The 56791-nt window shown below is 70.6% G+C and carries 51 protein-coding genes, 1 tRNA gene, 1 pseudogene and 1 riboswitch (2 of these 54 running past the window's edge); of the genes and pseudogenes, 21 read left to right on the forward strand and 32 right to left on the reverse strand.

Annotated elements, in window-relative coordinates; translation table 11 throughout:
• The 6 genes from AB0M70_RS19410 to AB0M70_RS19435 form a co-directional block, all read right to left on the reverse strand.
• On the reverse strand, positions 1-1273 hold the 5' portion of the coding sequence (locus AB0M70_RS19410; protein ID WP_365821543.1) for a hypothetical protein. 71 nt of this gene lie to the left of the window's left edge; 1273 of the gene's 1344 nt are visible here — the first part of the coding sequence; it begins with the start codon at positions 1271-1273; its stop codon lies beyond the left edge, outside the window.
• Entirely contained in the window at positions 1273-2424 is a 1152-nt protein-coding gene (locus AB0M70_RS19415) for a hypothetical protein (RefSeq protein ID WP_365821544.1), read from the reverse strand. Before AB0M70_RS19415 ends, AB0M70_RS19410 begins: the two co-directional genes overlap by 1 nt.
• A gap of 38 nt (positions 2425-2462) precedes the next feature.
• On the reverse strand, positions 2463-3443 hold the full coding sequence (locus AB0M70_RS19420; protein WP_365821195.1) for a DUF916 domain-containing protein: 981 nt from the start codon (positions 3441-3443) through the stop codon (positions 2463-2465).
• A 49-nt stretch (positions 3444-3492) separates the two neighbouring features.
• Entirely contained in the window at positions 3493-4230 is a 738-nt protein-coding gene (locus AB0M70_RS19425; RefSeq protein ID WP_363211621.1) for an LPXTG cell wall anchor domain-containing protein, read from the reverse strand.
• 179 nt (positions 4231-4409) lie between these two features.
• Positions 4410-4928 (reverse strand): ATP-binding protein, encoded by a 519-nt coding sequence (locus AB0M70_RS19430; protein WP_365821196.1) that lies wholly within the window; start codon positions 4926-4928, stop codon positions 4410-4412.
• A gap of 326 nt (positions 4929-5254) precedes the next feature.
• Entirely contained in the window at positions 5255-5623 is a 369-nt protein-coding gene (locus AB0M70_RS19435; protein ID WP_365821197.1) for an STAS domain-containing protein, read from the reverse strand.
• 238 nt (positions 5624-5861) lie between these two features.
• Here AB0M70_RS19435 and AB0M70_RS19440 point away from each other — a divergent pair, with 238 nt between their 5' ends.
• Positions 5862-6833, forward strand: a complete 972-nt coding sequence (locus AB0M70_RS19440; protein ID WP_365821198.1) for an RNA polymerase sigma factor SigF — start codon at positions 5862-5864, stop codon at positions 6831-6833.
• A 126-nt stretch (positions 6834-6959) separates the two neighbouring features.
• Here the strand turns inward: AB0M70_RS19440 and AB0M70_RS19445 are convergent, their stop codons facing one another.
• Both AB0M70_RS19445 and AB0M70_RS19450 read right to left on the reverse strand, forming a co-directional pair.
• Positions 6960-7661 (reverse strand): aspartate/glutamate racemase family protein, encoded by a 702-nt coding sequence (locus AB0M70_RS19445; protein WP_365821545.1) that lies wholly within the window; start codon positions 7659-7661, stop codon positions 6960-6962.
• 477 nt (positions 7662-8138) lie between these two features.
• Positions 8139-8378: pseudogene (locus AB0M70_RS19450) on the reverse strand (helix-turn-helix domain-containing protein); the annotation flags it as partial.
• Positions 8379-8457: 79 nt separating this feature from the next.
• On the opposite strand from AB0M70_RS19450, the gene AB0M70_RS19455 reads away from it, so the two are divergent.
• Positions 8458-9393: a zinc-binding dehydrogenase gene (locus tag AB0M70_RS19455; protein ID WP_365821199.1), complete on the forward strand. Its 936-nt coding sequence runs from the start codon at positions 8458-8460 to the stop codon at positions 9391-9393.
• A 108-nt stretch (positions 9394-9501) separates the two neighbouring features.
• Here AB0M70_RS19455 and hutI read toward each other — a convergent pair whose 3' ends face one another.
• The 4 genes from hutI to hutU form a co-directional block, all read right to left on the reverse strand.
• Positions 9502-10683, reverse strand: a complete 1182-nt coding sequence (gene hutI, locus AB0M70_RS19460; protein ID WP_365821200.1) for an imidazolonepropionase — start codon at positions 10681-10683, stop codon at positions 9502-9504.
• A gap of 330 nt (positions 10684-11013) precedes the next feature.
• Positions 11014-12363: a formimidoylglutamate deiminase gene (locus AB0M70_RS19465; RefSeq protein ID WP_365821201.1), complete on the reverse strand. Its 1350-nt coding sequence runs from the start codon at positions 12361-12363 to the stop codon at positions 11014-11016.
• The gene (locus AB0M70_RS19470) at positions 12360-13562 is read right to left on the reverse strand and encodes an allantoate amidohydrolase (RefSeq protein WP_365821546.1); all 1203 of its coding nucleotides are present in this window, start codon (positions 13560-13562) and stop codon (positions 12360-12362) included. The genes AB0M70_RS19465 and AB0M70_RS19470 overlap by 4 nt, the downstream gene beginning before the upstream one ends.
• Before the next feature lie 17 nt (positions 13563-13579).
• Entirely contained in the window at positions 13580-15262 is a 1683-nt protein-coding gene (gene hutU, locus AB0M70_RS19475; RefSeq protein WP_365821202.1) for a urocanate hydratase, read from the reverse strand.
• A 129-nt stretch (positions 15263-15391) separates the two neighbouring features.
• Here hutU and AB0M70_RS19480 point away from each other — a divergent pair, with 129 nt between their 5' ends.
• The 6 genes from AB0M70_RS19480 to AB0M70_RS19505 all read left to right on the forward strand — a co-directional run bounded on the left by AB0M70_RS19480 (position 15392) and on the right by AB0M70_RS19505 (position 20559).
• Positions 15392-16777 carry a diaminopimelate decarboxylase gene (locus tag AB0M70_RS19480; RefSeq protein WP_365821203.1) on the forward strand — a complete coding sequence of 462 codons (1386 nt, stop codon included), beginning with the start codon at positions 15392-15394 and terminating at the stop codon, positions 16775-16777.
• Between the two features lie 79 nt (positions 16778-16856).
• Positions 16857-18224, forward strand: a complete 1368-nt coding sequence (locus AB0M70_RS19485; protein WP_365821204.1) for an APC family permease — start codon at positions 16857-16859, stop codon at positions 18222-18224.
• Positions 18225-18444: 220 nt separating this feature from the next.
• On the forward strand, positions 18445-18858 hold the full coding sequence (locus tag AB0M70_RS19490; RefSeq protein ID WP_365821205.1) for a hypothetical protein: 414 nt from the start codon (positions 18445-18447) through the stop codon (positions 18856-18858).
• Between the two features lie 5 nt (positions 18859-18863).
• Positions 18864-19634 carry a transcriptional regulator gene (locus AB0M70_RS19495; protein WP_365821206.1) on the forward strand — a complete coding sequence of 257 codons (771 nt, stop codon included), beginning with the start codon at positions 18864-18866 and terminating at the stop codon, positions 19632-19634.
• A gap of 82 nt (positions 19635-19716) precedes the next feature.
• Positions 19717-20109, forward strand: coding sequence for a roadblock/LC7 domain-containing protein (locus AB0M70_RS19500; protein WP_363211634.1), 393 nt, complete (start codon positions 19717-19719; stop codon positions 20107-20109).
• 75 nt (positions 20110-20184) lie between these two features.
• A complete protein-coding gene (locus tag AB0M70_RS19505; RefSeq protein WP_365821207.1) occupies positions 20185-20559 on the forward strand; it encodes a hypothetical protein in 375 nt (124 codons plus the stop codon).
• Positions 20560-20634: 75 nt separating this feature from the next.
• Here AB0M70_RS19505 and AB0M70_RS19510 read toward each other — a convergent pair whose 3' ends face one another.
• The 3 genes from AB0M70_RS19510 to AB0M70_RS19520 all read right to left on the reverse strand — a co-directional run bounded on the left by AB0M70_RS19510 (position 20635) and on the right by AB0M70_RS19520 (position 23489).
• Positions 20635-21018 (reverse strand): peptidase inhibitor family I36 protein, encoded by a 384-nt coding sequence (locus AB0M70_RS19510; RefSeq protein ID WP_365821208.1) that lies wholly within the window; start codon positions 21016-21018, stop codon positions 20635-20637.
• 102 nt (positions 21019-21120) lie between these two features.
• Positions 21121-21954: a MurR/RpiR family transcriptional regulator gene (locus AB0M70_RS19515; protein ID WP_365821209.1), complete on the reverse strand. Its 834-nt coding sequence runs from the start codon at positions 21952-21954 to the stop codon at positions 21121-21123.
• Entirely contained in the window at positions 21951-23489 is a 1539-nt protein-coding gene (locus tag AB0M70_RS19520; RefSeq protein ID WP_365821210.1) for an aromatic amino acid ammonia-lyase, read from the reverse strand. The genes AB0M70_RS19515 and AB0M70_RS19520 overlap by 4 nt, the downstream gene beginning before the upstream one ends.
• A gap of 151 nt (positions 23490-23640) precedes the next feature.
• Here AB0M70_RS19520 and AB0M70_RS19525 point away from each other — a divergent pair, with 151 nt between their 5' ends.
• Genes AB0M70_RS19525 through AB0M70_RS19550 form a run of 6 tightly spaced genes read left to right on the forward strand, consistent with a single transcriptional unit; the run spans position 23641 to position 28956 of the window.
• A complete protein-coding gene (locus tag AB0M70_RS19525; protein WP_365821211.1) occupies positions 23641-24777 on the forward strand; it encodes an ABC transporter ATP-binding protein in 1137 nt (378 codons plus the stop codon).
• Positions 24774-25421, forward strand: coding sequence for an ABC transporter permease (locus AB0M70_RS19530; RefSeq protein WP_365821212.1), 648 nt, complete (start codon positions 24774-24776; stop codon positions 25419-25421). The genes AB0M70_RS19525 and AB0M70_RS19530 overlap by 4 nt, the downstream gene beginning before the upstream one ends.
• 1 nt (position 25422) lies before the next feature.
• The gene (locus AB0M70_RS19535) at positions 25423-26094 is read left to right on the forward strand and encodes an ABC transporter permease (protein ID WP_365821213.1); all 672 of its coding nucleotides are present in this window, start codon (positions 25423-25425) and stop codon (positions 26092-26094) included.
• 20 nt (positions 26095-26114) lie between these two features.
• The gene (locus tag AB0M70_RS19540) at positions 26115-27050 is read left to right on the forward strand and encodes an ABC transporter substrate-binding protein (protein ID WP_365821547.1); all 936 of its coding nucleotides are present in this window, start codon (positions 26115-26117) and stop codon (positions 27048-27050) included.
• 59 nt (positions 27051-27109) lie between these two features.
• On the forward strand, positions 27110-28522 hold the full coding sequence (locus tag AB0M70_RS19545; RefSeq protein ID WP_365821214.1) for a cytosine permease: 1413 nt from the start codon (positions 27110-27112) through the stop codon (positions 28520-28522).
• An 11-nt stretch (positions 28523-28533) separates the two neighbouring features.
• Positions 28534-28956: a hypothetical protein gene (locus AB0M70_RS19550; protein WP_365821215.1), complete on the forward strand. Its 423-nt coding sequence runs from the start codon at positions 28534-28536 to the stop codon at positions 28954-28956.
• A 301-nt stretch (positions 28957-29257) separates the two neighbouring features.
• Here AB0M70_RS19550 and AB0M70_RS19555 read toward each other — a convergent pair whose 3' ends face one another.
• The gene (locus tag AB0M70_RS19555; protein WP_365821216.1) at positions 29258-30649 is read right to left on the reverse strand and encodes a cystathionine beta-synthase; all 1392 of its coding nucleotides are present in this window, start codon (positions 30647-30649) and stop codon (positions 29258-29260) included.
• Between the two features lie 164 nt (positions 30650-30813).
• On the opposite strand from AB0M70_RS19555, the gene AB0M70_RS19560 reads away from it, so the two are divergent.
• The 3 genes from AB0M70_RS19560 to AB0M70_RS19570 all read left to right on the forward strand — a co-directional run bounded on the left by AB0M70_RS19560 (position 30814) and on the right by AB0M70_RS19570 (position 34496).
• On the forward strand, positions 30814-31821 hold the full coding sequence (locus tag AB0M70_RS19560) for an SGNH/GDSL hydrolase family protein (RefSeq protein WP_365821548.1): 1008 nt from the start codon (positions 30814-30816) through the stop codon (positions 31819-31821).
• Positions 31822-32214: 393 nt separating this feature from the next.
• The gene (locus tag AB0M70_RS19565) at positions 32215-33435 is read left to right on the forward strand and encodes an acetyl-CoA C-acetyltransferase (protein WP_365821217.1); all 1221 of its coding nucleotides are present in this window, start codon (positions 32215-32217) and stop codon (positions 33433-33435) included.
• 233 nt (positions 33436-33668) lie between these two features.
• On the forward strand, positions 33669-34496 hold the full coding sequence (locus AB0M70_RS19570; RefSeq protein WP_365821218.1) for a hypothetical protein: 828 nt from the start codon (positions 33669-33671) through the stop codon (positions 34494-34496).
• Between the two features lie 40 nt (positions 34497-34536).
• On the opposite strand, the gene AB0M70_RS19575 is transcribed toward AB0M70_RS19570, so the two are convergent.
• Positions 34537-34848 (reverse strand): hypothetical protein, encoded by a 312-nt coding sequence (locus AB0M70_RS19575; RefSeq protein WP_365821219.1) that lies wholly within the window; start codon positions 34846-34848, stop codon positions 34537-34539.
• 102 nt (positions 34849-34950) lie between these two features.
• Between AB0M70_RS19575 and AB0M70_RS19580 the strand changes: the two genes are divergently transcribed.
• Positions 34951-35181: a DUF4287 domain-containing protein gene (locus tag AB0M70_RS19580; RefSeq protein WP_361832622.1), complete on the forward strand. Its 231-nt coding sequence runs from the start codon at positions 34951-34953 to the stop codon at positions 35179-35181.
• A gap of 82 nt (positions 35182-35263) precedes the next feature.
• On the opposite strand, the gene AB0M70_RS19585 is transcribed toward AB0M70_RS19580, so the two are convergent.
• The 3 genes from AB0M70_RS19585 to AB0M70_RS19595 form a co-directional block, all read right to left on the reverse strand.
• A complete protein-coding gene (locus AB0M70_RS19585; RefSeq protein ID WP_365821220.1) occupies positions 35264-36178 on the reverse strand; it encodes a Bax inhibitor-1/YccA family protein in 915 nt (304 codons plus the stop codon).
• 66 nt (positions 36179-36244) lie between these two features.
• A complete protein-coding gene (locus tag AB0M70_RS19590) occupies positions 36245-37642 on the reverse strand; it encodes an aromatic acid/H+ symport family MFS transporter (RefSeq protein WP_365821221.1) in 1398 nt (465 codons plus the stop codon).
• A gap of 46 nt (positions 37643-37688) precedes the next feature.
• A complete protein-coding gene (locus tag AB0M70_RS19595) occupies positions 37689-38867 on the reverse strand; it encodes a 4-hydroxybenzoate 3-monooxygenase (protein WP_365821222.1) in 1179 nt (392 codons plus the stop codon).
• Positions 38868-39015: 148 nt separating this feature from the next.
• Between AB0M70_RS19595 and AB0M70_RS19600 the strand changes: the two genes are divergently transcribed.
• Entirely contained in the window at positions 39016-40692 is a 1677-nt protein-coding gene (locus AB0M70_RS19600; RefSeq protein ID WP_365821223.1) for an IclR family transcriptional regulator C-terminal domain-containing protein, read from the forward strand.
• Here AB0M70_RS19600 and AB0M70_RS19605 read toward each other — a convergent pair.
• Positions 40674-40756 (reverse strand) — tRNA-Leu (locus AB0M70_RS19605). The genes AB0M70_RS19600 and AB0M70_RS19605 overlap by 19 nt on opposite strands.
• 387 nt (positions 40757-41143) lie before the next feature.
• Between AB0M70_RS19605 and AB0M70_RS19610 the strand changes: the two genes are divergently transcribed.
• Positions 41144-41914, forward strand: a complete 771-nt coding sequence (locus AB0M70_RS19610) for an ABC transporter ATP-binding protein (protein ID WP_365821224.1) — start codon at positions 41144-41146, stop codon at positions 41912-41914.
• A gap of 57 nt (positions 41915-41971) precedes the next feature.
• Entirely contained in the window at positions 41972-44479 is a 2508-nt protein-coding gene (locus AB0M70_RS19615) for an FtsX-like permease family protein (protein WP_365821225.1), read from the forward strand.
• 68 nt (positions 44480-44547) lie between these two features.
• Here AB0M70_RS19615 and AB0M70_RS19620 read toward each other — a convergent pair whose 3' ends face one another.
• The 11 genes from AB0M70_RS19620 to AB0M70_RS19670 form a co-directional block, all read right to left on the reverse strand.
• Positions 44548-45843 (reverse strand): cyclopropane-fatty-acyl-phospholipid synthase family protein, encoded by a 1296-nt coding sequence (locus tag AB0M70_RS19620; RefSeq protein ID WP_365821226.1) that lies wholly within the window; start codon positions 45841-45843, stop codon positions 44548-44550.
• A 199-nt stretch (positions 45844-46042) separates the two neighbouring features.
• The gene (locus tag AB0M70_RS19625; RefSeq protein ID WP_365821227.1) at positions 46043-47446 is read right to left on the reverse strand and encodes an NAD(P)/FAD-dependent oxidoreductase; all 1404 of its coding nucleotides are present in this window, start codon (positions 47444-47446) and stop codon (positions 46043-46045) included.
• Positions 47447-47844: 398 nt separating this feature from the next.
• Positions 47845-48771, reverse strand: a complete 927-nt coding sequence (locus AB0M70_RS19630; protein ID WP_365821228.1) for a Ppx/GppA phosphatase family protein — start codon at positions 48769-48771, stop codon at positions 47845-47847.
• Positions 48768-49304 (reverse strand): DUF501 domain-containing protein, encoded by a 537-nt coding sequence (locus AB0M70_RS19635; protein ID WP_365821229.1) that lies wholly within the window; start codon positions 49302-49304, stop codon positions 48768-48770. The genes AB0M70_RS19630 and AB0M70_RS19635 overlap by 4 nt, the downstream gene beginning before the upstream one ends.
• 63 nt (positions 49305-49367) lie before the next feature.
• On the reverse strand, positions 49368-49850 hold the full coding sequence (locus AB0M70_RS19640) for a septum formation initiator family protein (protein WP_365821230.1): 483 nt from the start codon (positions 49848-49850) through the stop codon (positions 49368-49370).
• Positions 49851-49957: 107 nt separating this feature from the next.
• Positions 49958-51238, reverse strand: a complete 1281-nt coding sequence (eno, locus tag AB0M70_RS19645) for a phosphopyruvate hydratase (protein WP_190083504.1) — start codon at positions 51236-51238, stop codon at positions 49958-49960.
• A gap of 210 nt (positions 51239-51448) precedes the next feature.
• Entirely contained in the window at positions 51449-52156 is a 708-nt protein-coding gene (locus AB0M70_RS19650) for a transglycosylase family protein (RefSeq protein WP_365821231.1), read from the reverse strand.
• Positions 52157-52159: 3 nt separating this feature from the next.
• A riboswitch (cyclic di-AMP (ydaO/yuaA leader) is annotated at positions 52160-52353 on the reverse strand.
• 181 nt (positions 52354-52534) lie between these two features.
• Positions 52535-53533 (reverse strand): transglycosylase family protein, encoded by a 999-nt coding sequence (locus AB0M70_RS19655; protein ID WP_365821232.1) that lies wholly within the window; start codon positions 53531-53533, stop codon positions 52535-52537.
• Positions 53534-53707: 174 nt separating this feature from the next.
• On the reverse strand, positions 53708-55036 hold the full coding sequence (locus AB0M70_RS19660) for a cytochrome P450 (RefSeq protein WP_365821233.1): 1329 nt from the start codon (positions 55034-55036) through the stop codon (positions 53708-53710).
• Positions 55037-55141: 105 nt separating this feature from the next.
• Positions 55142-56146, reverse strand: a complete 1005-nt coding sequence (locus AB0M70_RS19665; protein ID WP_365821234.1) for a nucleoside triphosphate pyrophosphohydrolase — start codon at positions 56144-56146, stop codon at positions 55142-55144.
• A gap of 45 nt (positions 56147-56191) precedes the next feature.
• Positions 56192-56791, reverse strand: partial view of a SurA N-terminal domain-containing protein gene (locus tag AB0M70_RS19670; RefSeq protein ID WP_365821235.1) — the 3' portion only. 66 nt of this gene lie beyond the right edge of the window; only the last 600 of its 666 coding nucleotides appear in the window; its start codon lies beyond the right edge, outside the window; its stop codon occupies positions 56192-56194.

Raw genomic sequence — 56791 nt, forward strand, 5'->3', positions numbered from 1 at the left:
CGACCAGGCCAAGGGCTCGCAACGCCCCGTTGTCGTCCGCGCCCGTCTCGGCGAGGCCGCCACCGCCGGTGGTCGTGGAGCCGCCCGCCGAGCCGGAGCCACCGGCCGACCCCGAACCGCCGGCCGCCCCGCCAGGCTGCGCCGCCGTGTCGATCTCCAGGGACACCTCCGCCTTGGTCGGGGTGCACGTCGTAGTCGTACCGAGGGCCTTGACCGTCAGGACGCCCGGCGAGAGCGTCGACTTGCCGTCGGCGCCCGGCTTGTACATGCCGGTCAGGTCAGGGATGGTCATCGGGTCGCCGGACTTGATGGGCTCCTTGTTGGTGGGGCCCTCGACGTGCACCGTGCCCTTGTCCGCGCCGCCCAGCTTGACCTCCATCGACGGCTTCACCGAGTCCGCGGGGATGTCGGCGGGGCTGTCCATGACGGACTTCTTGAACTCGACGGTGAGGCCGTAATTCCCGCCGTCCTTCTTGGCGTTGATCTGGACGGGGGACGTGGCGTCCTTGTCGCCGATGGGCGTCTTGCACTTGTAGGGGGTCTGGACTTCCTTGCCCGGGAAGTCGGTCTTGCCGCCGTCGTCGTCGCCGCCGCCCGTGGAGCCGCCGCCGGTGTCGCCGCCCGTGTCGCCGCCGGACGCGGAACCGCCCGACGTACCGCCACCGGACGTGCCGCCGCCCGAGGCCGTGCCACCGCCTGAGGCCGTGCCGCCGCCCGAACTGCCGCCGCCCTCCGTGACCTTGATGGTCGCGCCCGCCTTGACCTCTTCCTTGGGCGTGCACTTGGTGTCGGTCGACATGGGCTTGCTGACGTTGATGTTGTACGCGCCCGGGGTGAGCGTGACGTCGCCCGCCTTGGTGAGCTTCAGCTTGCCCTTCATGTCGGACAGGAGCATCGGGCTGTTCTTCTTGATCGGCGGGTTCACCCGCTCGCCCGCCACCGCCAGGTCACCGGTCTGGCCGCCGCCCAGCTTGATCGTGCCGGTCGGCTTCACGGTGTCCTTGTCCAGGTCGAGGATGTCCGGGTTCTTGGACGCGGCCTCCGTGGTCTTCCATACGACCTCGACCTCGTCGCCCACCTTCGCGGTGGCCGGTGCGGTGATCTCCACCTTGGTGGTGCCCTGCACCGGCGGCAGCCCCGATATGGACGGCGGGATGCACTCCGTCTTGTACGCCACCTCGGCCGCCTGCGCGGGACCGGCGCCCAGCAGGATGCCCGCCCCGCCGAGCAGCAGCGAGACCGAGGCCGCGCCCGCTCTCCGTCGTGTGCTGATCACGTGTTTCCTTTCGTCGTCGGGCTGTTCTCTGACGGTGCGGAGAGCTGTCCGGCGGCGGGTGCGGTCCCGGAGCCGGGGTCTGTGTCAGGGGTGAACCACGGGAGGGTGCCCGGGTGCGTGGCGGTGTCCTTGACGGAGGGATCGCCGGTCTCGCGGGGCGGCTTCGTACGGGGCGTACGGGCCGCCTCGTCTGCCGCGACCGCCCCCTGGGACAGCCGCAACTTCGGCATGCGGTCGGTGAGTTCGGCGATCCTGCCGGTGCGGTGGCGCCCCGCGGGGCGGGAGCCGCGGTTACGGCGGCGGTGGGGTCGCAGCCTGTCGACCACCGCCATGCCGATGCGGAAGACGGCGGCCGGCACGACGACGCAGAGCAGGATCCAGAAGACGGTGACGCCCCACGGGCGTCCGACGCCCCAGGGCTGTTCGGCGAGCACCTTGCCACCGAACTTCAGGGAGACGAGGTAGTCCCCGTGCGCCCCGGCCGACAGCTCGACCGGCAGCTTGATCTGTGCCTTCTTGCCCGGCGCGATGGTGCCGCGCCACTGCTGCTCCTCCCACTGCGGGGCGAACACCCCGTGGGAGGTGCCCACTTGGAAGACCGGGTCCTTGACCGGGGCCGAGCCGACGTTGCCCACGGTGAAGACGAACGTGCGGGACGGCGGGGCACCGAACCAGGTGAGGACGCCGCTCGACCCCTCGAGGCGCGTATCGGTGAGGACGGAGAGCTTTCCGCCGCCCTGCTGCTTCGGCAGGGACTTCACGGGATGCCCGGCGACCGCGAAGACGGCGTCCGCCTGCGCCTTGTCCCCCGTGACCGTGGCCACGTGGACCACGCAGGGGCAGGGCTTGGGCGGCTCGGCCACCGGGAGCTTCTTGCTGAAGGCGCCCTTGGCGTCCGTGGTGACGGCGCGGCCGCTGTCGTTGGCGCAGGAGTTCGTGCCGCCGGGCACGCCGTCGGCCGGGGTGGACTGGCCGCAGACGAGCATCATCAGGAGGGCGTTCGGCCGCCACCCCTCTCCCTTGACGGTGATGTCACCGCCCTTGCCCGCCTCGGACTTGGAGAGGGTGAGGGAGGGTTTCTCGGCGGCGCCGGCCGCCCCCGCCGCCGGGAGCAGCACCAAGGCCAGGGCCGCGAGCACGAGGGTCACGGCGACGCACCGCCGAGCCGCCCACAACGGGTTGCCATTCACAGCTGCTCTCCCTCTGCCGTCCCCACTCCCGCCAACTCCGGTTCCCTGACGCCCTGTTCGGGTTCCTCGTCCGGTGGCAGCTCCGCGGCCGCCGCCCTGCGTCTGCGGACGAACCAGACGCCCGCCGCCACCAGGCCGAGCACCCCGGCCCCCGCCCCTGCCACCACTCCCCACGGCACGAAGCGGGCCGATGCCGTCGCCTTGCCGTGGGCTCCGCCCGATGCCGTCACCGTGAGCGTGACCTTCACGGAGTCGAGCGCGGGGGCGTCCTTCCACGGTTCCGTCAGGGTGACCCTGCGGCCGGGGAGGAGTTCCACGGGGAGCGTGCGGGGCTTGCGGTCGAGCAGCGGGCCGAACACGCCCTCCGCGTGGACCGTGAGCCTGGGGGTCAGGACCGTGTTGCCGCGGTTGACGACGTCGTACGTGATGCGCCCGCCCTCGGCTCGTACGCGCTCGACGGTGAGCGCGGACAGCATGGGACCGCTCACCCGCAGATGCACGCGGACCCCGGCGTCGCGGCCGCCCTCCCGCGCGACGACCGCCCCGGGGTGGTCGCCGGGCACCGCGCTCTCGGGGATGCTCACGCTGAACGGCACCTCGGCGCGGGTGCGCGGCGGCACCTTCACCGTGCGTTCGGCGAAGGTGATCCAGGAGCCGGTGTCCTTGGGCTTGCCCCGCTCCAGGGAGTACGCGCCGCCCTTGGTGTTGTCCGCGTCCGCGCCGCTCAGCTCCACCGTGCGCGGCTTCGACCCCGGGTTGGTGACCGTCACCGTGTCCTCCAGGACGGAGCCGGGCGTGCCCTCCACGTAGAAGTACGGCCGCCCGTCCTTGGCCGGCCGCGTCCCTCCTCCCGCGGAGGGCGCGACGGACCACGTCCCGGAGTCGTCGGCGGACACCGCAGGCGCCTGCGCCAGACCCGTCGCCAGTAAGGCCAGGGCCACGGTGAGAGCACGGGCAACGGACAGCAGCGACGGCATCGGCGGCTCCTGGATCTTCGTGCGCTTCGTACCTTCGTACGCGTCCCGCCTAGCGCGACCGGGCCGCCTGGTTCCTGCGGGTCAGCCAGAGCGCGCCGGCCGCGCCCGCGAGCAGCACGGTGCCGCCGAGGGTGCCGAGCGCGATGGCGGAGTCCGCGGGGCCGGTCTGCGGGAGCTCTTCGCCGCCGGAGGGAGCGCTGGCCGAGCCGCCGGAGCCGCCGTCGTCCGTCGATCCGCCGCCGCCGGAGCCGCCGTCCGTCGCTCCGCCGCCGCCCGAGCCCTTCACGTCGAGGGAGAGCGAGGGCTTGGGGCTGTTGGACGGGGTGCACGTCGTCGTCGTACCGAGTGCCTTGATGGTCAGGACACCCGCGGTGAAGGTGACCTTGCCGCTCTTCTTGGGCGTGTACGTCCCCGACAGGTCGCTGATCTTGATCGGGGTGTTGGCGGGGATCGCCTTGTCGTTGGGCGCTCCGGACACCGGCACCGTGCCGCTCTCCGCGCCGCCCAGCTTGATGAGCGCGCTCGGCTTCATCGCGCCCTTGCCCAGTTCCACGGGGCTGGAGGAGACGCCCTTCTGGAAGGACATGGTGAGTTTGTAGCCGCTGCCGCTCTTCACGCTCTTGATGTCGATCGGCGACACCGCGCCCTTGTTGCCGATGGGCGTCTTGCACTGGTAGTTGACGTCCTGGACCTCGGCCTGCGCGGCGGGGGCGGCCATCAGCACCGCCGAGCCGCCGGCCAGGGCCGTGGCAAGCGCGAGCACAGCCGTTCGTTTCTGGTACGACACCTCGGGTTCCCCTCATGCCGGTCGTGGCGTGCCGCGGTGCGGATTTACTGACGGCACATCAGATTGGGCGCTCAAGGTACGCCCGGGGCCTTGCCGAGGGAAGACAAAGAACGCGCCGGATCTCAATGATCCGGCGCGCGTACGAACCGTGGGTAACCCAAGGGGGAACTGAGCGGGCCCTAGGCGGGCGCGCTCAGCTCGGCCCACACCGTCTTGCCCGCCACCCCTGGGGTGCGGACGACACCCCAGTCCAGGCAGAGCCGCTGGACTATGAACATCCCGTGCCCGCCGGGCCGGCCGGCGCGGTGCGGGGTACGGGGCTCGGGCTGACCGGCGCCGCGGTCGGACACCTCTATCCGCAGCACCTTGCTGTCGGAGGAGAGCCAGAGCTCGTCGGGACCCTCGGCGTGCAGGCACGCGTTGGTCACCAGCTCGGACACGACAAGGAGGACGTCCTCCGCGGCAGCGCGCTGGTCGGCGCCCGCCGCGGGCAGCCAGCCCCACGCCTGCAGCGACTGGCGCGCGAAGTCCCGCGCGAGCGGCACGATGCCACTGGCGCCGTTCAGGCTCAGCCTGCGGACCTGGCGACCCTGACGGACCGTGGCCGCCGGGACGGCCTGGTCCGCGGGGGCGGCCGCGACGACGGCCTCGGGCTCCGGGCCGCGGTCGCCCGGCGAGCAAGGCCGGGTGGTGCTCATCAGCGCTTCACCTCACCGACAAGAGGACTCTGGACAAGGAACTGGACAAGAAGCAGGGCTCCAAGAGGGATCATCGGCTGCTCGGCCGTTCCGGCTGTTGATTTGGCAACGATTGTGCGCGGACCGCTGTCGACGTATCCAGGGTGTCTCCTGCCCGGCCGAACCGTGAGAACACCCACTTATTCGACGCTACCCGTGTGACACTCGTAACGCAGTGATCACATAGAGACAACTGGCGCGTAACTCCTGAGCACGCTCCGTCAGCGGGCCGCCCTGTGGGCCGGCCGGGCCGGTCGGCCCGGACTCTCGCCCCGTGGGCCGACCCGTCAGTCGGCCAGCGCGTCCGCGAGCGTCTCGTGGACACTGAAGACCGCCTCGGCCCCGGTGATCTCGAAGACCCTGGCCACCACCGGCAGCATCCCTGCCAGGTGCACCCCACCTCCTGCTGCCTCGGCCTTGAGCCGGGCCCCCAGTAGGACATTGAGTCCGGTGGAGTCCATGAACTCCAGGCGCGAGCAGTCGACGACCAGGCGTGAGTAGCCGTCGTCGAGGCATGCCTCGAGTGGCTCACGCAACAAATCGGCGGTGTGGTGATCCAACTCACCCGCCGGAGTAACGACGACGCTCGAGCCTTCTGCCCGGACTTCGACCAGAAGCCGGCCCCGATGCGCGCTACCGACTGTCCCGCGGTCCATTCCGTCACTCACTTCCGACCGTCGTGGCTGTTGATGACGCCCCTGAACATTACGCCTTCCTCACGCCCTCGGGTACCCGAACATCCCCCCGAAATCGGACATTTAGCCGCACAACGCACTTGCGACCGGGCTGTGGAAACGGGTAGGGGTAGAAGAGACAGTAATCAACACTGACGGCTTTGGAGGCGCCGCACACCGCAGTGCACGTATTGGCATCGGCAGCCATATGCCGAGAACGATGGAGGACACCATGTCACCCCGGCTCGACGAATCGCGCACTGACCGAGCGACGTCGACACTCCCACCGCACCGTATCGAGACCGAGATCCCGGGTCCCCGCACGGAAGCCACGCCCGGCGAACTCCCGGACCTGACGGCCGTTCCGGAGGCGGAAGCCCTCGAAGGGCTCGCCGACCTGCCCGAGATCCCGCCGTTCGACGAGGTGGGGCCGCTGGATGCGAGGGCTCTGTCCAAGACCCTCTTCGAACGCCTCGAGTCGCTCGAGGAAGGCACGCACGAATTCGCGTACGTGCGCAACACTCTGGTCGAACTCAACCTCGCCCTGGTCAAGTTCGCCGCCTCCCGGTTCCGCTCCCGCAGCGAGCCCATGGAGGACATCATCCAGGTCGGCACCATCGGCCTGATCAAGGCGATCGACCGCTTCGAGCTCAGCCGAGGCGTCGAGTTCCCCACCTTCGCGATGCCGACCATCGTCGGCGAGATCAAGCGCTTCTTCCGCGACACGAGCTGGTCGGTGCGCGTCCCGCGCCGCCTGCAGGAACTCCGACTGGACCTCGCCAAGGCGGGCGACGAACTCGCCCAGCAGTTCGATCGCGCCCCCACGGTGGGCGAGCTCGCCGAGCGCCTGGGCATCTCCAACGACGAGGTCGTCGAGGGCATGGCCGCGTCCAACGCCTACACGGCGAGCTCGCTGGACGCCCAGCCCGAGGAGGACGACTCCGAGGGCGCGCTCGCGGACCGGATCGGCTACGAGGACCACGGCCTGGAGGGCATCGAGTACGTCGAGTCGCTCAAGCCCTTGATCGCCGAACTCCCGCCGCGCGACCGGAAGATCCTCTCGCTCCGCTTCGTCGCCAACATGACGCAGTCGGAGATAGGCGATGAGCTCGGCATCTCGCAGATGCATGTCTCGCGACTGCTGTCGCGCACGCTCGTCAAGCTCCGCAAGGGATTGACCGTCGACGAGTGAGGGATCTCGCCGCTCGGCGTACCTCCGGGTCCTCGAACCGCCGCTCCGCGGCGGAACGCGCCCACCCACCCACCCGTTTGCCCCGCGTCCAGGGGTGGACGGGTGGGTTGCTGTCGTCTGCCTACTTCACTCGGCCTCCATCGCCATCGCCGCCGCCACGGCCGCCTCCGCGTGCAGCCGCGTCGTCGGGAAGAGCGGCACCGGGCTGTGCTCCTGCCCGATCAGCAGCTCGATCTCGGTGCATCCCAGGATGACGCCCTCAGCTCCTTCCCGTACAAGATCCTCGATGACGTTCTGGTACCCGACCCTGGACGCCTCATGCACCACCCCGAGACACAGCTCCTCGTAGATCACGCGGTGGACGAGCGCGCGCCCCTCCGCGTCCGGCACGAGTACGTCGAGCCCGTGCGAGGCCAGCCGCTCCCGGTAGAAGTCCTGCTCCATGGTGAACGCGGTCCCGAGCAGCCCCACGCGCCGCAGACCGCCCCGCAGCACCGCGTCGGCGGTGGCGTCCGCGAGATGCAGCAGAGGCACGGAGAGCGCCGCCTGGACCTGTTCCGCGACCTTGTGCATGGTGTTGGTGCAGATCAACACGAGCTCGGCCCCCGCCGCCTCGACCCCCTTGGCGGCCCCGGCAAGCACCTCCCCCGCCCGCTCCCACTCCCCCGCGACCTGCAACTTCTCGATCTCGGCAAAGTCGACGGAGTGCAACACACACCGAGCAGAATGCAGCCCCCCGAGCCGCTCCCGCACCAGCTCATTGAGCAGCCGGTAATACTCGGCGCTGGACTCCCAACTCATGCCCCCGATGAGGCCGATGGTCTTCATGGGGCCAGGATGCCGTAGCGGGGTCTCGGCCGATGGCACCGCGGCGGCCAGCTCAAGGACCTCGGGAATTACGGCGAACGCGCCGTCCATGTGCGCGACCAGCGCACCGCGGCCGTGGTCTCCACCAGGCGTGGACCACTCCTTCAGCGCGCCGCGCCAAGCCGAGAGCATCAGCTCCAGGAGGAGCCGCACCCGTAGAGGCGCCGGGTCCGTGGGGAGGGCGGCGACCGTCAGGGCGATGACCTCGTCGGTGATCTCCGCGCAGTGCCGCAGGCTGTGCGCGTTCAGCGCGGGCGTCGCGTCGGCCAGGGCGCGGCTCGTCAGGAAGCGCCGCTCCCAACCCTCTTCCATGCCGGCCACGGCGGTGTACAGCGACTGCTCGAAGACAGTGAGCAGGGGGCGGTCTCCCCCGAGCGGCCGCTCGCCGATGTCGTCGGCGTAGGCCCGCCACAGCTCCCGTTCCGGGGCGAGCGCGACGTCCTCCTTCGACGCGAACGTCCGGAAGAACGTGCGCTTGGAGACCTCGACGGCCTCGACCAGTTCGTCGAGCGTGGTGGCCGCGAATCCCTTGGCGGAGAACAGTTCGAGGGCCGTCTCGACGAGGGCCCGCCGCGTCCGCAGCTTCTTCCGCTCCCGCAGCGGCAAGTCACCCAGGTCGCCCCTGCCCGCGCCCTTGCCCCCGCCTTGCCCTCCGCCTTTGTCCATCTCGCTTGCCATGGCGTCATCTTAGCCAGGACGCCTCCCGTACGCCTTTGCCCCTTGTAGGCTTTTGCCACTCAGTGGCACTATGCGGAGCATGCGAGCACTCACGATCGACCACTCCGCTCCGGGCCACCTCTCTCTGCGCGAGACCCCCGACCCGGCCCCCACCCCACATCAGGCGCTTGTCCGCATTCACTCCTTCTCCGTGAATCATGGGGAGGCCGCGTTCGTCGTCCCGAACGGCGAGGAGGGCACCATCCCCGGCTGGGACGCCGCGGGTGTCGTCGTACGCGCTGCCACCGACGGCACCGGGCCCGCTGCCGGCACCCCGGTCGTCACACTCGGGCCCGCCGGAGCATGGGCCGAACTCCGGGCAGTGGAGACGGAGTTGATGGGGACCGCGCCCGAGGGCGCGGACCTGGGCGCGGCCGGCGCACTGCCGGTCGCCGCTGGGTCGGCGCTGCGCGCGCTGCGCCGACTGGGGCCGATCCTGGGACGCCGAGTTCTGGTGACGGGAGCGAGCGGCGGCGTGGGCAGGTTCGCGGTGCAGCTCGCGGCCCGTGGCGGCGCGCACGTCGTGGCGGCGACCAGCGACACCGCCAAGGGTGAGGCACTGACGCGCCTCGGCGCCCACGAGGTTGTGGCGGGCGATGCCCTGACGGTCATCGAGCCGGTGCACGGCGTGATCGACGTGGTCGGAGGACCGCAACTGGTCGACGCCTATCGGGCGTTGGCGCCCCACGGCACCCTGGTGGCCGTCGGCCACAGCTCAGGGGTCGGGGAGGAGTTTCCGTTCGGCGCCCTTTTCGGGGACGGCGGGCGGCACGACCGCTCGCTCACCACGTTCTTCTTGCTGGACGACGCCGACGGCCTCGGCGCCGACCTCGAGTGGCTCGCGTCTCTCGTCGGCCGCGGTGAACTGGACCCCCAGATCACTTTCCGCGACGACTGGACCCGCACCCCGGACGCGCTGGCCGCGCTACTCGCCCGTGAGATCACCGGCAAGGCCGTCCTGGACATCCCGCGTTGACGGGTGGCGGTGGTGGGTGATGGTGAGGGGCGGCGGGCGCACTGCAAAGAAATCCCGCTGGCGACGGGCGGATTGCTCGCCGAGCGGGATTTTCTTGCGAGCGTGCCGTCAGGCCACCCGAGCGCCCCGGCGCCAGACCTCGCTGACCAGCGGGACCCCCGGGCGGTAGGCCAGGTGGACGTGGCTGGGGGCGTCCAGGAGGGCCAGGTCTGCTTGGGCTCCCTTGCGGATGTGGCCGATGTCCGTGCGGCGCAGGGCCGCCGCGCCGCCCGCTGTGGCCGACCAGATCGCCTCGTCGGGGGTCATGCCCATGTCGCGTACCGCGAGGGCGATGCAGAACGGGACCGAGGACGTGAAGGAGCTGCCCGGGTTGCAGTCCGTGGAGAGCGCCACCGTCGCGCCCGCGTCCAGGATGCGGCGGGCGTCCGGCCACTGGGCCCGGGTGGAGAACTCGGCTCCGGGCAGGAGCGTCGCCACCGTGTTGCTGTTCGCCAGTGCGTCCACGTCGGCGTCCGTGAGGTGTGTGCAGTGGTCCGCCGATGCCGCGTCCAGCTCTACGGCGAGCTGGACTCCGGGGCCGTACGAGAGCTGGTTCGCGTGGATGCGGGGGTGCAGGCCCTTCGCCTTGCCCGCCGTGAGGATCGCGCGGGCCTGGTCGCCGTCGAAGGCGCCCTTCTCGCAGAAGACGTCGATCCAGCGCGCGTGGGGGGCGCAGGCCTCCAGCATCTCGCCGGTGACGAGGTCCACGTACGCGGCCGGGTCGTCGGCGTAGTCCGGGGAGACGATGTGGGCGCCGAGGTACGTCACTTCGTCCGTGTGGCGGGAGGCGATGCGGAGGGCCCTGGCCTCGTCCTCCGTGTTGAGGCCGTAGCCCGACTTCGTCTCGAAGGTGGTCGTGCCCTGGCGCAGGGCCTCGCGGAGGTAGTGCGTGAGGTTCGCTTCGAGCGTCGCATCGGAGGCGGCTCGGGTGGCGGCGACCGTGGTGCGGATGCCTCCCGCCGAGTACGCGCGGCCCGACATGCGGGCGTTGAACTCCTGGGTGCGGTCGCCTGCGAAGACGAGGTGGCTGTGGGAGTCGACGAAGCCGGGGATGGCTGCGCGGCCCTTTGCGTCGTACGTCTCGTCCGCCGCGGGGGCCTTGGCGGCCGGGCCCACCCAGGCGATGCGGTCGTCGTCGATGACGACCGCGGCGTTCTCGACGAGGCCCAGGGGGCTTCCGTCCCCCTGCGAGGGGTCGTTCGTGACGAGGCTGGCGATGTTGGTGATGAGGGTGGTGAGGGTGGTGGGCATGGGGTCCTCTGCGGGTGAGTGGGGGCGGGCGTCTTGCCTCCGGCGGTTCTTTCCCCGATCCCACCCCTTCCCGAAAACCCGGCTCCGCCGGGACCGATGCGCACCGTCATCACCGGCTCCGCCGAGTTCGTCCTCAAACGCCGGACGGGCTGGAAGGACCGCGGGGCAATCGGGCGGGTGGGCGGGGGAGGCTCGTTCGGTGCGAGGGAAGCTGCGGGGTGATCGGGCGGGTGGGCGGGAGAGGCTCGTTCGGTGCGGGCGAAGCTGCCGGGTGATCGGGTGGGTGGGTGGGGAAAATCCGCCGCGGAGCGGTGGTGCAGGGCCGCTGGGTCAGTCCCGCAGCGCTTCCACCGCCTCCGCCAGCGCCCCCGGTACGTCCGGTACCAGCGCATGCGCCCCGTCTCGTACAACGTGGCGGCCGCCCACCACCGTGTCGCGGACATCCGCCGACGTGGCCGCGAAGACCGCTGTCTCCGCCGCCAGGCGAGGCAGGGGGCCCGCCGTGCGGACCGAGTCCAGGGCGATCGTCGCGAAGTCGGCCAGCGCGCCGGGCTCCAGAACGCCCGCGTCCGCCCAGCCCAGCGCCGCGTGCCCGTCCGCCGTCGCCGCGCGCAGCAGCGCCGCCGCCGTCCAGTGGCCGCGCGTGTGCGAGCGGAGGCGTTCGTTCAGCTCCATGGCCCGCGCCTCCTCCAGGATGTCGATCACCGCGTGGCTGTCGCTGCCCAGGGAGAGCGGGCTGCCCGCCTGCTGGAGGCGGACCGCCGGGCCGATGCCGTCCGCCAGGTCCCGTTCCGTCGTGGGGCACATGCACGTACCGGAGGAGGAGCGGCCCAGGAGCGCGATGTCCTCGTCCGTGAGGTGGGTGTTGTGTACGCCCGTCGTGCGGGGGCCAAGCACCCCGTGGTCCGCCAGAAGGCGAGTTGGAGTGCGGCCGTGGACCGACAGGCACGCCTCGTTCTCCGCCTTCTGCTCGGAGAGGTGCACGTGCAGCGGCGCCTTGCGGGCCGACGCCCAGTCCGCCACCGCGCCCAACTGCCGGGCGGGGACTGCCCGTACAGAGTGGATCGCCGCTCCGATCCGCGCGTGCTCGCGGTCCTTGAGAGCCGAGGCCCGCTCCGCCCACGCCTCCGTCGTGCCGTCGGAGAAGCGCAGCTGGTGGCGGTTCGGGGCCTCGCCCCGCGTGTCGCTGAGCAGCCCCGACGCCACGTACGCCGTGTCAAGAAGCGTGATACGGATGCCCGCGTCGGAAGCCGCCTCGATCAGCGCCTCGCCCATCGCGTTGGGGTCGGCGTAGGGCGTGCCGCCCGGCGCGTGGTGCACGTAGTGGAACTCGCCCACCGTGGTGATGCCCGCGAGGGCCATCTCCGCGTACACCGCGCGGGCCAGCGCGCGGTACGTGTCCGGAGTGAGGCGGTCCGCCACCGAGTACATGACCTCGCGCCACGTCCAGAACGTGCCGGAGCCCACCTGGACCGTGCCCCTCAGGGCCCGGTGGAAGGCGTGCGAATGGGCGTTCGCCAGGCCCGGCAGCGTCAGGCCGCGCAGCACCGTCGCGCCTGGCGGCGGGGCCTCCACGCCCTTGCGGACGGCCGTGATCCGGTCGCCCGTCACCTCCACCGCCACGCCCGGCTCGACCGTCGGGTCGAGCCAGGCCTGCTCCAGCCAGTAAGTCTCCGTCACCTGCACGCCAGCCCTTCCAGTACGTCGGCCAGTGCGGTCACCCCGGCCACGCAGTCGTCCTCGGCGGCGAACTCGGCCGGGGAGTGCGAGATGCCCGTGGGGTTCCGTACGAACAGCATGGCGGTCGGGATCGAGCCGGACAAAATACCCGCGTCGTGGCCGGCGCCCGTGCCCAGGACGGGGAGCGCCCGGCCCGTGCTGCCGCCGAGAATCCGGCCCAGTTCGTCCCGCAGCGCGTCCTCGAACTCCACCACCGGCGTGAAGGACTCCCGTACGACGTCGAGGTCGATGCCGTGCCGGTCCGCGTACTCGCGGGCCGCCTTCTCGATGCCCGTGACCACCGTGTCGAGCGTGGACTGGTCGGCCGCCCGCGAGTCCAGCCAGCCGCGCACCAGTGACGGGATCGCGTTCACGCCGTTCGGCTCGACCGCGATCTTGCCGAAGGTGGCCACCGCGCCCGCGAGTTCCGCCTCCCTGCGGGCCGCGAGGACCGTCTCCGCGTACGACAGCATCGGGTCGCGGCGGTCCACCAGGCGGGTGGTGCCCGCGTGGTTGGCCTCGCCCCGGAAGTCGAAGCGCCAGCGGCCGTGCGGCCAGATGGCGGAGGCGATGCCGACGGGATCGCCGGTGAGGTCGAGGGCTCGGCCCTGTTCGACGTGCAGTTCCACGAACGCGCCGATGCGGGCGAGGCGTTCGGGGTCCGGGCCGATGGTGGACGGGTCGTGGCCCGCCGCCTCCATTGCCTGGGGGAGCGTGATGCCGGACGCGTCCGTCAGCTCGTACGCCTTCTCGCGCGTGAGCTGTCCGGCGGTCAGGCGCGAGCCCACGCAGGCCAGGCCGAAGCGGGCGCCCTCCTCGTCGCCGAAGTTGGTGAGGGCGAGGGGGCGGCTGAACGACACCTTCCGTGCGCGGAGTTCGTCCAGTGCGGCGAAGGAGGAGACGACCCCGAGCGGGCCGTCGAAGGCGCCGCCGTCCGGTACGGAGTCCAGGTGCGAGCCCGTGACGACCGCGTCGCCCCGGGCCGGGTCGCCGAGCCAGGCCCACTGGTTGCCGTTGCGATCGACCTCGTAGTCGAGGCCGCGCGCCTCCGCCTGCGCCTGGAACCAGAGGCGGCACTCGGCGTCCGCACCGGTCCAGGCGTAGCGGCGGTAGCCGCCCGAGGCGTCGCTGCGGCCGATGGGCCGCAGCGAGCGCCACATGGCGTGGAACGTGTCGCTCACGCCTGGCCACCCTCGCCGGCCTGGTCGCCCTCGCGCATCGGGATGCGTACGCCCTTCTCGTCCGCCACCGACTCCGCGATGTCGTAGCCCGCGTCGACGTGCCGGATGACGCCCATGCCGGGGTCGTTGGTCAGGACGCGGCGGATCTTCTCGCCCGCGAGCTTCGTGCCGTCGGCGACCGAGACCTGGCCCGCGTGGAGGGAGCGGCCCATGCCGACGCCGCCGCCGTGGTGGATGGAGACCCAGGAGGCACCCGACGCGACGTTCACCATGGCGTTGAGGAGCGGCCAGTCGGCGATCGCGTCGGAGCCGTCGAGCATGGCCTCCGTCTCGCGGTACGGGGATGCGACGGAACCGCAGTCCAGGTGGTCGCGGCCGATGGCGAGGGGGGCGGCGAGGGTGCCGTTGCCGACCATGTCGTTGAACATGTCGCCCGCCTTGTCGCGCTCGCCCTGGCCGAGCCAGCAGATGCGCGCCGGGAGGCCCTGGAAGTGGACGCGCTCGCCCGCCATCTTGATCCAGCGGTGCAGGGATTCGTTCTCGGGGAAGAGGTCCAGGAGCGCCTTGTCCGTCTTGTGGATGTCCGACGCCTCGCCGGAGAGCGCGGCCCAGCGGAACGGGCCCTTGCCCTCGCAGAAGAGCGGGCGGATGTAGGCGGGGACGAAGCCGGGGAAGGCGAACGCACGGTCGTAGCCTGCGAGTTGGGCCTCTCCGCGGATCGAGTTGCCGTAGTCGAAGACCTCGGCGCCCGCGTCCATGAAGCCGACCATCGCCTCGACGTGCTTGGCCATGGACTCACGGGCGCGGGTGGTGAAGCCCGCCGGGTCCTTGGCCGCGTACGTCGCCATGTCGTCGAAGTCGACGCCAGTGGGGAGGTAGGCGAGGGGGTCGTGGGCCGAGGTCTGGTCCGTGACGATGTCGATGGGCGCGGACTCGGCGAGCATGCGGGGAAGGAGGTCGGCCGCGTTGCCGAGCAGGCCGATGGAGAGGGGGCGACGGGCGTCGCGCGCCTCGACCGCCAGCTGGAGAGCGTGCTCCAGGTTGTCGGCCTTCACGTCGAGGTACTTGTGCTCGATGCGGCGCTCGATCGCGCGCGGGTCGACGTCGATACAGATCGCTACGCCGTCGTTCATCGTGACGGCGAGGGGCTGGGCGCCGCCCATGCCGCCGAGACCGGCGGTGAGGGTGATGGTCCCGGCGAGCGTGCCGTTGAACTTCTTCGCTGCGACGGCGGCGAAGGTCTCGTACGTGCCCTGGAGGATGCCCTGCGTGCCGATGTAGATCCAGGAGCCGGCGGTCATCTGGCCGTACATGGTGAGGCCGAGGGCCTCAAGGCGCCGGAACTCCTCCCAGTTCGCCCAGTCGCCCACCAGGTTCGAGTTGGCGATCAGGACGCGCGGGGCCCACTCGTGGGTCTGCATGACGCCGACCGGGCGGCCGGACTGGACGAGCATCGTCTCGTCCTGCTTGAGGGTCTTGAGGGTGCGCACCATCGCGTCGAACGAGCGCCAGTCGCGGGCGGCCTTGCCGGTGCCGCCGTAGACGACGAGCTTGTCGGGGTGCTCGGCGACCTCGGGGTCGAGGTTGTTCTGCAGCATGCGCAGGGCGGCTTCCTGCTGCCATCCCAGGGCGCTCAGTTCCGTACCGCGCGGTGCCCGTACGGGGCGGGGTCCTGACATGGCGATGCCTCCTCGTGGTGCTCTGCTGTCTGCTGTGACCTTGTTATTCACATCCTGCGATGTTGAATAGAGCTAGTCAATACGTTGACGGGGCAGCGATACCACGTGACGGATGATTGGCTGGAACACATGAGCGATCAGGGCACGGAGACCGCACACGCGACCGAGACGGACAGAGAGGATCCGGCGGACCGCGCCGTCCGGCGTGACCAGGCCGTCCGCGCCGCCGTCGAGCTGGGCCTCGTGGACCCCGCGTCCCCGATCATCGGGCTCCTGGACGTCGACGGCATCCGCTCGGCCGCCGCCGCGCTGCACGCCGCCTTCGAGGCGGTCACACCGCCCGGCACCCCCGTCCTGCACGCCTTCGCGGTGAAGGCGTCGCCCCTGGTCCCGGTCCTGCGCCTCCTTCGCGACGCCGGCATCGGCGCCGAGGTGGCGAGCCCCGGCGAGCTCGCCCTCGCGCGGGCCGCCGGTGTGCCGCCCACGCACACCGTCCTCGACTCACCCGCGAAGACCGCCGCCGAACTGCGCGAGGCCCTCGCCCTCGGCATCGCCGTGAACGCCGACAACCCGCAGGAACTCGCCCGCCTGGACGCGATGACCCGCTCGGCGCCCACCGGCTCCCCCATCGGCCTGCGCGTGAACCCGCAGGTCGGCGGCGGCTCCATCGGCGCCCTGTCCACCGCGACCGCGACGTCCAAGTTCGGCGTCGCGCTGCTGGACGAGGGCGCCCGCGCGTGGATCGTCCAGGCCTACCTCGACCGCCCGTGGCTGACGCGCCTGCACGCCCACTCCGGTTCGCAGGGCATGCCCCTGGAGCTGATGGTGCGAGGGGTCGCGGCGACGTACGAACTCGCCGAGGAGATCAACGGACGGGTCGGCCGGCAGCAGATCGACACCATCGACATCGGCGGCGGCCTGCCCGTCAACTTCGGCTCGGACGAGGAGACCCCGACGCACGCGCAGTACGCCCGCCGCCTGAAGTCCCGCGTGCCGGGGCTGCTCGACGGGCGGTACGGCATCGTCACCGAGTTCGGCCGCTCGCTGCTCGCCAAGCACGGCACGATCCTGGCCCGCGTCGAGTACGCCAAGTCGGCGGGCACCCGGCCCATCGCCGTGACGCACGCGGGCGTCCAGGTGGCCGCCCGTACGGTGTACGCGCCCGCGTCCTGGCCGCTGCGGATCGCCGCGTACGACGAGAAGGGCCGCCCCAAGAGCGGACCGGCCGTCGGGCAGGACATCGCGGGCCCCGCCTGCTTCGCGGGCGACCTGCTCGCCGAGAACCGCCCGCTCCCACTGCTCGAACAGGGCGACTACGCCGCGGTGCTCGACACGGGGGCGTACTACTTCGCGCACCACTACTCGTACAACAGCCTGGCCCGACCCGGGATTTACGGCTTCGCCGCGGGCGAGGGCGGCGAAGTCGGCTTCGCCACCGTGCGGGAGCCGCAGTCCCTTCAGGAGATCGTCGCCGAGTCGGGGGGTGCGCTGCGGGACGCGTTGCGCGACCTCTGAGGTTGCTCAACTCCCGCATCCCATCGGCACTTCCGGGGCAGATGCTCCCTCCAGGCACACCCTCGGGGGAGATGATCCTGTGACGACATCCGCAAAGGACACCGGTACGCCGCCGCCGTCCGGAGAACCCGCGCTGAACCGCGCGATCGGCCCCAAGCTCCTGATCCTCTTCGTGATCGGCGACATCCTCGGCACCGGCATCTACGCCACCACCGGCAAGGTGGCGGGGAAGGTCGGCGGCGCGCTGTGGCTGCCGTTCGCGATCGGCTTCGTCGTGGCGATCCTGACGGCGGCGTCGTACGTCGAACTGGTCGGCAAGTACCCGAAGGCGGCGGGCGCCGCCCTCTACACGCAGAAGGCGTTCAAGGTCCCGTTCCTCACCTTCATCATCGCCTTCATGGTGATGTGCTCGGGGCTCTCGTCGGCGAGCGCCGCGGCCCGCGCCTTCAGCGGCGACTACCTCGGGGAGCTGACGAGCAACGCGCTCCCGCCGACGCTGGTCGCGATCCTGTTCATCCTCGCGCTCGCGGCGCTGAACCTGCGGGGCGTCTCGGAGTCCGTGAAGACGAACGTCGTCCTCACCCTCGTCGAGCTGACGGGCCTGGCCATCATCCTCGCGATCGGCGCGTACGCGGTCCTGAGCGGGGACGGAGAGCCCTCGCGCCTGACGGACTTCGAGGCGGGCGACGGCACGGCCTACGCCCTGATGACGGGTGTGCTGGGCGCGACGGCGCTCGGGTTCTTCGCGTTCGTCGGCTTCGAGGACTCGGTGAACATGGCCGAGGAGACGAAGGACCCGACGCGCACGTTCCCGCGGGCGATCTTCCTCGGGGTGGCGGTGACGGGCACGATCTACGTCCTGGTGGCGCTGGTGTCGTCGCTCCTCGTCGACTACAAGGTGCTCGAAGGGTCGAGCGGCCCGCTCCTGGAAGTCGTGAAGGCGGGCGGCATCGACTTCCCGCACAAACTCTTCGCCCTGATCGCCCTGTTCGCGGTCACCAACTCGGCGCTGATCAACATCATGATGGCCTCGCGGCTCTGTTACGGCATGGCCAACGAGCGCATCCTGCCGCGCGCGATGGGCCGGGTCCTGTCCCGCCGCCGTACACCGGTGGTCGGCATCGTCTTCGTCTCGCTGCTGGCGATCGGCCTGGTGTCGACGGGCGAGATCGAAGGGCTCGGCGACACGACGGCCTTCCTGCTGCTCTGCGTGTTCGCGGTGGTCAACGTGGCGGTCCTCGTCCTGCGCCGCGACCCCGTCGAGCACAAGCACTACCGCGCCCCGACGGTCCTTCCGGTGCTCGGCGCCCTCACGGCCCTGATCCTCGCGAGCCCCCTCGCGGACCGCCCGGCGGAGGTCTACATCCGGGCCGGGGTGCTGCTCGCCATCGGCATCGGGCTGTGGGCCGTCAACAAGGTGGTGCTCAAGGCGCGCGGCGAGGAGTGAGGGGGGCGGTCCGGTCGTCGGCCGCCACAATCGGTCAGGCTCGGGCCCGAACTCTCCTCTCCTCGCACTGATCCCGTCGAGGTCGGGCATGTTCCCCTGGAAAGTGCCCATTTCCCAGGACTCTCCACCACTTCTGCGTACCTTCCTCACACCGGGCGGCGCTGAGCCCCCGGTCGGGTGGTAGGGGCCACCCGGTTCAACCCTGGGGAAGGGGAGCCGCGTGCCCGGAATCGACGAGTGTCTGCTCGAAGCGATGACACTGCCTGGTGCGCGCGGCGCGGCGATCGTCGACTGGACCAGCGGGCTCGCCCTCGGTTCGGTCGGCGATCCTCCCGGCGGCGACCACGAGGCGACCGCGGCCGAGACCGCGGAGGTGGCCCGGTCCGCGGCGGAGTACCAGGCGTTCGCGCCCAGGGACGACGCGCCGGACACGGGGCGGGGCGACGACCGCAAGGGGCTCCCCGTCGAGGACCTCATGCTCACCACGCGGACCGGGTTCCATCTGATCCGCTTCGTCGAGACGACCTTCGACAGCAGCGTCTTCCTCTATCTCTGGCTCGACCGGCACACCGGGAATCTCGCGCTCGCCCGCATGCGGCTGCGCGATCTCTCCGAGCGCCTGGTGCTGGTGTGAACGCCATGCGCATCACGGCCGCCGCCACCTCACCCATGCTGATGCGCCTCGCCGACGAGCGGGCGACCGGTGCGCTGCTGCGCGACCAGGGCACCCTCTATCTCGTCGAGGGCCGCGTCGTGCACGCGGAGTCTCCCGCGGCGCCGGGCATAGACGTCCTGCTGACGGCCGGCGGCGCGCTGCCCCCGCAAGGCTGGCAGGAGGCCCTCTCGCTGGCGGGCACGCGCAACGAGGTGGGGCGGCAGCTGATCGACAGCGGCCGGGTCACCGCGGGCGAGCTCGAGGTCTGCCACATCGGCGCGCTGTTCGACGCCGCGTTCTTCGTCCTCGGCCCGGCGAGCGGTCCCACCCGGTTCCGTTACGGCGTCGCGCACTGGCTCGGCCGGGTGCGCCCGGTGGAGGCCGAGGCCGTGGAGCGCGAGACCCGGCGGCGCCGCGCCCTCCTGGACAGCGTCTGGCCCTGCCCCGAACTGGACACCTCTCCTGTCGTGGCGCGCCCGCCCGCGCCCGGCCAGACGGTCACCGGACGCCAGGACGCGCTGCTGCGGCTCGCCGACGGCGTCCGTACGCCGACGGCCATCGCCTGGGCGCTGGGCCGGCCGTCCTTCCACACCCTGATCGAGGTCAGGCGGCTCGCCGCGGCCGGGCTCGTGGAACCTCCGCGCACGCCCGGCCAGGCCCTGCCGATGCTTCCCGCCCCGGCCCGCGAGGACCACGACGAACCGGACGTGGCCCTGCTGCGCCGGGTCCGTGACGCGCTGGAGGCGACCCTGTGAACGTCCGTGCCGCTCAAGGGACTTGGCCCCCGTGCCCATGAAGTTTTTCGCGCTCTGGAAGCGCGCCGGGAGGAGAGAGCTGATGGCTGCCGAAGCCGACGTACTCGTCGAACTGAAACGGCTGCGGACCAGGATTCCTCAGCTCAAGGGCGCCCTGACGGCCAGCGTCGACGGCTTCGTCCTCGCGCAGGACGCGCCGGACGTCGAACCGGAGGGCCTCTGCGCGCTCACCGCGGCGGCGCTCGGAGTGGCCCTGCGGCTCTCCGACGCGACGCATCAGGGCGGCTTCCGCGAACTGCTCATCCGCGGTGAGGGCGGCTATGTGGCGACGTACACGGCCGGCTCGTCCGCGGTGCTCACCCTGCTCGCCGAGTCCCGAGTCAACGTGGGCCGGCTGCACCTGGAGGGCCGCCGTTCGAGCGTGCTCATCGGAGAGCTGGTCGACGCCGCCGTCGAACGAGCGGAGGAAACCTGACCCATGTCCCCCACCACACCCTCATCGTCCCCAGCACCGCGTACACCCGGCAGACGGAAAGGAAGTGCGAAATTCATGGCCAACACAGAGACATCGCTCAAGGAAGTCACCACCTCGATCGAGGGAGTCATCGGCGCAGCCCTGGTCGACTACACGAGCGGCATGGCGCTCGGCACCATCGGCGGCGGGAAGGACCTGGACCTGGCCGTCGCCGCGGCGGGCAACACCGACGTGGTGCGCGCCAAGCTGCGCACGATGGAGCTCCTGGACCTCAAGGACGAGATCGAGGACATCCTGATCACGCTCAGCAGCCAGTACCACCTGATCCGGCTGATCAAGGGCCGCAACAACAACGGCCTGTTCCTGTACGTGGCCCTCGACCAGAAGCGGTCCAACCTGGCCATGGCCAGGCACCAGCTCAAACGCATCGAGGCGAATCTGGACGTCTGAGCGCGTCTGAGCCAGGCACACGGAGAACGACGGACCGGGCCTTGTGGCCCGGTCCGTCGTGTCACGGCCCCTGGTTCAGCAGCTCTTCACCCAACGGACCGCGTCGACCTCGAAGGTCTTCTTGTTCGCCCACTTCTCGCCCGGGGACAGGCATCCCCACCTGGATTCGCTGCTGCCCGGGTAGTTCCACTTGACCTTTACGTGGTCGTAGGGCTCGTCGGTGTAGCCGTTGTTCCGGGCCGAGTCGATGCTCTTGAAGTTGCTGTCGCTGTCGGCGTGACGCTCGTACCGCGTGCCGTCTCCGTTGTCCCCCGTGTAGAAGCAGACGGCTCCCTTGGTGCAGGCCCACGCGTCGGCGTTCACGCCCTGGGAGGTCGCGGCCCCCGCCGTCATCGTCCCCCCGGTGGCGAGCAGTGCCGCCGAACCGACGCCGACCAGCACCATTCTCATCGTGCGCATCTTTACCCCCGTTGTCCGCCGCCCCCTTGGCGGCCTGACACGACCATGCCGTCCGGCGCGGTCCGGGGGTACCTCGCAACTCATAGGGTCGCCGGGAGCGACTCACTCCACGAAGAGCCCCCGCGCCGCCGCCCCCGCGTCGAACTCCTCAAGCCGTGCCTGGGCGTCGGGGAGGTCGTCGCACATGGCCTCCAGGAGTACGCGGCCCAGGAGCATCGGCGCGCAGGCCGTGTCGAAGGCGAGGCCCGTGCCGACCGCTGCCGGGAGGAGGAGGTCGGAGTGCGCGGCCACGGGGGCGAACGCCGAGTCGGCCACCGTGACCACGGAGAGGCCCGCGCCCTGGGCGTGGGCGAGAGCGTCCACCACCTCCCGCGGGTGCCGCGGCAGCGCGAAGCACAGGAGCGCCGTCGCGCCCGCCCGTACCGCCGCGTCGATCCGGTCGGCCAGCATCGTGCCGCCCTCGTCGAGGAGGCGTACGTCGGGGTGGACCTTCGCCGCGAAGTACGAGAAGCCGTACGCCTGGGACGCGGCCGCCCGCAGCCCGAGGACGGGGAGCGGGCGGGAGGAGGCGAGGAGCCGCCCTGCGCGCTCGACCGGCGACGGGTCGGCGAGCACCTCCGCCAGGTGCCGCAGGTTGGCGATCTCCGCCTCGACCGCCTGCTGGTACTCGTTGAGGGAGTCGCCGCCCGCCGCCTCCGCGGGCGCCAGTTCCCGCAGGTGCCTGCGCAGCGCCGGATAGCCGTCGAAGCCGAGCGCCACCGCGAAGCGGGTCACCGAGGGCTGGCTGACCCCGGCGAGCTCCGCCAGTTCGACGCTGGAGAGGAAGGGGACGTCCGCCGCCCGCCGCACCATGCAGTGCGCGATGCGCCGCTGGGTGGGCGTGAGCCGGTGCCCCTCGAAGAGCACTTGCAGCCGCGCCGCAGGACTGTCACTCATACCGTTCCCCTCACAACACCCTGACTCTCACCCAGGTTCGACCACAGCTCCGTGAACCGGTCGAGCAGCCCGGCCGCCGCCGTCACATCATGCGTCAACGGCCGGTCGGCCAGCTCCGCGTCGAGGACGGAGTCCGCGAGCTCGAAGGCCCGCCCGACGGGCAGCTCCGGGTCGAGGCGCATGTCGCGCTGCCTCAACGCCCGTACAGCAGCGACCAGTTCGCAGCCCACGACCAGGCGGTACGCCTCGCACGCCCGCAGCGTCTGGCGCGCCGCGAGCGAGGCGAAGCTGGCCTGCTCCTCGACCCCGCGGGAGAGCACGGCGTGGCCGAGTGAGGCGGGCGCGGAGAAGGCCCGCAGGTCACCGAGGGCCGCGCCGGCCGCGTACTCCAGGATCATCACGCCCGACGAGGCCGGTTCACCGTCCGCGAGGAAGGGGCGCAGGCGGGTGAAGCCCGGTTCGTTCAGGGTCGAGAGGCGGGAGGTCGACAGACGCGCCGCCTGGGTCACCGCGAGCCTGAAGTGGTCCAGGGACAGGGCGAGTTGGGCCAGGTAGAAGCCGCCGTGGTGGTACGCCGCCATGTCGTCGGCCGAGATCAGCGGGTTCTCGGCGGCCGCGTTGATCTCCACCGTCAGGACGTCCTCGAGGGCGTCCGCCGCGTCGTGCGCGGGCCCATGGATCTGCGGCACACAGCGCAGGCCGTACGGGTCCTGGATGCGGCCGAGCGGTGGCGTGGGGCGGTCGGGCGCGCCGAGGATCTGCCGCATCCGCTCGGCGACCGCGTACGAACCGGAGTGCCGCCGCGCCTCGTGCACGGGCAGCGCGTACGCCTCGTACGAACCGTCGACCGCCATCAGGGTCAGCGCGGCCACCACCTGCGTGGCCGCGATCAGGCCGCGCAGTTCGTGCAGGGCGAGCGCGGACTGGCCGAGGGTCAGGGCGTTGCTGCTGATCAGGGCGAGGGCGTCGTTGTTGTCGAGGGGCTGCGGCTCGGGGGCGGCCCCCGGCCCCTGCCAGGGGTGCTCGCCGGCGAGGGCGAGGCCCATCTGCGCGAGCGCGGCGATGTCACCCGTCCCGACCGAGCCGAATTCGTTGACCCGGGGGTACGCGCCCGTCTCCAGGGCCTGGCAGAGGGCCGTGACGACGGTCGGTCGCAGGCCCGCGCCGCCGGCGAGCAGTTGGTTGGCGCGGACCGCGAGCATCGCGCGCACCTGCCGTGCGGGCAGCTCATCGCCGATCGCCCCGGCGTGGCTGCGCAGCAGCCGCAGGCCGTGGTCGGCGGCCGCCTCGGTGGGCACGGACTCATTCCGGTTGGCGCCCACTCCGGTGGAGCGGCCGTAGACGCGGCCCCAGGAGGCGATCTCCCGCGCGGCGTTCCAGGAGAGCTCCACCCGCTTCATGCCGTCCGTGCCGGGTACGGGCTTAGCGGTGGATTCGGCCATACGTACGACATCTGCGACCATCAGTCCCCGGCCGTCCAGGACGACGACCGAGTCACTGGCGTCGGTCGCCCTGTCCGCGATACGAGACGACATCACTCGTCATTCCTCCTCAACCGGACGCTCAGTCTTGCCCTGCGACCACTTGTCACCAGTGATTTACGTCGGGGCGTGGACAAGCTATTGACAATCTATTCAGTCAACGAGAACTCTGCATGACGATATACAGCCGGGCAAGGGACTCCTCATGATCCAATTCGATACGGTCCACAAGCGCTTCCCGAACGGCACCACCGCGGTCCACGACCTCAGCCTCGAGATGCCGGAAGGGGGCGTGACCGTCCTCGTCGGATCTTCCGGTTGCGGCAAGACGACCACGCTCCGCATGATCAACCGGATGGTCGACCCGACCTCCGGGACGATCAGGGTGGGCGGCAAGGACGTCCTGGAGCAGGACGCCGCCGAGCTGCGCCGCTCCATCGGTTACGTGATCCAGCAGTCCGGGCTCTTCCCGCACCGCACCGTCCTGGACAACATCGCGACGGTGCCGCTGCTGCTCGGCTGGGGCCGCAAGAAGGCGCGGGCGCGGGCGGCGGAGCTCCTGGAGACGGTCGGCCTCACCGCCGACGCCGGGAAGCGTTACCCGCACCAGCTCTCCGGGGGCCAGCAGCAGCGCGTGGGCGTGGCCCGCGCCCTTGCCGCGGACCCGCCGGTGCTCCTGATGGACGAGCCGTTCGGTGCGGTCGACCCCGTGGTCCGCACCCAGCTCCAGGACGAACTCCTGCGCCTGCAGCGGGAGTTGAACAAGACCATCGTCTTCGTCACGCACGACATCGACGAGGCCGTCCGGCTCGGTGACCGCATAGCCGTCTTCCGCACCGGCGGCCACCTCGTCCAGTGCGCGAGCCCCGCCGAGCTCCTCGCCCGCCCCGCCGACGACTTCGTCGCGGACTTCCTGGGCGCCGAGCGCGGCCTGAAGCTGCTCTCCCTGACGACGCTCGCGGACGTCCCGCAGGCCCCGGCCCCGGAGGGCGGCGCCTGGACGCTGCGACTCGACGGGGCGGGAGCGCCGGTGTCCTGGCGGCACAAGGACGCCGAGGCAGCGGACGTCCCCGTACGCCCGCTGCGCGACACGGACTCGCTGCTCTCCGCCCTGAACGAGTCGATAGCCGCCCCCAGCGGCCTGGTCGCCCGGGTCGACGCGGAGGGCATCCTGACCGGCGTGACGTCGCGGGACGACATCCACGACCACGCGGGGCAGGTGCACACCGACGCGAGCGCGGCGGACGCGGGTGCCGTGGACGCGGGTGCCGTGGACGCGGGTGCCGTGGACGCGGGTGCCGTGGACGCGGGTGCCGTGGACGCAATCGCGGTGAAGGAATGACCGTCGACTGGTCGTGGATAGCCGACCACACCGATGACCTCACCACCCTCACCCTCTCCCACCTCCAGGCCGCCCTCACCGCCGTACTCCTCGGCCTGCTGATCTCGCTCCCCCTGGCCGTCCTCGCCCACCGCGTGCGCCCCCTGCGCGGACTGCTGCTCGGTCTGTCGAACGTCCTGTTCACCATCCCGTCCATCGCCGTCTTCGTGCTGCTCCTGCCGGTCAGCGGGCTCACCCGGACCACCACCGTCATCGGCCTGACGATCTACACGCTCGTCGTGCTCCTGCGGAACACCGTCGAGGGTCTGGACTCCGTACCGGCGAAGACGAAGGAAGCCGCGAAGGCCATGGGCACCCGCCCCCTGCGCACCCTCCTCACCGTCGAACTCCCCCTCGCACTCCCGGTGATCATGGCGGGCGTACGGATCGCGACGGTCATGGCGATCTCCCTCGTCTCCGTGGCGACCTACATCGGCGACGGCGGCCTCGGCCAGCTCTTCACGGACGGGTTCCAGCGCAACTTCCCCACCCCCGTCATCGTCGGCGTCGTCCTGACCCTGCTCCTCGCGCTCGTCGCGGACGCGCTCCTGGTCACCCTCCAGTACGTCCTGACCCCCTGGACCCGCCGCAAGAGGAGCGCGTGACATGTACGAACTCTTCAAGGATCTCGGCGCCTGGCTGGTCAGCGGCGACCAGTGGGCCGGGCCCGACGGCATCGGGCACCGCCTCGCCGAACACCTTCAGTACTCGCTGCTCGCGACCCTGATCGCCGCCGCGATCGCGCTGCCCATCGGCCTGCTCATCGGGCACACCGGGCGCGGCGCGTTCCTCGCCATCAACCTGTCCAGCTTCGGCCGCGCACTCCCCACGGTCGGCCTCGTCGTGCTGGTCTTCCTGGCCAGCGGCCTGTCCATGTGGCCCGTCTACATCGCCCTTGTGGCGCTGGCCATCCCCTCCATCGTCACCAACACCTACGCCGGGATGACCGCTGTCGACCCCGAGGTGCGCGACGCCGCGCGCGGCCAGGGCATGCGCTGGCACCAGGTCCTCTTCCAGGTCGAACTGCCCCTCGCGCTGCCGCTGATCATGACCGGGCTCCGGCTCGCGCTCATCCAGGTCGTCGCGACGGCCACCATCGCCGCGTACGTCTCCTTCGGCGGGCTCGGCCGGTACGTCTTCGACGGGCTCGCCCAGCGCGACCTCGTGCAGGTGCTCGGCGGTGCCGTGCTCGTGGCGGTCGTCGCCGTCGTCCTCGATCTCGCGCTCTCCGCACTGCAGCGCGCCCTCTTCCGCCACCGCCCCGCCAAGTCGGCCTAGGAGCAACCCAGATGGCCCCCATGAACCGCAGGACCCTCCTCGGCGGACTCTTCGCCGCCGCGTCCGTCCCCGCGCTCGCCGCCTGCAGCGGCGGCATCACCTCCCTCGACGGGGGAGGTTCCGGCGGCGGAGGCGGTGGCTCCAGCAAGGGCGGCGTCACCATCGGCACCGCCAACTTCACCGAGAACCAGGTGCTCGGCTACCTCTACGCCGCCGCACTGGAGGCGGAAGGCGTGAAGACGACCGTCCGCCCCAACCTCGGCACCCGCGAGATCCTCATACCCGCACTCAAGGGCGGCGACATCGACCTCCTGCCCGAGTACCAGGGCGCGCTCCTGCACTACCTCGACACCAAGGCGAAGGCCACGGAGGAGGGCGAGATGCAGAACGCCCTCGCCATGGTCCTGCCGCGCGGCCTGCAGATCCTCCCGTACGGCAAGGCGGAGGACTCCGACGCCTTCGTCGTCACCCGCGAGACCGCCGACAAGTACGGCCTGAAGTCCCTCGCGGACCTGGCGAAGCACAACGGCAAGCTCGTCATCGGCGCCGCGCCCGAGGTCAAGAAGCGCACGGTCGGCTCGGTCGGCCTCAAGGACGTGTACGGCGTCGAGTTCAAGGAGTTCAAGTCCCTCGACTCCTCGGGCCCGTTGGTGAAGGGCGCCCTGAAGAAGGGTGACGTGGACGTGGCGAACCTCTTCACCACCGACACGGACATCGTCGCCGAGAAGTGGGTCGTGCTCACCGACCCCAAGAACCTGATCCCCGGCCAGCACGTCGTCCCGCTCATCGCCGACCGCAAGGCCGACTCGACGGTCCGCAAGGCGCTCGCGCGCCTGGGCAACGCCCTGACGACCAAGGACCTCACCGAGCTCAACCGCCTGGTGGACAAGGACAAGAAGGACCCCGAGGACGTCGCGAACGACTGGGCGGCGCAGCACGGGATCAGCAAGAAGTAACCCCACCAAGAGGGCCCGACAAAAGGCAGTTCGTACAGCAGCAGGGAGTTCACCGGATCATGGCAGACACTCTCGTGGAGCGGCGCTCCATCGACGTCGTCCCCGACGACGAACGGCACGGCACCGCGTTCAGCCAGTTCACCCTCTGGCTCGGCGCCAACCTGCAGATCACCGCGGTCGTCACCGGCGCGCTCGCCGTCGTCTTCGGCGGCGACGTGGTGTGGTCGGTGATCGGCCTGCTGCTCGGCAATCTGCTCGGCGGTGCGGTGATGGCCCTGCACTCGGCGCAGGGCCCGAAGCTCGGCCTGCCGCAGATGATCCAGTCGCGCGCCCAGTTCGGGGTGCGCGGAGCCGTCGTACCGCTCCTGCTCGTCATCCTCATGTACGTCGGCTTCTTCGCGAGCGGCAGCGTCCTCGCCGGGCAGGCCACGGCCCAGCTGACGCACACGAACGACACCACCGGCATCATCATCTTCGCGGTGATCACCGCGGTGGTGGCGGCCGTCGGCTACCGCGTGATCCATGTCCTCGGCCGGGTGGCGAGCGTGATCTGCGCGCTCGCCTTCATCTACCTGGGCATCCGCCTCCTGGACCGGGTGGACATATCGGCCCTCCTGAACGACGCGCACTTCGACCTGCCGATGTTCCTGCTGGCCGTCTCCCTCTCGGCGTCCTGGCAGCTCGCCTTCGGCCCGTACGTCGCGGACTACTCCCGCTACCTGCCGCGTACGACGTCGGGGCGGGCCACCTTCTGGTGGACGCTGTCCGGGTCGGCGCTCGGCTCGCAGTGGTCGATGACGTTCGGTGTGCTCGTGGCGGCGAGCGCGGGCGAGGCGTTCCTCGCCAACCAGGTCGGATACGTGGTGGGCCTCGGCGGCACGGGCCTGATCGCGTCGTTCCTGTACTTCGTGATCGCGCTCGGCAAGCTGACCATCAACGTGCTCAACACCTACGGCGGCTTCATGTCGATGGTGACGAGCATCAGCGGATTCCGGGGCCAGAAGACGCTCTCGCCGCGCGGCAGGACGGCGTACATCGCGCTGATCATGGTGGCGGGCACGGTGGTGGCGCTGCTCGGCAAGGACAGCTTCCTGACGTCCTTCAAGGACTTCCTGCTCTTCCTCCTGACCTTCTTCACGCCGTGGTCCGCGATCAACCTGGTCGACTACTACCTGATCTCCAAGGAGCGCTACGACATCCCGGCGCTCTCCGACCCGCACGGCCGCTACGGAGCCTGGCGCTGGGACGCCCTGACGGTCTACGGCGTGGGCCTGCTCGCCCAGCTGCCCTTCCTCGTCACGCACTTCTACACGGGCCCGCTGGTGGAGCCGCTGGGCGGCGCGGACATCTCGTGGATCGTGGGCCTCGTGGTCCCCGCTGTCCTGTACTGGCTGCTCGCCCGCCGCGACACGTCCCACATCCCCGCGGAAAGGGGGGATAGCCCCACTGTCAGGGCCTCGTCCGCTGCGTAACGTAAAGGGCTATGGAAGCCCGAGACGCCGAACTGAAGAAGGAACTCGACGCCTCTTTGCACGCTCGCAAAGAGCTGGGCGAAGAGTATGAGTCCGCGCTGGTCGACTCGTTCCTCGAAAAGGTCGAGCAGCGCCTGGACGGCACCATCGACCGGCGGATGCGCCGGCACATGGCCGAGCAGCAGATGGTCGTGGCCCGCGGATCGCGCGCGCCGAACAGCCCCGTGGACTCCTGGGGCGAGCGCTTCGGGTTCGGCATCGTCTCGCTGATCCTCGCGATCCCCCTCTCGGCGATCGGCGTGGTCAACGCGGACCTGCCGGGCCTGTTCGTGACCTGGGGCGGCATCGTCGGAGTGAACGCGGTGCATTCGATGCGGGGCATGAGCTTCGGCCGCGGCAAGGACCGCGGCCGGAAGTCGGAGTGGGACGACTGAGAAGCCGGGGCTACCGGCGGCGTTCCCGTATACGAGGTTCATGCGCGGGGACCGCCGCACCCCCGGTTTCCCAGGGGGCGGGACGACGGCGGTCCCCGCGAGGGACACGGGCCGGGTCAGGACCGGGCCCATGTCCGGGCGTTCAGAGGTCCGGGAGCCGCTCCGGAGGTCCTGTACGCCGACAACCACCAATGTGCCGCAGGCGTGTTAAGCGGGTGCTGCGCGGACGTGTCGCGCTCGTACCACTTCCGCGAAGTTCGCCCCACGCCGCACCGCTCGCGGCGCGGGGCACTCCCGGCGGCTACTGCCCCTGCTGCTCCGCGAGGAAGGCCAGCAGGTCCTGACGGCTCACCACACCGGTCGGCTTGCCCTCGACCAGGACGATCGCCGCGTCGGCCCTGCCGAGCACCGACATCAGGTCGGCGACCGGTTCGCCGGAGCCGACCTGCGGCAGCGGGTCCGACATGTGCTTCTCCAGCGGGTCACCGAGCGAGGCGCGCTGCGCGAACAGGGCGTCCAGGAGCTCGCGTTCGACGACGGAGCCGATGACCTCCGCGGCCATCACGTCCGGGTGGCCGGCGCCCGGCTTGACGATGGGCATCTGCGAGACGCCGTACTCCCGCAGTACGTCGATGGCCTCGCCGACCGTCTCCTCCGGGTGCATGTGGACGAGTGAGGGCAGCTCGCCACCCTCCTTGCGGCGCAGTACGTCACCGACGCGAGGCGCGTCGCCCGCCTGCTCCAGGAACCCGTAGTCGTTCATCCACTCGTCGCTGAAGATCTTGCTCATGTAGCCGCGCCCGGAGTCGGGCAGCAGCACGACCACGACGTCGTCGGGTCCGAGCCGCTCCGCGACGCGCAGCGCGGCCACGACGGCCATCCCGCAGGAGCCGCCGACGAGCAGTCCTTCCTCCTTCGCGAGCCGCCGCGTCATCTGGAAGGAGTCCTTGTCGGACACCGCGATGATCTCGTCGGTCACGTTGCGGTCGTACGCGGTCGGCCAGAAGTCCTCGCCGACACCCTCGACGAGGTAGGGCCGCCCGGAGCCGCCGGAGTACACGGACCCCTCGGGGTCGGCGCCGACGATCGTCACGCCGCCCTCGGAGATCTCCTTCAGATATCCGCCCGTCCCGGAGATGGTGCCGCCGGTCCCGATGCCCGCCACGAAATGGGTGATCTTCCCTTCCGTCTGCTCCCACAGCTCAGGGCCGGTGGAGTGGTAGTGGGAAAGGGGATTGTTCGGGTTGCTGTACTGGTCGGGCTTCCAGGCGCCGGGCGTCTCGCGCACGAGGCGGTCGGAGACGTTGTAGTACGAGTCCGGGTGCTCGGGGTCGACCGCGGTGGGGCAGACGACCACGTCGGCGCCGTACGCCCGCAGGACGTTGATCTTGTCGAGCGACACCTTGTCCGGGCAGACGAAGATGCACTTGTAGCCCTTCTGCTGGGCCACGATGGCGAGCCCGACCCCGGTGTTGCCCGAGGTCGGCTCGACGATGGTGCCGCCGGGCTTCAGCTCGCCGCTCTGCTCGGCGGCCTCGATCATGCGCAGCGCGATGCGGTCCTTCACGGAACCGCCGGGGTTGAAGTACTCGACCTTGGCCAGGACGGTCGCCTGAATGCCCGTGGTCACGTTGTTGAGCCTCACCAGCGGGGTGTTGCCGACGAGACTGATCATCGAGTCGTGGAATTGCACCGTTGTCTCCGGGCTGCGATGTAGTGCGACGAATGGGTGCCGTCAGCCTAAGGGTCCCGTTCAGTCGTTCACCTCCGCTTGCGATTGGCCGACCGTCCTTACGGGGCAATGAGTTGATGTAGGGCGGTACGAGGAGGTGGCTGCAGGGCATGTCGAGGGCGAGGGTGGCGCGGCGGATCGCGGCGGGCGCGGCTTACGGCGGCGGAGGTATCGGGCTGCTCGGAGCGGCAGCCGTGGGAGTGGTCCTCGCGGAGGTCCAGCTGGCGAAGCGGTCCGTCGGGAACAGCGGGGAGCATCCGGCTCCCCCGCGGGCGGACGGGCGGTACGGCTGGGGTTACGCGGACCGGCAGGACGGGGCGGAGCCCTTGCGGTTCGCCATGCTCGGCGATTCGACGGCGGCGGGGCAGGGTGTGTACCGGGCCAGGCAGACCCCCGCCGCGCTGCTCGCGGCGGGGCTCGCGGCGGTGGCCGAGCGGCCGGTGGAGCTGCGGAACGTGGCGCTGCCGGGGGCCCAGTCGGACGACCTCGACCGCCAGGTGACGCTGCTCCTCTCCGACCTCTCGTCGTGGGTGCCGGACGTCTGCGTCATCATGATCGGCGCGAACGACGTGACGCACCGGATGCCGGCGACGCGGTCCGTGCGCCTGCTGTCGTCGGCGGTGCGGAGGCTGCGGACGGCGGGCGCGGAGGTGGTGGTCGGGACCTGTCCCGACCTGGGGACGGTGGAGAACGTCTACCAGCCCCTGCGCTGGATGGCGCGCCGGGTCTCACGCCAGCTGGCCGCGGCGCAGACGATCGGGGTGGTGGAGCAGGGGGGCCGCACGGTCTCGCTCGGGGACCTGCTGGGCCCCGAGTTCCTGGCGAACCCGCGGGAGCTGTTCGGTCCCGACAACTACCACCCCTCCGCGGAGGGGTACGCGACCGCTGCGATGGCGGTGCTGCCGACGCTGTGCGCCGCGCTGGGCCTGTGGCCGGAGGAGGAGCGCCCCGACGTCTCCCGCCGGGAGGGTTTCCTGCCGGTGGCCCGTGCGGCGGCGCAGGCCGCGGCGGAGGGCGGCACGGAGGTCGCCGCCGCGATGCCCACGGGCCCACGAGGCCCCTGGGCCCTCATCAAACGCCGCCGACGCCGCCGAATCCACCACGCTCCGGACCCTTCTCCGCTGCCGCAGTAGCCCTGCGGGGGTCCCGGTCTGCCACCGGCCGGTGGGGCGCTGCGGGCCGCCCCACCTTGTCCCGCCGCTGCGCGGCGGATCTCTCCCTCCCACCCACCCGATCACCCGGCAGCGACCGGGCGGACGAGAGAAACGCCCGCCGGGCAACGGGGCGGGCATGGCTTCAATGCCGGGTGAACGGGTGGGTGGGTGGGGGAAAGCCGCCGCGCAGCGGTGGGCTGGAGTGGTGGTGCAGCGGCGGGCCGGCGTAGGCACCGGTCAAGGCGCCCACGCCAGGCTGAGCAAGCGCTTAGAAAAATGCGGTCCGCATCACAGTCCCCGCCCGATGACCTATAGCGATACGTGCAGGTAACTTCCCAAGGAGTCCTGCCCCCTCGCCACAGGAGCACCGTGATGCCCGAAGCCGTGATCGTCTCCGCAGCCCGCACCCCGATCGGCCGCGCCTTCAAGGGCTCCCTGAAGGATCTGCGTCCCGACGACCTGACCGCCACGATCATCGAGGCCGCCCTCGCCAAGGTCCCCGAGCTGGACCCGAAGCTCATCGACGACCTGATGCTCGGCTGTGGTCTGCCCGGCGGCGAGCAGGGGCACAACCTCGGCCGCATCGTCGCCGTACAGATGGGCATGGACCACCTGCCGGGCTGCACCATCACCCGGTACTGCTCCTCCTCCCTGCAGACCTCCCGCATGGCCCTGCACGCCATCAAGGCCGGGGAGGGCGACGTCTTCATCTCCGCCGGCGTGGAGATGGTCTCCCGCAGCATCAAGGGGTCGAGCGACGGACTCCCCAACACCCACAACCCCCTCTTCGCCGACGCCGAGGCCCGTACCGAGGCCGTGTCCAAGACCGAGGGCTCCACCTGGCACGACCCGCGCGAGGACGGCCTGATCCCGGACGCCTACATCGCGATGGGGCAGACCGCCGAGAACCTGGCCCGCGCCAAGGGCGTCACCCGCAAGGACATGGACGAGTTCGGCGTCCGCTCGCAGAACCTCGCCGAGGAAGCCATCAAGAACGGCTTCTGGGAGAGGGAGATCACCCCGGTGACGACCCCTGACGGCACCGTCGTCAGCAAGGACGACGGGCCCCGCGCCGGCGTCACCCTCGAAGGTGTCGAGGGCCTCAAGCCCGTCTTCCGCCCCGACGGTCTCGTCACCGCCGGCAATTGCTGCCCGCTCAACGACGGCGCCGCCGCCCTCGTGATCATGAGCGACACCAAGGCCCGCGAGCTCGGCCTGACCCCGCTGGCCCGCATCGTCTCCACCGGCGTCACCGGCCTCTCCCCCGAGATCATGGGCCTCGGCCCGGTCGAGGCGTCGAAGCAGGCCCTCAAGCGCGCCGGCCTCACCGTCGACGACATCGACCTCTTCGAGATCAACGAGGCCTTCGCCGCCCAGGTGATCCCCTCCTACCGCGACCTGGACATCCCGCTGGACAAGCTGAACGTCAACGGCGGCGCCATCGCGGTGGGCCACCCCTTCGGCATGACCGGCGCCCGCATCACCGGCACCCTCATCAACAGCCTCCAGTTCCACGACAAGCAGTTCGGTCTGGAGACGATGTGCGTCGGCGGCGGCCAGGGCATGGCCATGGTCATCGAGCGCCTCAGCTGACCCTCTGGTCCCCGCGTATCCCTCACGTCTCCATTGATTCGTGACTCAATCTCCCCCAGGATGTGACCTATCTCCTGGGGGAGATACATATGCCCAGCTCAGAGCCCATCTGTGGATAAAGACCGGGCCGAAAGACCTGTCCATTTCGTGACGTAATGCACTGACAGGTGGATCGTGCAGGCTTCAAGCTGATGTAGGAAGTCGGGGGTCGACTTGAAACCGGGAGTACGTCAGTGAGCGCTCTGCCTCTTGCCTTGCTGCTCTCCACGGCCGCTGCCACGGCCGTGGGTGCCGCCGCCCTGCACGCCGTGCACGGGCTGCGGAAGCAGCTTGCCGAAATCACCGCCCTGCGCACCGAGCTGGCCCAGAGCCACTCGGCGACCGCGCACGCCACCGTGCCCGCCGCCCGCACCACGCCGGACACCGACGAGATACGCACGGCCGTCGCCGAGGCCCTCGCCGAGGAACGGGAGCGCGAGCTGGCCGAGGCGCGGGCCTTCTGGGCCGCCCAGGAAGCCCGTGACGCCTCGGACGCGCCCTCCCTGCTGAGCGGCCTGCCCGGCCTCTCCGACATGGCCGACGAGCTGTTCCTGCCCCGCCAGGCGGACCTCGCAGGGCTCGAGTCGGACAGCCTGGAGCCGGTCATCGAGCCGTACGCGGACCCGGTCGACGAGTTCGCGAGCGACTCCCCCGAGCTGGCCGCGGCCCGCCGCCGCCACCCCTCGCACCCGGACTTCGTGCCGGTCCAGTCGCCCGTCAACGGCGACCACGAGCGCACCGTCGCCTGTCTTGAGGAACTGGCCGACGCCCGCACGGCCCTCGCCGACGTCCGTCCGGGCCCGCTCGGCACGCTGGACGTCTACGTCTTCGCCGACGGCACGACGCTCTGCATGACGCCGGGCCACCGCGAGACCGCGGAACTGCTCGCCGACGCCCTGCGCGACGGCCACACCCCGGTCCTGCTCGGCGGCTCCGGAGTCTCCGGCGCCTACGCACTGACCTTCGAGTGCGGCACCGAGAACGTCTACATCCTCGCCGACCGCGTCATCGCGTCGGTCTGAGCCCCGGTCCGGCCGAAGCGGCCCCGGCCCACCGCCGGGGTCACACCCCGGCGCGCTTCTGCGCCTTCTCCACGAGCGTCAGCGCCTCCGCGAGCTGACCCTCGTTCTCCAGCACAAGGGCCAGATCCCGCCCCGCCACCGTGATCTGGTCGGCCGCCGCGAACATCCCGGCGTCCGGCATCTCCCGCGGCTCCGCGTCCGGCACCTCGATCCGCTGCGCCCACACCGCCAGTTCCCTGGCCAGAGCGAGCGCCTCGGTCGCCGCCCCCCGCTGCAGGCGGCTCTGCGGGGCGGCCCGCAAGCGGTCGGCGAATTGGTCCACTGCGGCCGTCAAAGGCGTCGTATCAAGCACCCGGCGACCTTATGCGCCTGGGCGGGACTGTTGCCAACGCCCCGGCGCTCAGGCACGGTGGCGTGAAGGACGGAACACATCGCGACGCGTCCGGAGGCGCCGATGTCACAAGTCTTCTCCGAGGAGACCCACCGCAACCTGATCGCCCGAATCCCCCACTGCACCGGTCGTGAGATCTCCGACTGGATCCGCGCCGTGGACGAAGGCCCTTCTCTCTTCCGCTTCGAGGAGAAGGTCAGCTGGCTCCGCGCGGAGCACAACCTGGCTTATGGGCACGCCAAGGCAATCATTCACGAGTACGACTTGCGCCGGGCCGCGCGCAAGCTGCTCTGACTCCCCCTGTCCCCCTCACACACAACGGCGAAGGGCCCCGCGGAACATGCGTTCCGCGGGGCCCTCCGTTGCGTCAGGAGCGTCAGTCGTTGCCCTGCAGGATGGCGATCAGACGCAGGAACTCGAGGTAGATCCAGACGAGCGTCATCGTCAGACCGAACGCCGCGAGCCAGGCCTCTTCCTTCGGCGCGCCGTACGCGATGCCGTCCTCGACCTGCTTGAAGTCCAGGGCCAGGAAGCACGCGCCGAGCAGGATGCCGACGATGCCGAAGACGATGCCGAGGCCGCCGCTGCGGAAGCCGAGGCCGTCACCGCCGCCGAAGACCATGAACAGCAGGTTCACGGCGGTAAGGAGCAGGAAGCCCATCGCCGCGGCCATCACGAAGCCGTAGAAGCGACGGTTGACGCGGATCCAGCCCGCCTTGTAGGCGATCAGGACACCGGCGAAGACGGCCATCGTGCCGAGCACGGCCTGCATGGCCGCGCCGTCCGCGATGCGGTTGTCGACGACGCTGGAGACGACACCGAGGAAGACACCTTCCAGGGCGGCGTACGCCAGGATCAGCGCGGGCGATGCCTTGCGCTTGAACGCCTGCACCAGGCCGAGCACCATCGCGACGAGGCCCGCGCCGATCGCGATGCCGTACGACTTGCTGATGTTGGCGTCGTCCACCGGCAGCAGTGCCCAGGCGAGGGCGGCCGTCACCAGGAGCGTGCCGAGCGTGGTGGCCGTACGCAGGACGACGTCGTCCATCGTCATGCGGCCTGCGGTGGTTACGGGCGCCTGGGGGGCGCCGTGCTGCAGGTCCTGCTGGGCGTACGGATTGGTCGCGTACGGGTTGGTGGGCGCCTGCTGGCCGGCACCCGCGTACGGGTTGCCCTGCTGGGTCTGTGTCCCGACGGCGGGTCCCCCGGCCTGCGGCTGCGTGCCGAAGCCCGCGTAGCCGTTGTCGCGGCTGAACCCCCGTCGCGAGAAGACCGGGTTACTGCTCCTCATTTCACTCCTCCATGGCCACCGTGTGTGGCTTTGGCTCAAGAGTAATGCGTAGGCAAAAGGAAGACCCTAGTGCTTGGGGAGGATCTTTCCCTCCTTGTGACCAAGAACGTTCGGCCCAGTGCTCCCTGTTCCCGGTGAGACGGGCCGTACTCCCTCGTCGGCCGGGGTGCGGCGGCTGCGCCGGACGAGTGGCACCAGCGAGATCGCGACGGCTCCGAGCACGGCGGCCACGGCGAACGTCGTGAATCCGAGGGACGCGTTTCCGCCGGAGACGACGGCGCCTCCCAGCCACGGTCCGACGACCGCGCCGGTACGCCCGACGCCGGTGATCCAGCCGAGACCGGTGGCGCGCTGGGCGGGGGTGTAGACGGACGGTGCGGAGGCGTAGACCATCACCTGCGCCGAGAAGAGCCAGATGCCCGTGACGAAGACGACTCCGTACGCGACACCGAGCGGCAGCTCCGCCTTGAGCAGGAAGGTGCCGCAGGCGGTGAGCAGGAACCAGATCGCGGAGATCCGCACGGCGCCGAACTTGTCGGCCATCCGTCCCGCGACCAGCATGCCGACGATGCCGCCCGCGTTGATCACCATGAGGAAGGTGACGGAGGAGGAGAGGGAGTAGCCGGAGGCGCGCATCAGCTCGGGGAGCCAGGTGGAGACCCCGTAGACGAGGAGCAGACCGGCGAAGGAGGCGAGCCACAGGAGCGGGGTCGCGAACCGCTGCCCCTGGCCGAAGAGCGAGGCGACGGCGGCGAAGCGGCCCTTGGCGCCCGCCTCGGGGGCTTCGGCGGGTGTCGGGGACGGCAGGAGGTACCGGGCGGCGACGGCTTCCGCCTCGCTCGTGCGGCCCTTGGCGAGCAGGACGCCGGGCGATTCGGGCAGCCACTTCAGTACGAGGGGGATGGCGACGGCCGCGGGGATCACGCCCGCCCAGAAGACGACGCGCCAGCCGTGGTCGGGCCCGAGCCAGAGCCCGAGGCCCGTGGCCGCCATGCCGCCCGCGTGGTACGAGGTCATCATCAGGCCGGTGGCGAGCGCGGCCCTGCGCGGCGGCGCGAACTCGGCGACGATCGCGAGGCTGATCGGCATCAGACCGCCGAGCCCGAGCCCGGCGATGAAACGGCCGCCTCCGAAGACGGCGGCGGTGGGAGCGAGCGCGCAGACCGCGGAGCCCAGGGAGAACAGCGCGACGCTGCCCGTCACCATCGGCTTGCGGCCGATCCAGTCGGTGAGCGTGCCGCAGCCGAGGGCGCCGATCAGCATGCCGAAGGTGGTCCAGGAGCCGATGGTGCCGGCGGTCGACGTGGTGAAGCCGAAGTCCTTGTCGTCGATGAGGTGCGGCATCACGGCGCCGTAGATGTTGACGTCCATGCCGTCGAAGAAGACGACGAGCCAGCACAGGGCTATGACGGGGGCGACGGATCTGAAGGTCCGCTGGGGCGCGGCACCTCGGGGAGCGGTCACGGGGCTCTCACTTCTTTGTGGGACCTGGTGGGGACGGGGGCGGGGCTCAGCTGAGGGGGAATCCGGTGTAGCTCTCGGCGAGGTCGGCTTCGGCCGAGCGCGACGAGGTGATGCGGTCCAGCTGGGCGAGCTGGATGCGGTCGTCGAAGGGGGTGGCTTCGGGAGCGCGGTGCAGCATCGTGGTCATGGCGTACGAGAAGCGCTCGGCCTGCCAGACGCGGCGCAGGCAGGTCGCGGAGTACGCCTCCAGGCGGGCGTCGGAGCCCGTCTCGCGGAGTTCGACGAGTGCGCGGGCGAAGGTCACGACGTCGCCGACGGCGAGGTTGAGGCCCTTGGCACCGGTGGGCGGGACGATGTGGGCGGCGTCCCCCGCGAGGAAGACGCGTCCGTGCCGCATGGGCTCGTGGACGTGGCTGCGCATGGGGGTGACGGACTTGGCGGTGATGGGGCCGCGCTTCAGGGCCCACTCCGGGTCGTCGGTCTCCAGGCGGCGGTCGAGCTCGTCCCAGATCTCCTCGTCGCCCCAGTCGGCGGGGTCCGTGCCCGCGGGGACCTGGAGGTACGCGCGCGTGACGGTCGGCGAGCGCATGGAGAGCAGGGCGAAGCCCCGGTCGTGGCGGGCGTAGACCAGTTCGTCGTGCGAGGGCGGCACGTCGGCGAGGATGCCGAGCCAGCCGAAGGGGTACGTCCGCTCGAAGACGCGGGAGACATCGGCGGGCACGGCCTTGCGGGCCACGCCCCAGGAGCCGTCGCAGCCCACCACGTAGTCGCACTCGAGGACGTCCTCGCGGCCCTGGTGACGGAAGCGGACGCGCGGGTTCTCGGTCGCGGCGTCCTCCACGGCGAGCGCCTCCGCCTCGAACAGGAGCGGGCCCCCGGCGGCGAGCTGGAGCGCTATGAGGTCCTTGCAGACCTCGGTCTGGGCGTAGACCATCACGGACCGGCCGCCGGTCAGCGCGGGGAAGTCGACGCGGTGCCTGCGGCGGTCGAAGCGCAGCTCGATGCCGTCGTGCGGGATGCCCTCGCGGTCCATGCGGGCGGCGGCGCCCGCCTCGCGCAGGACGTCGACGGTGCCCTGTTCCAGGATTCCGGCGCGCTGGCGCTGCTCGACGTAGGCGCGGTCCCGGGTCTCCAGGACGACGGAATCGATGCCCGCGTTGTGCAGCAGGCGGGCGAGGAGCAGGCCCGCCGGTCCGGCTCCGATGATTCCGACGGTGGTGCGCATCGGCCGACCCCTCCACTTGTTCGACAACTGCCGCTTGTTCGTCTGGTGAACTTTCGTTCATAATGTGCTGACGGGAGTCTCCGACCGGACCCGGTGGCTGTCAACGGTTGCGGGACCCCCTTTTTCCACCCGAGCGAGGAGCGGCGTCATGCCGGAAGAGTCCGTACGCCCCCTTCAGCGCGGTCTCGCGGTGCTTCGTGCCCTCGCGGTCGCCGAACAGGTCAGGGCGGGCGACCTCGTGCGCGCGACCGGCCTGGCCCGCTCGACGGTCGACCGGGTCGTGGCGACCCTGGTCCGCCTCGGGCACGTACGCGAGCACGGCCAGGAGCTCCACCTCACGCCCCGCCTGATGGAACTCGGCAACGCCTACCTGGCGGCGAGCGGGCTGAGCGGCGAGGTCGCGGCGCGCACCGCCCGGCTCGCGGACGAGCTGGACGAGTCGGTGTCCCTCGCGGTGCCGGACGGCGACGGCGTCCGCTTCGTCACGCAGGCCGCGCGGCGCCGCGCGATGTCGGTGGCCTTCCGCATCGGCGATCTGCTCCCCGCCGAACGCTGCGCGCCGGGCGCGCTGTTCGCCGCCGAGTGGGACGAGGCGGCGTGGGCGGCGTGGCGGGCACGCGTGGCCGCCGACCCCGGGGGTCGCGCCTTCCCCGCGCTGCCGCCAGGACCCGCGTCCCCGCCGCCGGACCTCGCGGAACGGGTGGAGCGCTCGCGCGAGACGGGCTGGGCCCTGGACGACCAGCTGATCGAGCCGGGCCTGATCGCGACGGCGGTCCCGGTGCGCGACGCGGCGGGCCGCCCGCGGTACGCCCTGTCCGCGGTGAGCCACACCAGCAGGCACACGGCGCGGGGCCTGGCGGAGCTCGTGCTGCCACGCCTGCGCGAGGAGGCGGCGTACCTGGAGTCCCTGCCGGCGGCCGTACCTCCGTACGCGGAAGGGGAGTTGACGCCCGATCAGCCGCTGGACACGGCCGACGCCAAGGCCGAACTCGGCCCCGGTTTCCTCCAGTCGCTCGCCCGCGGCCTCGCCGTCCTGCGCGCCCTCGGCCCGGCCCGCGGCGAGGGCCTGCCGCTCACCGCGATCGCCGCCGCCACGGGCCTGCCACGAGCCACCGCACGCCGCTGCCTGCACACGCTGGAACTGGAGGGGTACGCGGCGCACGACGGCCGCCTGTACCGCCCGCTCCCCCGCGTCCTGGAACTCGGCTACGCCCGCCTGTCCCGCCTGGGCTTCGCCGACATCGCGGAGCCGCACCTGCGCCAACTGGCGGGCCGCGTGCACCAGTCGGCGTCGGTGACGGTGCTGGACGGCACGGACATCCTGTACGTGGCACGCGCGGCGACGGTCCGCGTCATGAGCGTCTCCATCACGCTCGGCACGCGCTTCCCCGCCTACCCCACGGCCATGGGCCGGGTGCTGCTCGCCGGGCTGCCCCCGCAGGAGCGCGCACGCCTCCTGAAGGCCGACCCGCCCCGGCCCCTCACCCACCGCACGGTCACCGACCCGGCGGCCCTGCACGCCGTCCTCGACCGCGCCGCGGCCGACGGCCGCGCCACCGCGGACGAGGAACTGGAGGAGGGCCTGCGCTCGGTCGCCGTACCGATCAAGAACGCGGAGGGTGACGTGATCGCCGCCCTGAACGTGGCGCAGCACGCGGGGACCGCGCCGCTGGAGGAGACCGTCCGGGCGCTGCTCCCCGCACTGCGCGAGACGGCGGCGGCGATGGAGGCGGACCTGCACACGGCGGCACGCTTCAACGGCGGGCTGATGCCTTGGCGCACGTACCCGCCGAGAAGTGGCGAAGGTGCCCGGAGCCGGACTTGAACCGGCACGCCCGCTAGGGGCAGCGAGGTTTAAGCTCGCCGTGTCTGCATTCCACCATCCGGGCAGGCCATGGGCTCCGCATCAAGTGATTCGACCCTATCGGGAGGCGTCCCCCGAACAGCGGAACAACAGCCCGATGTTGTCTTATTTTATTGACGTCTGAGGGTGCATCAGCCACCGGTACGGCCCATCGGTACATGCCGCAGGCCCTTCCACCGCTCTGCGGCCTCCGTGACGGAATGACGGAATTTAGCCGCCTACGCGGCGCGTGCGGGTCACCGGTGAGTGCTACCTGTGTCAGGGGCCGGGGTCATCCCCAGGTATGACACGGGCTCCCGGAGTCCGACTGCAGAGGGCCCTCGGAACCGGAACAGCGGCTGACTACATGGCGCGGATCTGCCAGCACGATGGAGTACGTCCCCACTCGTCGTCCCGACAGGAGCACCACCCCGTGACCACCACCCCCTTCGCCGCCCGCAGCACCGCGGTGGCCGCACGCGCCACGGACCTCTCCAAGGTGTACGGACAGGGCGAGACCCAGGTGGTCGCCCTGGACCATGTCTCCGTCGACTTCGGGCAGGGTGAGTTCACCGCGATCATGGGCCCCTCGGGCTCCGGCAAGTCGACCCTGATGCACTGTGTCGCGGGGCTCGACAGCTTCAGCGGCGGCTCCGTGCGGATCGGTGAGACCGAGCTCTCCACCCTCAAGGACAAGCAGCTCACCAAGCTCCGCCGGGACAAGATCGGCTTCATCTTCCAGGCCTTCAACCTGCTGCCGACGCTGACGGCCCTGGAGAACATCACGCTGCCGATGGACATCGCGGGCCGCAAGCCCGACAAGCAGTGGCTCGAGCAGGTCATCTCGATGGTCGGCCTGGCCGGGCGCCTCTCCCACCGGCCCACCGAGCTCTCCGGCGGCCAGCAGCAGCGCGTCGCCGTGGCCCGCGCGCTCGCCTCGCAGCCCGACATCATCTTCGGCGACGAGCCGACCGGAAACCTGGACTCGCGCTCCGGCGCCGAGGTCCTCGGCTTCCTGCGCAACTCCGTGCGCGAACTGGGCCAGACCGTCGTCATGGTCACCCACGACCCGGTGGCCGCGGCGTACGCGGACCGCGTGATCTTCCTCGCCGACGGCCGGATCGTCGACGAGATGCTCTCGCCGAGTGCCGACGGTGTCCTCGACCGGATGAAGGACTTCGACGCCAAGGGGCGAACGAGCTAGCCGCCGACCCGCCTCTCCGCTTCTCGTCCGCCTTCTCCCCCACCAGGACTCACACCCATGTTCCGTACCGCCCTGCGCAACGTGCTCGCGCACAAGGCGAGGCTGTTGATGACGGTGCTCGCCGTCATGCTCGGCGTCGCCTTCGTCTCCGGCACGCTCGTCTTCACCGACACCTTCGGCAACGCCTACAAGAACAAATCCGCCAAGAGCTTCGACCACGTCTCCGTCGCCATCCAGCCGTGGGGCGGCGAGGCGGACGAGACCAAGCAGAAGCCGCGCCTGACCGACGCCCTGCTCGAGAAGGCGGACGGCCTGCCCGGAGCCGACTCCGCGATCGCCGGCGTCACCGGCTTCACCGCGCTCGCCGACAAGGACGGCAAACTGGTGGGCGGCGAGTGGGGCACCTCGGGCGCCAACTACTTCCCGGGCAAGGACGGCAAGGACCCGCGCTACGACTTCACCGAGGGCGCCGCCCCGAAGTCCGCCGGTGACATCGCCCTCGACTCCCGCACCGCCGGGCGCACCGGATACAAGGTCGGCGACACGGTCCGCTACTCCACCGACGGACCCGTGCACACGGCGAAGATCAGCGGCGTCTTCGACACCGAGGACGGCAGCGTCCTCGCGGGCGGCAGCCTGGTGGTGTTCGACAACGACACCGCGCTGAAGGTCCTCGGCAAGACCGAGTACGACGAGATCGACGTGAAGGCCGCGGCGGGCACCTCCGAGACGGCGCTCAAGAGCTCGGTCGACAAGATCCTTCCGAAGGACTCCAAGGCCCTGACCGGTGCCGAGCTCAAGTCCGACCAGGACGACATGATCGAGCAGCAGACCAGCTCGATGAGCCAGGTGCTGCTCATCTTCGCGGGCATCGCGCTCTTCGTCGGCATCTTCATCATCGCCAACACCTTCACCATGCTGGTCGCCCAGCGCACCAAGGAGCTCGCGCTGATGCGCGCCGTCGGCGCCTCGCGCCGTCAGGTGACGCGCTCCGTGCTCATCGAGGCGTTCATCGTGGGCCTGGTGGCCGCCGTGACCGGCTTCGCGCTCGGCATCGGCGTGGCCCTCGGCCTGGAGTCCCTGATGAACTCCGCGGGCGCCTCGCTGCCCGACGGGCCGATCATCATCGCCCCGACCACGATCGTCGTCGCCCTGATCATCGGTGTGGTCGTCACCATGCTGGCCGCCTGGCTGCCGGGCCGCCGCGCCGCGAAGATCCCGCCGGTCGCCGCGATGAACAGCGTCCACGCGACGCCGACCACGCGCGGTCTCGTCGTGCGCAACACCATCGGCTCGCTCATCGTCGCCCTCGGCGTGGTCATGCTCCTCATGGACGACAACTACGTGATGGCGGGCGGCGCCGGGACGATCCTCGTCGGCGTCATCGTCCTCACCCCGCTCCTGTCGCGCCCGTTCATCGCCGCCTCGGCCCCGCTCCTGAAGCCGTTCGGCGTTCCGGGCAAGCTGTCCCGGCTCAACGCGGTGCGCAACCCGCGCCGCACGGCCTCCACCGCCGCGGCCCTGATGATCGGCCTGACCCTCATCACGGCGATGACGGTGGTCGCGACCTCGATGAGCACCGCCATCAACAAGATGGCCGCGGACTCCCTGAAGGCCGACTACACCGTCTCCATGGCGAACTACCAGCCGCTGACCCCCGAGGTCCGCGAGAAGCTGGACAAGCTCCCCGCCGTCGAGGCGAGCAGCCCGCTGCGTGAGGCCTACGGCGACGTGGAGGGCTCGTACTCCTCGGTCTACGGCATCGACGAGAAGGACTTCGGCAAGCTGGCCAGCCTGGACTTCACCAGCGGCTCCCTCGCCGATCTGAGCGGAAGGTCCACGCTCCTGGACAAGGAGACCGCGGACAAGAAGGGCCTGAAGACCGGCGACACGATCCCGGTGAAGTTCGACGACGACAAGACGGTCAAGCTGCGGATCGCGGGCGTCTACCAGCAGAACGAGATGCTCCAGGGCCTGTTCACGCCGCTCGCCGTGGTCGACCCGCACCTGTCCAAGATCACCGACCAGCAGGTCCTGGTGAAGATGAAGGACGGCGTCTCCGACGCGTCCGAGGACGCCATCGTCAAGGCCCTCGGCGACAACCCGGCCATCAAGATCCAGGACAAGAACGCCATCAGCAACGAGATCGGTGGCGCGATCAACATGATGCTGAACATGCTCTACGGCCTCCTGGCGATGGCCATCCTGATCGCGGTGCTCGGTGTCATCAACACCCTGGCCATGTCGGTCTTCGAGCGGAAGCACGAGATCGGCATGCTGCGGGCCATCGGCCTCGACCGCGCGAAGGTCAAGCAGATGGTGCGCCTGGAGGCGGTCATCATCTCCCTGTTCGGCGCGGTGCTCGGCATCGGCCTCGGGATCTTCATGGGCTGGGCCGCGGGCAACAGCATCGTCGGCTCGCTGAAGACGTACACGATGGAGATCCCGGTCGGGCGTATCGCGGTCTTCCTCGCGATCGCGGCGCTGGTCGGCGTCCTCGCGGCGGTGTGGCCGGCCCGCAGCGCGGCCAAGCTGAACCCGCTCATGGCGATCAAGAGCGAGTAGCGCGCGGAAGCAGGTGACAGAAGCGGGCCCCGGACGCACCTGCCGTCCGGGGCCCGCTCGCGTACGTCCTACTGCCAGGCGCGGGCCCGCAGCGGCATCCCGGAGGTGCCCGCCTCCGGGGTCTTCACCGCGAGGACCTGGTTGACGCCGATGCGGTTGCGCTCGAAGGAGAGCGCGGAGGCCGCCATGTAGAGGCGCCAGATGCGGGCGCGGCCCGGCGAGGTGAGCCGCTGGCCCTCCTTCCAGCGGGCCTCCAGGTTGGCGACCCAGCGGCGCAGGGTGAGGGCGTAGTGCTCGCGGATCGCCTCCACGTCACGCACCTCGAACCCGGCGCGCTCCAGCTGCGCGACGGTGGACCCCACGGGGGCAAGCTCGCCGCCGGGGAAGACATAGGCGTCGATGAAGTCGTCGACCTCGTACGTCGACTCGTCGTCCTGCGGGCGGCGCGCGATCTGGTGGTTGAGGAGCCTGCCGCCGGGCTTCAGGAGGGCGTACAGGTCCTGTGCGTACTCCAAGTACCTCTCGGCGCCGACATGTTCGGCCATGCCGATGGAGGAGATGGCGTCGTACGGCCCGTCGCGGACGTCGCGGTAGTCCTGGACGCGGATCTCGACCCGGTCGGTCAGGCCCTCCTCCGCGATGCGCTTCCTGGCGTACGCGGCCTGCTCCTGGGAGAGCGTGACGCCGACGACGGTGACGCCGTGCTCGCGGGCCGCGTGGATCGCCATGGAGCCCCAGCCGCAGCCGACGTCGAGCAGGCGCATGCCGGGCTTCAGGGCGAGCTTGCGGGAGATCAGTTCGAGCTTGTCGCGCTGGGCGTCCTCCAGGGTGCCGTCGGGCGACTCCCAGTAGGCGCACGAGTAGACCATCGAGGGGCCGAGCACCAGCTCGTAGAAGTCGTTGCCCACGTCGTAGTGGTGGCTGATGGCCTGCCGGTCGCTGCGCTTGGTGTGCAGGTGGAGACGGCCGCGCCCACGCATCTCCTCCGGCGGCGGGGCGGGCGGCAGGAAGGGCGCGGCGAGACCGATCAGGCTGCGGGCGGCGGCGCGGAAGCCCGGGTCGCGCAGGGACTCCCTGAGGCTCTTGGCGTCCTCGTCGCGCTCCCAGATGAACCCGGCAAGCCGTTCGAGTGCCGCGTACAGATCGCCCTCGACGTCCAGATCCCCGGCCACCCAGGCACGGGCCAGGCCCAGCTCGCCCGGCTTCCACATCAGGCGGCGCAGGGCGCGGCGGCTGCGTACGACGAGGATGGGGGCACCCGGCGGGCCTGCTTCCGAACCGTCCCAGGCGCGAATCCGGACGGGGAGCGGGGCTCCCAGCAGTTGTTCGGCGAGACTCTCGAGCCGCAGTGCGGCGTGTGGCATGGTGCACACCTCCGTGACGGGGATCCCGGACAGCTCAACACCACGTAAACACCAACAGGGCGCTCGCGCAGTCCCGTTGCCGCGTCACGGATCGGCAAAATAAGTGTAAGCACCATGTATACGGGCCGGGAAAGCCCGAAGGGGCCGCCCGCACCACGGATGGCGGACGGCCCCTTCGGGGTGGATCAGTGACCGGAGGTCAGGAGGCCTTGGCCTTCTCCTCGGCCTTGACGGCCGGGGCCTCCGCCTTGGCCGCGGCGGGCTTCGGCGCGGGCTTGGCGGCCTCGTAGAACTCCTCGCGCGGCGTCTCCATGGCGCCCAGCGAGACGACCTCACGCTTGAGGAAGACCGCGAGCGTCCAGTCCGCGAAGACGCGGATCTTGCGGTTGAACGTCGGCATCGCCATGCCGTGGTACGCGCGGTGCATGTACCAGGCGAGACGACCCTTGAGCTTGATCTTCATCTTGCCCATGACGATCATCGCGACGCCCTTGTGCAGGCCGAGACCGGCGACCGCACCCTTGTTGGCGTGGCTGTACTCCTTCTGCGGGAAGCCCCGCATGCCGGAGATCACGTTGTCGCCGAGGACCTTGGCCTGACGCAGCGCGTGCTGGGCGTTCGGCGGGCACCAGGCGTTCTCGTTGCCGGCCTTCCGGCCGACGAGGTCCGGCACCTGGGCGTTGTCGCCCGCGGCCCAGATGTAGTCGGTGCCCTGGACCTGGAGGGTCGTCTGGGTGTCGACGTGGCCACGGGGGCCGAGCGGCAGACCGAAGCGGGCGAGCGCCGGGTTCGGCTTGACGCCGGCGGTCCACACGATGGTGCTGGAGTCGACCTCGAGGCCGTTGTTCAGGACCACGTGGCCGTCCACGCAGGAGTCCATGCCGGTCTTGAGGTAGACCTCGACACCGCGGCCCTCGAGGTGCTCCTTGCCGTACTGGCCGAGCTTCGGGCCGACCTCGGGGAGGATCTTGTCCGCGACGTCGACGAGCACGAAGCGCATGTCCTCGCGCTTCACGTTGTTGTAGTACTTGGCCGCGTCGCGGGCCATGTCCTCGACCTCACCGATGGTCTCCGCACCCGCGAAGCCACCGCCGACGAAGACGAAGGTCAGGGCCTTGCGGCGGACGTCCTCGTCCGTCGTGGAGTCAGCCTTGTCCAGCTGCTCGAGGACGTGGTTGCGCAGGCCGATGGCCTCCTCGATGCCCTTCATGCCGATGCCCTGCTCGGCGAGGCCGGGGATCGGGAAGGTGCGGGAGACCGCGCCCATCGCGATGACCAGGTAGTCGAAAGGCAGCTCGTACGCCTCGCCCACGAGGGGGGCGATCGTCGCGACCTTGCGGTCCTGATCGATGGTGGTGACCCGGCCGGTCAGAACTTCCGCCTTGGGCAGCACGCGTCGCAGCGGGACGACGACGTGCCGAGGCGAAATGCTGCCGGCGGCGGCTTCGGGGAGGAAGGGCTGGTAGGTCATGTACGACCGGGGGTCGACGACCGTGACGGTCGCCTCTCCGTAGCGCATCTTCTTGAGAATGCGCCGAGCTGCGTACAGGCCTACGTACCCACCGCCTACTACGAGGATCCTGGGACGCTCCGTGGTGCTCATGCCATCGAGTATCCACCTGCCCGGCGGGGGTCGCTCGTGCGCCCCTTCACAAGCATGGGTGGACCCTCTGCTATAGTTCGCCGCCCACGTGACGCAGGCCATAGAGCCCCAGGGGAACCACGGGATGACCCGGGACGTTGTGCACCCCTTGTGAGCTGCCGCTCTGGCCCCTCGGACGCAGTGGACCACTCCCCGGACCCACCCTGAGGACGCACTCCCGAACCTTCACTGTCGTGGGTCGCGGGGCCCTCTCGGGTCACTTTTAGGGGTCTCGGACCCCTGAACATCGACCAACCGAGCCGATTTCCTTGTGAAGAACTTCACGAACTTTCCCGACGGCATGTCGTCGGGGGCCCTTCTGGGCCCCCGAACAGCCGCTCAGACGCTACATGAGGCGCTCAGGCGATCGACCAGCCGATGCCGTCGAGGATGTCGTGCTCACTGACGACGACCTCCCCGGCGCCGGTCCTTTCCATGATCGAGAGAAGGACGAGGGCGCCCGACACGATCACGTCCACGCGCCCCGGGTGCATCACCGGGATCGCGGCCCGCTCGTCGTGCGTGGCCCCGGCCAGACGGCCGACGATCTCGCTCACCTGCTCGTAGGAGACCCGGGAGTGGTGGATCGCCGCGGAGTCGTACGCGTCGAGGCCGAGCGCGATGGCGGACACCGTGGTGACCGAGCCCGCGAGGCCGACGAGCGTGCGGGCTTCGCGGATCGGCACCGTCTCCTCGGCCAGGTCCAGCGCGGCCGTGATGTCGGCGCGGACGGCGGCCAGTTCGGCGGGCGCGGGCGGGTCACTGCGGATGTGCCGCTCCGTGAGACGTACGCAGCCGATGTCGACGGAGCGGGCGGCGCGGACGGTGTCGTCGCCGACGACGAACTCCGTGGAGCCGCCGCCGATGTCGACGACGAGATAGGGCTTGGCGAGGTGGTCGCTGCCCGTCAGCTCCTTCGTCGCCCCCGTGAAGGAGAACTCGGCCTCCTGGTCACCGCTGATGACCTCCGGCTCGACACCGAGGATGTCCAGGACCCCGCGGACGAAGTCGTCGCGGTTCTCGGCGTCGCGGGAGGCCGAGGTCGCCACGAAGCGGACGCGTTCGGCGCCGTGGGCCTTGATGACCTCGGCGTACTCACGGCACGCGGCGAAGGTCCGCTCCAGGGCCTCCGGGGCCAGGCGGCCCGTCTTGTCCACGCCCTGGCCGAGGCGGACGATCGTCATCCTGCGGTCCAGGTCGACGAGTTCGCCGGTCAGCGGGTCGGCGTCCGCCACCAGGAGACGGATGGAGTTCGTGCCGCAGTCGATGGCCGCCACGCGGGTCACTTCGCGGGCTCCTCTTCAGCGCACGGCGTGACACACGGTCCCTTGGCCCACCACTCCGGGAGCATCGCGATCGCCTCGTCGCCCAGGGGGTTCACGCCGGGTCCCGCGGCCAGGGAGTGGCCGACCAGGACGTGCAGGCACTTCACGCGGTCCGGCATGCCGCCCGCGCTCGGGAAGCCCTCCAGGACCTCGATGGCGTCACGGCGCGCGATGTAGTCCTCGTGCGCCTTGCGGTAGGCGGCAGCGAGCTCGGGGTCCGTCTTCAGCCGCTCCGACATCTCCTTCATGACGCCGTTGGCCTCGAGGGTGCCGATCGCGGACGCGGCCCGCGGGCACGTCAGGTAGTACGTCGTCGGGAACGGCGTTCCGTCGGGAAGGCGCGGCGCCGTCTCGACGACGTCCGGCTGCCCGCAGGGGCAACGGTGGGCGATGGCCCGCAGGCCGCGCGGCGGGCGGCCGAGCTGCTGCTTGAATGCCTCGACGTCGGCGTCGGTGGGCTCGGTGCGCGGGGTGGTCGGCGGGGGCGTTTCCATGCCTGTCTTTCGATCGGTTCCGTAGAAGTTCTGTGGGGCTCAGTCGTCAGAAGTCTTGTGGGCTCAGCCGTCGTCGCTCGGGCGGTCCGCCTTGTCGACGCCGTCCCAGACGTTCGAGTACCAGGGCCTGGCGGCGGCCCCCTGGTCGGTGCGCTGCTTCTTCGCCGCCTCGGGATCGATCACCGTGTAGCCGGTCTCGCCCGGCATCACATAGTGCAGCCGGTCCCGGATGCGCTGCTCCGCGTACGCGTCGTCACGCCAGCGGGCCTTCTCGTCCTTCAGCCGCTCGACGTGCTCGCGGCGCTCGGCCTGCTCCTTGCGCTGGTCGGCGATCTCCGCGCGCTGGGAGACGTACTGCCTTATCGGGTAGGCGAGCGCGACGACCAGCGAACACAGCACGAGCGCGAGGAGCGCGGCGCGTCCCGTGAGCCGGGAGCGGCGCGCCTGGCGCTTGGTCTGGGAGCGGTAGACACGCTCCGCGGTCTGCTCGCCGAGCAGCCGCAGCCTGGTCGCGGTGGAGAACCGGTCGCGGTCCTTCACGGCCATGTGTGCCGCCTCCCCGATACGTACGAACGTCCCCGCACACGGTACGGGACCGAGTACGGGGACGTACGTATCTACTCAGCGGAGCCGAGCACCTGAGCTGTTCAGCCTCAGCCCTTGAAGCGCGGGAACGCCGAACGGCCCGCGTACACCGCGGCGTCGTCCAGGATCTCCTCGATGCGCAGGAGCTGGTTGTACTTGGCGACGCGCTCGGAGCGGGCCGGGGCGCCGGTCTTGATCTGGCCGCAGTTGGTGGCGACGGCGAGGTCGGCGATGGTGACGTCCTCGGTCTCGCCGGAGCGGTGCGACATCATGCACTTGAAGCCGCTGCGCTGCGCCATCTCGACGGCGTCGAGGGTCTCGGTCAGCGAGCCGATCTGGTTGACCTTCACCAGGAGCGCGTTGGCCGACTTCTCCTCGATGCCACGGGCGAGGCGCTCGGGGTTGGTGACGAACAGGTCGTCGCCCACGAGCTGGACCTTGTCGCCGAGCTTCTCGGTGATGACGTTCCAGCCGGCCCAGTCGTCCTCGAACAGCGGGTCCTCGATGGAGACGAGGGGGTACGAGGCGACGAGCTCCTCGTAGTACTCGGTCATCTCGGCGGCCGAGCGGGACTTGCCCTCGAAGTCGTACGAGCCGTCCTTGTAGAACTCGGACGCGGCGACGTCGAGCGCGAGCGCGATCTGCTCGCCGGGGACGTAACCGGCCTGCTTGATGGCCTCGAGGATGAGGTCGAGCGCGGCGCGGTTGGAGTCCAGGTTCGGGGCGAAGCCGCCCTCGTCGCCCAGGCCGGTGGAGAGGCCCTTGTCCTTCAGGACCTTCTTCAGCGTGTGGTAGACCTCGGTGCCCCAGCGCAGGGCCTCGGAGAACGACTCGGCGCCGATCGGCGCGATCATGAACTCCTGGATGTCGACGTTCGAGTCGGCGTGCGACCCGCCGTTCAGGATGTTCATCATCGGAACGGGCAGCAGGTGCGCGTTCGGGCCGCCGAGGTAGCGGAAGAGCGGGAGGTCGGAGGCCTCCGACGCGGCGTGCGCGACGGCGAGCGAGACGCCGAGGATGGCGTTGGCGCCGAGCGAGCCCTTGTTGTCGGTGGCGTCGAGGTCGAACATCGCCTGGTCGATCAGGCGCTGCTCGGTCGCGTCGTACCCGACGAGCTCCGGGCCGATCTGCTCGATGACGGCGAGGACGGCCTTCTCCACGCCCTTGCCCATGTAACGGTTGGGGTCACCGTCACGGAGTTCGATGGCCTCGAAAGCACCGGTGGACGCACCGGACGGAACGGCGGCACGACCCGTGCTGCCGTCGTCGAGGCCGACCTCGACCTCGACCGTGGGGTTGCCTCGGGAGTCCAGGATTTCCCGGGCTACGACGACGTCGATGGACGGCACGAGCATCTCCTTCTGGGATGTGACGCGGGTACGCGAGACGCCTGCCTCGCGGACACGAGCCTAACCGGCTCCCGGACAAGAGCCAGCCGAGCGACCGTCCTGTGGACAAACCGAGAGCAAAAAGTTTCCGAACGGAACAAACATACCCCCGCCCCGGTGCGTACGGGGGATACGCGCACCGGGGCGGGGTGGGGGGGCGGCAGCTACCGCTTAGCTGAGGTGGAGCTGCTGGCCCGGGAAGATCATGTCGGCGTTCTCGATGATGTCGCCGTTGAGCTTGTACACCTTGTGCCAGCCGCCCTTGACGTCCTCGGCCTTGGCGATCTTGGAGAGGGTGTCACCCTTCTTGACCTTGTACTCGCCGTCGCCCTTCTTGACCGTCTCGCCGGTCGGGGTCTCGACGGTCTTCTTGGACTCGGCCTTCGGGGCGGCCTCGGCCTTCGGAGCGGCCTGCTGCGGCTGCTCGGTCTGCGGCGTGGGCTGGCTCTTGGGCTGCTCCTGGGTCTGCTGCGGGGCGCTCTCCTGCGCACCGCCACCCTCGTTGGAGGCGCCCGAGAGGCCGACGCCGCAGCTCGGCCAGGCACCCTTGCCCTGACCCGCGAGGACCTTCTCGCCGATCTCGATCTGCTGGGCCTTGGAGGCCTTGTCGGCGGTGGGCGCGTACTTGGTGCCGCCGTACGCGGCCCAGGTGGACGACGAGAACTGCAGGCCGCCCGTGTAGCCGTTGCCGGTATTGATCGACCAGTTGCCGCCCGACTCGCACTGGGCGACGGCGTCCCACTCGGAGTTCGTGGCGGCGGAGGCCTGGCCGGCCGCCATCAGCGGGGCTGCGACCGCGACACCGGTGACGCCGGCGAGCGTGGCGACACGGGTGGCCTTGGACGGGCGGCGGTGCTTGCCCTTGCTGGAAAACAGCATGAGTGATCCCCTCACCGACGCCTGCGAGGTGAGCTGTCGGGTTCGGGCCGATGAAGTTGCCCGGCCGCACTTCCTGAGTGCGACTTAACCCCTAGCCGTTCCCGTCCGTCTCCCGCCTCGCTCTCGCGAGGCCGTTCAACGGCCGGGCCCGGCGCAAACCTTGGGTCCCCCGCTCCTGCCTACGGCGCTTACGCGACGACTGTTCCCGAACGGCCGTTGGCAGGACTCGGCGTACCGACCGGCGGGGCCCGCTGTGGCGAGCGGTCACGACCGTAGACATGCGATCGCCCGAATTTCAAAGACGATCAGGGCTTCTGAGACCCATGTCTCACTTGCGCCAATTGGGACATCAAGCGCAAAGCGACTCGCCAACTACCCCTACTTTTCGCCCAAATCGAGGCTCTGACCGGGAAGGATGAGGTCGGGGTCGGAGCCGACCGACTTCTCGTTCTCGGCGTACAGCTCGGTCCACCCGCCCTCCACCTCCAGGTCGTCGGCGATGACCGAGAGGCTGTCCCCGGAACGGACCGTGTACGTCCCGTCGGTGGCGTCGTGCTCGCGCTCGTCGCCGCGTGAGGCGTGCCGGCCCGAACCCTCGCGGGCGGAGCCTTCGGACGCCTCGTCGTCGGCGCTGCCGCCGCGGTGGCGGCCTTCGCCGTCGCCGGTGGAGGGCGAGGGGGCGGGCGAAGTGGCCTCGTCACGCCCGGACTTGTCCGGGTCGCCGGACTTGGTCGCGTCGCCGGGCTCCTCCGACTCGCCCGAATCTGACTCACCCGACTTGCCCGACTCGTCGTGATTCTTGTCTCGTGACGCGTCGTCGGCGGCGGGCTTCCCGGACGGCTCGGCGCTGTCCGAGGGGTCGGCCGACTCGCTCGGCGACGCGTCGGGCTCATCCGACGCCCCACCCGGCTTCGACGACTCGCCGGACCCGGTCGACTCCGACGGCTCGTCAGAGGGAATGGTCGTGATCGGGGCGCCCGGGTCGACGTCGGCGGCGGCGCCGCCCTCGGTGAGACCGGCGATCGGCGCGCAGCTCGGCCAGGCGTCGGGGCCCTGGTCGTCGAGGACCTTCTCGGCCACGGAGATCTGCTGGGACCGGCTCGCCTGGTCGGCGCTCGGCGCGAAGTCGAGGCCGCCGTACTCCTCCCAGGTCTGCTGCGAGAGCTGGAGCCCGCCGTAGTAACCGTTGCCCGCGTCCGCGCTCCAGGAGCCGCCGCTCTCGCACTCCGCGAGCTTGTCCCATGTGGCGGTGTCCGCCGCGCTCGCGCTGGTGGCGCCGAGCAGCGGGATCGCGATGGCCGATCCCGCCACTCCTGCCGCGACGATCAGGGCCGGGGCCTGGCGGGGGCGTCGGTGACGACCATTGCCGGAGAGCATGCGGTTGCCTTTCGCGTGACTGGAGCGACGACTGCGGCACGGGATGCCGAGTCGTCGGTGAACGTAGCGGCAGTCGAACGCTTGTCACAAGTCGATGCAGCGGAGATCACGTGAAAGTCACAGTCTTGACGAACCGTCAGCTAAACGTCGTTTCGGAGGCTCTTCATTCGCCGATTATTTGCTCCGCTGTGCGGGTGTGAACTCCACGGGAAGCGTGCGCAGTCCACGCATGATGAGTCCGCCGCGCCATCTCAAATCACCAGGTTCCGCCGCAAGGCGCAGGTCAGGGAGGCGGCGCAGGAGGGTCGCGAGGGCGGCCTGTCCTTCGAGCCTGGCCAGCGGTGCGCCGAGACAGTAATGAATGCCATGGCCGTAGCCGAGGTGTTGGTTGTCGCGGCGGGAGAGGTCGAGCGTGTCCGGCCGGTCGAATCGGGCGGGGTCGCGATCGGCGGCGGCGAGGACCACGAGAACGGGTTCGCCGGCGGCGATGTCCTCCCCTCCGATGGTCAGCGGCTCGGTGGCGTACCGCCAGGTGGCGAGTTCGACGGGACCGTCGAAGCGGAGGAGTTCTTCGAGTCCTGTCTCCAGAAGGCCGGCGTCGCCGTTCCCGAGCGCTTCCTGGAGCCGCTCGCGCTGCTCGGGGTGGGTGAGGAGGGCGTATGTGCCGTTGCCGATGAGATTGACGGTGGTCTCGAAGCCGGCGAAGAGAAGGATGAAGGCCATCGCGGCGGCCTCGTTCTCCGTGAGGTGCTCGCCGTGGTCGGAGGCGCGGATGAGCCCGGAGATGAGGTCGTCGCCGGGTTCGAGGCGCTTGCGGTGGATCAGCTCGGCGAGGTAGCCCCGCATCTTCTTGACGGACCGGGCGACCCCGCCCCTCGGCCCTCCCCCGTGCCGGATCATCATGCCCGCCCAGTCCCGGAAGTCGTCCTGGTCCTCGCGCGGCACCCCGAGCAGGTCGCAGATCGCGTAGATGGGGAGCGGGAAGGCGAAGTCGTGGATGAGGTCGGCCTCCCCCTTCTCCGCGAACTGGTCGATGAGGTGGTCGGTCAGCTCCTGGACGCGGGGCGCGAACTCGGCGACGCGGCGGGGAGTGAAGGCCTTGGAGACGAGGCGGCGCAGGCGGGTGTGGTCCGGCGGGTCGATGTTGAGCAGATGCGTCATGAGGTTGGCGCTGCGCTCGCCGGGGATGCCGGTCTTGCCCTTCGCGTGCGCGGGCTCGCCGTGATGGGCCGGGTTCTTGCTGAGCCGCTGGTCGGCGAGGGCCTGCTTGGCGTCGGCGTACCGGGTGACCAGCCACGCGTCCACCCCACTGGGCAACCGCGTCTTGTGCACGGGCGCGTGCTCGCGGAGCCAGGCGTAGGCGGGGTAGGGGTCGGTGGCGAACTCCCAGGTGAAGAGCTCTGGCCCCTGGGCCTCGGCTGGCCCTTGGGCCTCGGACACGTGGGCCCCTGCGGGGCAGGCGGCGGGGGCGTCCCCGGCGGGAGCTGGCGGCTGGTCTTGCATGGGACGACGTTATCCGGCGCCGTCATCACCGGCTCCGCCGAGTTCGTCCTCAAGCGCCGGACGGGCTGATCAGTCCCCTGCCTCGCTCGGTGGGCGGCCTCTACATCACTCGCCGGACGGGCTGGAACTCCCCTGTGCCGCACCCTCCGCCGCCAGCACCGCATCCCGGTAAGCCCGTGCCGCCGCCCGCAGGGCCGCCTCCGGGTCTACTCCCTCCGCCTCCGCGCGCAGGGCAAGGGCCAGGAGGTCATAGCCCACGCCCTCTCCGGAGGGGACCTGCACCTCCAAGCCCGCCGTCCGTGCCCGGGAGGCCAGCTTGGTCGTGAGGGCCAGGCCCGGCTGGCCCAACGGGATGCCCTCCGTCACCGACGAGCGCTGCTTCTCCTCGGCCTTCGTGCGGAGCCAGTGCGCCTTGACGTCCTCGGGGGTGTCCGCCGAGTCGTCGCCGAAGACGTGCGGGTGGCGGTGGATCAGCTTCTCGACGATCGTGCCCGCCACGTCGTCCACGGAGAAGGGGGACTCGGCGTCCTCCTCCGCGATACGGGCGTGGAAGACCACCTGGAGCAGGACGTCGCCCAGCTCTTCCCGCAGCTCGTCCCTGTCGCCCTCCTCGATCGCCTCGACCAGTTCGTACGCCTCCTCGATCGCGTACTTCGCCAGGCCCTTGTGCGTCTGCTGGGAGGACCAGGGGCACTCGCCCCGGATCTGGTCCATGACCTGGACGAGGTCGAGGAGCCGCGCGCCCGGCAGGTCGTACGACGCCGGGAGCAGCTCCAGGTCGGGCATCGCGACGCGGCCCGAGCCCGCGAGCCTCGCGAGGCCGTCCGTCAGGGCGCTGTCGCCCTCGGCCGTGGCGACGACGAGGACCGTGCGGCCGCCGGCGCAGGCGTCCACCAGCTCCTGGGCCGTCGGCGAGGACTGCTCCACGCGCACGCCCGCCTCGCGCAGGTACGGCAGTTGAGGGTGCGTGGCGTCGGCGCACAGGACCTCGTCGGCCCCGTGCAGGGCCTGCCACGCCGGCCAGGAGAGCAGGCCGGGGGCCACGCGGTGGCTGGTGGTGAGGAGGATGACGCGGCCGGGGGCGTCGGCCGGGGGCGTGGTTGCGTTCACCCGTCGAACGTAACCCACGCCGCCGACGGCCCCCGACCGGCGTCCTTACGCCTGCTTGGGGGCCGCGGCGGCGTCCTCGGACACCTCGCGCACCCACGGCGTCTTGCTGTCGGCGCGCTTGCTCTTCTCCACGTCCCACGTGCCGTAGCGCGGGTTCAGGTTCACGTCCAGCTTCTTGGAGGCCTTGGAGAGCTCCTTCCAGAAGATCGCCTGGCCCTCCGGGGCGTTCATGTCCACGCCCAGTTTCCTGGCGAGCTTCTGGGCCTCGATCTCCGTGCGGAGGCTGTTCTCGAGCTGGGACGGGGCGACGCTGTACTGCTGGAGCCAGCCCTGTTCGAGCTGCTTCTTGCCGCCCGCCTGCTGTTCGAGGCCCGATCGCATCGTCTGGATGTCGCGGCGTGACACGTTCACCCCGGCGTCGACGGCCGCGCGGTGCAGCACCTTGTCGAGGACCATCGTGTGCAGCGTGCTGCGGGTGAGGCCGCCGGACTTGGCGATGGCCTGCTCGTACTGCTGCTCGTCCGGGATCGCGGCGCGCTGCGCGGCGCGCACCTCGTTCACCCGGCCCTCAAGCTGCGAGACCGTGATCCGGTCGTTGCCCACGACGGCCGCGGCGCCCGGATGGGCCTCGGCGCCGCAGGCGGT

Origin of the sequence: Streptomyces sp. NPDC051214 (assembly GCF_040682375.1) — a bacterium.
Lineage (GTDB): Bacteria > Actinomycetota > Actinomycetes > Streptomycetales > Streptomycetaceae > Streptomyces.

Coding starts and splice junctions, on each gene's coding strand:
- AB0M70_RS19625 (WP_365821227.1), bottom strand. CDS start 47,446: ATGAGCACCACGGAGCGTCCCAGGATCCTCGTAGTAGGCGGTGGGTAC.
- AB0M70_RS19470 (WP_365821546.1), bottom strand. CDS start 13,562: ATGTGGCGCTCGCTGCGGCCCATCGGCCGCAGCGACGCCTCGGGCGGC.
- AB0M70_RS19595 (WP_365821222.1), bottom strand. CDS start 38,867: ATGCGCACCACCGTCGGAATCATCGGAGCCGGACCGGCGGGCCTGCTC.
- AB0M70_RS19455 (WP_365821199.1), top strand. CDS start 8,458: ATGCGAGCACTCACGATCGACCACTCCGCTCCGGGCCACCTCTCTCTG.
- AB0M70_RS19530 (WP_365821212.1), top strand. CDS start 24,774: ATGACCGTCGACTGGTCGTGGATAGCCGACCACACCGATGACCTCACC.
- AB0M70_RS19440 (WP_365821198.1), top strand. CDS start 5,862: ATGGAGGACACCATGTCACCCCGGCTCGACGAATCGCGCACTGACCGA.
- AB0M70_RS19420 (WP_365821195.1), bottom strand. CDS start 3,443: ATGCCGTCGCTGCTGTCCGTTGCCCGTGCTCTCACCGTGGCCCTGGCC.
- AB0M70_RS19520 (WP_365821210.1), bottom strand. CDS start 23,489: ATGTCGTCTCGTATCGCGGACAGGGCGACCGACGCCAGTGACTCGGTC.
- AB0M70_RS19540 (WP_365821547.1), top strand. CDS start 26,115: ATGAACCGCAGGACCCTCCTCGGCGGACTCTTCGCCGCCGCGTCCGTC.
- AB0M70_RS19505 (WP_365821207.1), top strand. CDS start 20,185: ATGGCCAACACAGAGACATCGCTCAAGGAAGTCACCACCTCGATCGAG.
- AB0M70_RS19500 (WP_363211634.1), top strand. CDS start 19,717: ATGGCTGCCGAAGCCGACGTACTCGTCGAACTGAAACGGCTGCGGACC.
- AB0M70_RS19545 (WP_365821214.1), top strand. CDS start 27,110: ATGGCAGACACTCTCGTGGAGCGGCGCTCCATCGACGTCGTCCCCGAC.
- AB0M70_RS19510 (WP_365821208.1), bottom strand. CDS start 21,018: ATGCGCACGATGAGAATGGTGCTGGTCGGCGTCGGTTCGGCGGCACTG.
- AB0M70_RS19620 (WP_365821226.1), bottom strand. CDS start 45,843: ATGCCACACGCCGCACTGCGGCTCGAGAGTCTCGCCGAACAACTGCTG.
- AB0M70_RS19525 (WP_365821211.1), top strand. CDS start 23,641: ATGATCCAATTCGATACGGTCCACAAGCGCTTCCCGAACGGCACCACC.
- hutU (WP_365821202.1), bottom strand. CDS start 15,262: ATGTCAGGACCCCGCCCCGTACGGGCACCGCGCGGTACGGAACTGAGC.
- AB0M70_RS19635 (WP_365821229.1), bottom strand. CDS start 49,304: ATGGAAACGCCCCCGCCGACCACCCCGCGCACCGAGCCCACCGACGCC.
- AB0M70_RS19600 (WP_365821223.1), top strand. CDS start 39,016: ATGCCGGAAGAGTCCGTACGCCCCCTTCAGCGCGGTCTCGCGGTGCTT.
- AB0M70_RS19640 (WP_365821230.1), bottom strand. CDS start 49,850: ATGGCCGTGAAGGACCGCGACCGGTTCTCCACCGCGACCAGGCTGCGG.
- AB0M70_RS19615 (WP_365821225.1), top strand. CDS start 41,972: ATGTTCCGTACCGCCCTGCGCAACGTGCTCGCGCACAAGGCGAGGCTG.
- AB0M70_RS19585 (WP_365821220.1), bottom strand. CDS start 36,178: ATGAGGAGCAGTAACCCGGTCTTCTCGCGACGGGGGTTCAGCCGCGAC.
- AB0M70_RS19495 (WP_365821206.1), top strand. CDS start 18,864: ATGCGCATCACGGCCGCCGCCACCTCACCCATGCTGATGCGCCTCGCC.
- AB0M70_RS19565 (WP_365821217.1), top strand. CDS start 32,215: ATGCCCGAAGCCGTGATCGTCTCCGCAGCCCGCACCCCGATCGGCCGC.
- AB0M70_RS19580 (WP_361832622.1), top strand. CDS start 34,951: ATGTCACAAGTCTTCTCCGAGGAGACCCACCGCAACCTGATCGCCCGA.
- hutI (WP_365821200.1), bottom strand. CDS start 10,683: ATGCCCACCACCCTCACCACCCTCATCACCAACATCGCCAGCCTCGTC.
- AB0M70_RS19515 (WP_365821209.1), bottom strand. CDS start 21,954: ATGAGTGACAGTCCTGCGGCGCGGCTGCAAGTGCTCTTCGAGGGGCAC.
- AB0M70_RS19535 (WP_365821213.1), top strand. CDS start 25,423: ATGTACGAACTCTTCAAGGATCTCGGCGCCTGGCTGGTCAGCGGCGAC.
- AB0M70_RS19660 (WP_365821233.1), bottom strand. CDS start 55,036: ATGCAAGACCAGCCGCCAGCTCCCGCCGGGGACGCCCCCGCCGCCTGC.
- AB0M70_RS19650 (WP_365821231.1), bottom strand. CDS start 52,156: ATGCTGTTTTCCAGCAAGGGCAAGCACCGCCGCCCGTCCAAGGCCACC.
- AB0M70_RS19480 (WP_365821203.1), top strand. CDS start 15,392: ATGAGCGATCAGGGCACGGAGACCGCACACGCGACCGAGACGGACAGA.
- AB0M70_RS19445 (WP_365821545.1), bottom strand. CDS start 7,661: ATGAAGACCATCGGCCTCATCGGGGGCATGAGTTGGGAGTCCAGCGCC.
- AB0M70_RS19430 (WP_365821196.1), bottom strand. CDS start 4,928: ATGAGCACCACCCGGCCTTGCTCGCCGGGCGACCGCGGCCCGGAGCCC.
- AB0M70_RS19655 (WP_365821232.1), bottom strand. CDS start 53,533: ATGCTCTCCGGCAATGGTCGTCACCGACGCCCCCGCCAGGCCCCGGCC.
- AB0M70_RS19550 (WP_365821215.1), top strand. CDS start 28,534: ATGGAAGCCCGAGACGCCGAACTGAAGAAGGAACTCGACGCCTCTTTG.
- AB0M70_RS19435 (WP_365821197.1), bottom strand. CDS start 5,623: ATGGACCGCGGGACAGTCGGTAGCGCGCATCGGGGCCGGCTTCTGGTC.